We start from the raw sequence: 56,875 nt of genomic DNA on the forward strand, positions 1-56,875 counted from the left end.
CCCCTACATGCACCGGCTGCCGGCCCCGCCGGCCTACGCTACCCCTACCCGGGGCCCACCCCCGCCGCGCTTCCTTCATTGGGCCCGGGCCCGGGGGCCGGGGGGGGGGGGCGCCCCCCCGGCCCGTGTCGTACACCCGCGGAGGTCGCCGCGTCTTCTGGGAATACTGAGCCCATGACCATCCGACTGCGCACCGCCCACACCGCGGACCTCACGCCCGCCGAACTCGGCGCCGTTCACGCGCTCCTGGAAGGCGCCTTCGAAGGGGGCTTCGACGCCGAGGACTGGGAGCACGGCCTCGGCGGCATCCACGCGCTCGTGCTGGACGAGCGGGGTCTCGCCGCGCACGGCTCCGTCATCCAGCGCCGGGTGCTGCACCGGGGACGCTCGCTGCGGGTCGGATACGTGGAGGCCGTGGGGGTACGGGCCGATGTCCGCCGTACGGGGCTGGGAGGCACGGTCATGGCCGAACTGGAGCGGGTGATCGACGGGGCGTACTCGCTGGGCGCGCTGTCGGCGAGCGAGAAAGGGGCGCCTCTCTACACCGCTCGTGGCTGGCAGCCCTGGTCCGGTCGCGTCTGTGCCCTCAGCCCCGACGGTGTCGTCCGCCTGCCCGACGAGGAAGGGTCGACCTTCTTACGGCCCGTCGCCGCCGCTCTCGACCCCGCGTACGAGCTGGTCTTCGACTGGCGGGACGGAGACGTTCTCTGACGGCCGCACTCGGCGGCGGGTGATGTCGTATGGACTGTCCTCGCAGGTCAGAGTGGTGTGCCTCAATCCGCCGTCTCAGATAGTAGGAAGTCCGAGTAATTGTGGAGACAGACGCGTGCTCCTCGCCTAGCTTTGTAGGAGCCGAACGTCTCGCTAGACCAAGCGAATGACGGCAGTGAGCCGGAGCCCCTGGCAGGCAACCCCTGCGGCACCGCTCCCCGTCTCTTCCGGCGTCTCGAATCCCCTCACCGCATTTCCGGCCGCGCCGCGTCCGGAGGCAAGGAGTCGAATCATCATGGCCGAGACGACCGTCAGCCGAGTCCGTCGCGTGTCCCGTACGAGCGCGTCCCGTACGAGTGAGTCCGACCGCAAGAACGCCGCCGCAGCCCTCCAGCGTGCCCTCGACCGCAGGGACAACGGCGGTTCGACGGGCCACTGAGGCCCGCCGCTCAGCACGGGAGCCGCGCCCGCACGGGGTGCGGTGCGGGCCTGCCTGCGCTCGCCCGTACCGCACCCCGGAGTGCTCGCGCATCGCACCCCGGAGCGCTCACACCCCGCGCCGCACCTCGAAGTGGTCGACGCGCCTGCCGCTCTGCGCCAGTGCCGACACCTTGAGCCGGGGTGTCGCACCCGACTCCGCCTCCACCGAGAGGAAGGAGTAGCCGGTGTACCGCACGCGCGACCACTCCACGCTCTCGGCCCGCTGGTTCCGCGACTTCGTCCAGTGGAAGGTGTCCACGGACTCGCGGTCGGCGACCTTCCCCTCGTAGCTGTCCTCGACCCCGACGGGGAAGCTGTAGAGGCTCTTGCCGGCGCCGCCCGCGGTGACGTACACGATCCCGTCCCGTGTCGGATCCGTCGACCCGCCGACCGGCACCCGCCTGCCCACCTTGCCGCCCTTGATGGCGTCGGTGCGTTCGTACACGTGGTTGTGCCCGTTGATCACCAGGTCCACCTGGTGCTTGGTGAACAGCGGCAGCCAGGCGTCCCGAACGCCCCCGTCGGAGGCGTGGGACGACGTCGAGTACGTGCAGTGGTGGAAGAAGACCACGATGAAGTCGACGCTCCCGCGCAGTTCCCCGAGCCGCTTGTCGAGCCAGGCCGTCTGCCTGCCGCCGCTGTAGCCCTGGTTGGCGGGGATCTCGTACGAGACGTCGTTCGCGTCCAGCGCGACGATCCCGACGTTGCCGTACGTGAAGGAGTAGACGCCCGGCGCGTCGCGGGCGTCGAAGCCGCTGTCCGGGAGACTCCAGCGTGCCGACTGACCGCCGTAGCCGTTCGGTGAGTACCAGGCCTCCATGTCGTGGTTGCCGGTCGTCACCATCCACGGAACCGACCTGGCCACCGGCTCGGTCTGCTTGAGGAACAAGTCCCAGGCGCCGGGGTCGTAGGAGTCCGACTTCTCGCCGTGCCCGGTGACGTCCGCGTAGCAGATGTCACCCGCGTGCAGATGGAACGCCGGGCGGCGGCCGAGGATCAGCTTGTCGTTGGCGAGCGCGTCGGGAGTGACGCCCTGGTCGCCGAAGGCGGTGAACACGAACTTCGCGGGGGCGGTGGCGGGCGCCGTGCGGAAGGAGCCGAGCTGGGAGCGGCGCTCCGGGCTCGCGGGGTCGAATCCCTCGTGGCCGACGCCGTAGTAGTACTTCGTGCCCGGCCGCAGGCCGTCGAGCGCCGCGTGCGGATAGTACTGGTCCAGCGCGAGCCGCACGCCGGTCAGCCCCGGCGTGTGCAGGTCGCGGAGCTCGGCGTCGATCTTCCGGCTCAGGTCCCAGGGCGCCAGGCCCACCCGGACGTACGGCTTCCTGACCGCGAGCGGCACCTGCCAGGAGATCCGCATCTGCGTCTTGGGGTCCGCGCCGAAAGCGAGGTGGCGGCCGAAGGGCGTGACGGCGGAGCCGTGCACCTGCCCGGTGGCGGTGGACAAGGGGTTGCCGGCCGGCTGAGTGCCCGCCGTCCCGCCGGACGCGCAGCCGGCCAGCAGTCCGCCGCCCGCCAGCGCGCCCGCGGTCACCAGCGCGCGGCGCCGAGTGAGCTTCGTCCGCAGGTACTCGTGCTGCTCCGCCATGCTCATCCGGCGGGCGAGCCGCGGCGGGATGCCGAAGTCGGGGAGGTCCGGGCTCGGGTTCATGCTGGGGTCCATGCCGGTGAACTTCCCAGCGCGCACCAACAACCGCCGGACGTACGGGTGAACGGGGGTCGACAGGTCGGTGCGCCACGGAGTTCCATGTCCATATCGCGGACGTCGAGTGTCATCCCATGGGACGAGTAGTACGGTGCTGGCATGTCTCGCAGCATCAATCTCGCAGTGATTCCCGGTGACGGCATCGGCCAGGAGGTCGTGGCCCAGGGGCTCAAGGTCCTCTCCGCCGTCCTTCCGCAGGATGTGAAGCTGGAGACGAAGGAGTTCGACTTCGGCGCCAAGCGTTACCACGCGACCGGTGAGACCCTCACCGATGCCGACGCCGAGGCGCTCAAGAAGCACGACGCGATCCTGCTCGGCGCGATCGGCGACCCGTCGGTCCCCTCCGGAGTCCTGGAGCGCGGGTTCCTGCTGAAGCTCCGTTTCCTCTTCGACCACCACGTCAACCTGCGTCCGTCGAAGCTCCTTCCGGGCGTGGCCACCCCGCTCGCCGGGCAGCCGGAGATCGACTTCGTCGTGGTCCGTGAGGGCACCGAGGGCCCGTACACCGGCAACGGCGGCACCATCCGCAAGGGCACCCCGCACGAGGTCGCCACCGAGGTCTCCGTGAACACGGCCTTCGGTGTCGAGCGCGTCGTCCGTGACGCCTTCGCCCGCGCCCAGGCCCGCCCGCGCAAGAAGCTCACGCTGGTCCACAAGAACAACGTGCTCACCTTCGCCGGCCACCTGTGGACGAACGTCTTCAACAAGGTGGCCGAGGAGTTCCCCGAGGTCACCACCGACTACATCCACGTGGACGCCGCGACGATCTACCTCGTCACGGACCCCGCCCGCTTCGACGTGATCGTCACCGACAACCTCTTCGGCGACATCATCACCGACCTCGCCGCGGCCGTCTCCGGCGGCATCGGCGTCGCCGCCTCCGGCAACATCAACCCGAGCGGCGAGTTCCCCTCGATGTTCGAGCCCGTGCACGGCTCGGCGCCCGACATCGCGGGCCAGGGCAAGGCCGACCCCAGCGCCACCGTCCTCTCCGTCGCCCTGCTGCTGCGCCACCTCGGCCACGAGACCGAGGCCGCCCGCATCGAGGACGCCGTCGCCGCCGACCTCGCCGAGCGCGTGGGCGGGCCCGCCCGTTCCACCGAGGAAATCGGCGACGCGCTCGCCGTACGAGTAGCCGGCTGACCCCGCGCTTCTGACTTCTCGCAGCAGCCGCCGGGTCGCATCCGCACCCGGCGGCTTTCGCTATGCCCTCGCCGGGTGCCACCATCTACCCCTGGGCAATCCCCTGGGCCGCAATCACACCATTTCGTCCGCGACTCCACACTTGCGATACTCGAACACGGAGCCGCGGAATGAGGGAATGCTCGGACGTCCTAGCACTGGCCACTGGCCACTGGCAGTACTGGCGTGAGCGCGGCCCGCACACACAACCGGTGAAGGACAACCACTCATGACGACGCCCACGATCGAGCTCAAGCCCTCCTCGCAGCCCCGCTCCGCCGCGGAGCGCGAGGCGATTCTCGCCAGCCCCGGGTTCGGCCGCTACTTCACCGACCACATGGTGACGATCAAGTGGACCGAGGGCCGCGGCTGGCACGACGGTCAGCTCGTCCCGTACGGCCCGCTCTCCCTCGACCCGGCGAACATGACCCTGCACTACGCGCAGGAGATCTTCGAGGGGCTCAAGGCGTACCGGCAGGCGGACGGCTCCGTCGCCACCTTCCGCCCCGACATGAACGCCAAGCGCTTCCAGTCCTCGGCCCGCCGGCTGGGCATGCCGGAGCTGCCGGTCGAGACGTTCATCGAGGCCTGCGACGTCCTCGTGCGGCAGGACAGGGCGTGGGTCCCCGCACACGGCGGGGAGGAGTCCCTCTACCTGCGCCCGTTCATGATCGCGACCGAGGTCGGCCTGGGTGTGAAGCCCGCCAACGAGTACCTCTTCCTGGTCATCGCGTCCCCCGCGGGCGCATACTTCCCCGGCGGAGTGCAGCCCGTCTCCATCTGGCTCTCCGAGGACCGCGTCCGCGCCGTCCCGGGCGGTATGGGCGACGCCAAGACCGGCGGCAACTACGCCGCCTCCCTGCTCGCCCAGGCGGAGGCCGCGGCCAAGGGCTGCGCCCAGGTCGCCTACCTCGACGCCGTCGAGCACAAGTGGGTCGAGGAACTCGGCGGCATGAACCTGTACTTCGTGTACGGCGACCGGATCGTCACGCCCGAGCTGACCGGCTCGCTGCTCGCCGGCGTCACCCGCGACTCGCTCCTGACCGTCGCCCGTGACCTGGGCTACGAGTCCGAGGAGGCCCGCGTCTCCATCGACCAGTGGCAGCGCGACTCCGAGAACGGCACGCTCACCGAGGTCTTCGCCTGCGGCACCGCCGCCGTCATCACCCCCGTCGGCACGGTCAAGCGCACCGGCGCCGAGTGGCAGCAGTCGGGCGGCGAGCCCGGCCCGGTCACACTGAGGCTGCGTGAGGCGCTCCTCGACATCCAGCGCGGTACCAGCGAGGACCGGCACGGCTGGATGCACCGGCTCGGCTGACGGAGAGGTGACGGGGTCCGCGCCGGGCTGAACCGGGGCGGACCCCTTCTTTTCGTCCTCCGGTCCGTGCGTTACGACACGGGGGAGCTGTGCTGGACCTCCGGGGCGGGGGAACCGGCGCCGCTGTACGTCAGGCAGGTGTACGCGACCCCGCCCACCAGCCCCGACAACAGGAAACCGCAGTCCACCCCGCCCGTCAGCGACAGCAGCGGCCCCTCGTACCACGGAAGCGACACCGCCAGCAGTCCGGCGAACGCGCCGAGCGCCCACGCCACCACGGCCTGGATGTGCCAGCCGCCCCGGAACCAGTAGACACCGCCCCGTGAGCGCCGGTTGAAGACCTGGAGGGCGTCCGGGTCGTAGACGCCGCGGCAGCGGGCGAAGCCGATGAGGGTGATGACGGCCCAGGGGGTTCCGACGGCGGTCAGGAGCAGGACGAAGGAGGTCATCGCGTCCTGCGCGCTGGAGGCGTAGTGCCCCACGAAGACACAGGCCGTGGCGACGACGGCGACCGCGAGGGTGGCGTGGGTGCGCGAGGCGCGCGGCAGGATCGCGTCGAGGTCCAGGCCCATCGAGTAGAGCATCAGGCCCGCGTTGCCGACCGAGCCCGCGGAGGCGGCGAGCAGCAGCGGGACCAGGTACCAGGCGGGGGAGGCGGACACCAGCGGTCCCGCGTAGTCGAGGGCCGCGCGCGCCGCGTACGCCGTGAAGGTGCCGAAGAGCTGGGGGACCAGGAGGCCGACGGTCAGACCCAGCCAGGTGGCGTGCAGAACCTTGCGGGAGGAGTGCCGGGCGGGGGAGATGTAGCGCGTGTAGTCCCCGAGGAGGGTGATGAACGCGATGGGACCCGACAGGCCCGCCGCCACCGCCGCGAGCAGCCAGGTCGGCCAGAACGAGCCGAGCAGATAGCCGCCGGCCTCGGGGAGCGCGGCGGTGGTGAAGTGCGGGGCGTACGCGATCACACCCACGACCAGCAGCGTCGTCATGCCGATCGCCAGCACCCGGGACATGGCGAGCAGCACGCGGTAGCCGTACACCGCGCCCGCCACCGTCGCCGCGGCGAGCAACCCGTAGACCACGCCGTACGAGACACCGTTGACCGGCAGCCCGAACAGGCGGTTCAGTACGCCCACCATCACATCGCCGCCGATCCACACGGTCAGCGCGGTGTAGCCGAGGGCGAGCAGCAGACCGACGACCGAGCCGACCAGCCGTCCGCGCACGCCGAACTGGGCGCCGGAGGAGGTGGAGAGGTTCGTCGCCGTGCACAGGGAGACCAGGGCGAGCGGTGCGGTGATCAGGGTGCCGGCCACCGTTCCCGCCACGATCGAGCTGACCGAGGCCCACCAGCCGAGGCCGAAGGACGCGGGCAGCCAACCGAAGATGATCACGCCGAGGCAGAGGTTGGAACCCAGCAGGATCGACACGAGGTCACGGGGGCCGCTGGTGCGTTCCCCGTCCGGGATGGTGTCGACTCCGCGCTGTTCTACCGGCATGGCTGGTCCCCTTCGACGGCCGCCTGAACTTTGAGTGGCGTTCAATGTGACGTGCTCCAAGCTCACACGTCAATGTTTCCGTTTGATGAAAGTCATGGTTAGAGTGATGCTCTAATTAGTGGAAGGTCAAGGAGGTGTCGCTTCGTGAGACTGACCCCCACGGAACGTGACCGGCTGCTGCTCTTCGGGGCCGCCGAGCTGGCCCGCGCCCGCCGGGCCAGGGGCCTGCGGCTGAACGTGCCGGAGGCGACCGCGCTGATCGCCGACACCGTGTGCGAGGCAGCCCGCGACGGGCGGCGGCTCGCGGAGGCGATCGCCGCGGCCCGGTCGGTGCTCGGTCCGGACGACGTGCTGCCGGGCGTCGCCGACGTCGTCACCGAGGTGCACGTCGAGGCGGTCTTCGACGACGGTTCGCGGCTCGCGGTCGTCAGCGACCCCATCGGCGGCGGACTCGGCGATCAGGCTCCGGGCGCCCTGCTGCCGGGGCCCGCGCATGCCGAACCGGCCGCCGTGGTGCGGCTGTTGGTCACGAACACCGCGACCGTGCCCGTCTCCGTCACCTCGCACTTCCACTTCTTCGAGGCAAACCCCCGGCTCGACTTCCCGCGCGGGGACGCCTACGGGATGCGGCTCGCCGTGCCCGCGGGTTCCTCCGTGCGCTTCGGGCCCGGCGACAGCGCCGAGGTCGGGCTGCTGCCCATCGGCGGCGAGCGGATCGCGATCGGGTTCGCCGGACTTGTCGACGGCCCCCTGGACGCGCCGGGAGCGAAGGAGGAGGCCCTGCGCAGGGCCGCCGCCTGCGGGTACCTGGGAGCCGAGGCGTCCCACGGCTCGGGAGGAGCGCGATGAATCCGTACGAGTACGCCGCCACCCACGGCCCACGCGCGGGCGACCGCGTCCGCCTCGGCGACTCCGGGCTCACCGTCCGCGTCGAGTCCGACGCCCAGAAGTACGGCGACGAGTTCCTCGCCGGTTTCGGCAAGACCGCCCGCGACGGGCTGCACCTCAAGGCCGCCGCCGTCCGCGAGACCTGCGACGTCGTCATCAGCAACGTGCTGGTGATCGACGCGGCCCTGGGAATCCGGAAGGTCTCCATCGGCATCCGCGAGGGACGCATCCACTCCATCGGGCGGGCCGGGAACCCCGACACCCTCGACGGCGTCGACGTCGTGGTCGGCACCGGCACGTCGATCGTCTCCGGCGAGGGGCTCATCGCCACCGCCGGTGCCGTCGACACGCACGTCCACCTGCTGTCGCCGCGCATCATGGAGACGTCGCTCGCCTCCGGGGTGACGACGGTCATCGGCCAGGAGTTCGGCCCGGTGTGGGGAGTGGGCGTCAACTCGCCCTGGGCGCTGCGCCACGCCTTCAACGCGTTCGACGCCTGGCCGGTCAACATCGGCTTCCTGGGCCGGGGTTCGTCCTCCTCCGGCGCCCCCTTGGTCGAGGCGCTCGCCGAGGGCGGCGCGAGCGGTTTCAAGGTGCACGAGGACATGGGCGCCCACACCCGCGCGCTGGACACCGCGCTGCGCGTCGCCGAGGAGTACGACGTCCAAGTCGCGCTGCACAGCGACGGGTTGAACGAATGCCTCTCGGTCGAGGACACCCTCCGGGTTCTCGAAGGGCGCACCGTCCACGCCTTCCACATCGAAGGGTGCGGCGGCGGACATGTGCCGAACGTGCTGAAAATGGCGGGAGTCGCGAACGTCATCGGCTCCTCCACCAACCCCACCCTGCCCTTCGGCCGGGACGCGGTCGCCGAGCACTACGGAATGATCGTCTCCGTCCACGACCTGAAGACCGACCTGCCCGGTGACGCCGCCATGGCCCGCGACCGGATCCGGGCGGGCACGATGGGCGCGGAGGACGTGCTGCACGACCTGGGCGCGATCGGCATCACGTCCTCGGACGCGCAGGGCATGGGTCGCGCGGGCGAGACGGTACGCCGGACGTTCGCGATGGCCGGGAAGATGAAGGCCGAGTTCGGCGCGCTCGAGGGTTGTCCGGAGACGGACCACGACAACGAACGCGTCCTGCGCTACATCGCCAAGCTGACCATCAACCCCGCCATCGCGCACGGCCTTTCGCACGAGGTCGGCTCCATCGAGGTCGGCAAACTCGCCGACATCGTGCTGTGGCGGCCCGAGTACTTCGGCGCCAAACCGCAACTGGTGCTGAAGTCCGGCTTCCCGGCGTACGGCGTCGTCGGCGACCCGAACGCGGCGACCGACACCTGCGAACCCCTCGTCCTGGGCCCGCAGTTCGGGGCACACGGATCGACGCCCGCCGACATCTCGGTGGCGTTCGTCGCGCAGGCGGCCCTCGACCAGGGCAACGACCTGATGCCCACCCGCCGCCGACGGGTCGCCGTCCGAGGCACACGCGGCATCGGCCCGGCCGACCTGCGCCTCAACTCCCGTACCGGAGCGGTCGACGTCGACCAGCGCACCGGCCTCGTCACGCTCGACGGCGATCCGATCCGCTCCGAGCCCGCCGACTCGGTCTCCCTCAACCGCCTGTACTTCCTGTGAGGACCCGCCATGAACATCCCCGCCGCCAAGGACCCGCCATGAACACCCCTGCCGCCGACGGCTTTCGGATGCCCGCCGAGTGGACCCCGCACGAGCGCACCTGGATGGCGTGGCCGGGTCCCAACCCGACCTTCGAGGACCCGGACGACCTCGCCGAGTCGCGTGCGGCGTGGGCCGCGGTGGCCCGTGCGGTCCGCCGCTTCGAACCGGTGACCGTGGTGTGCGGCCCGGGGCAGTCGGCGGCGGCCCGGGAGCTCCTCGGCCCGGACGTCGACACCGTCGAACGCGAGCTCGACGACGCCTGGATGCGGGACATCGGCCCCACCTTCCTCACCGACGGCAAGGGCGAACTCGCCGCCGTGGACTGGACGTTCAACGGCTGGGGCGCCCAGCCCTGGGCCCGCTGGGAGCACGACGCGAAGATCGGCGGCCAGGTCGCGGACCTCGCGGGGGCACGGACGTACGCCTCGAAGCTCGTCAACGAGGGCGGCGCGATCCATGTCGACGGCGAGGGGACCGTCCTGCTCACCGAGACCGTGCAGCTCGGACCCGAGCGCAACCCCGACTGGACCCGCGAGCAGGTCGAGGCGGAGATCCACGCCCACCTCGGCACCCGCAGGGCGATCTGGCTGCCCCGCGGGCTGACCGGCGACTATCCTCCGCACGGTTTCGGCACACTCGGCCATGTCGACATCGTCGCCGCGTTCGCGCGCCCGGGTGTCGTCGTCGCACACTCCCAGCCGGACCCGGCGCACCCCGACCACGAGGTCGGCAAGGAGGTCATCGGCCTGCTCAACGCGGCGACCGACGCGCGAGGCCGCAGGCTGGAGGTCGTCGAGGTGCCCGCCCCGGCCGTCCTGGAGGCCGACGGACACTGGGCCGACTACTCCTACATCAACCACTACCTCTGCAACGGCGGCGTGGTCCTGTGCGGCTTCGACGACCCGCGCGACGAGATCGCGGCCGGGATCTTCCGCCGGCTGTTCCCCGGACGGACCGTCACACTGGTGGACGCACGTACGATCTTCGCGGGCGGCGGAGGCATCCACTGCATCACGCAACAGCAGCCGAAGACCTAGGGAGGCGAGCTATGGCCGGTGCGCGGAAGAACGCGCCGCCGCGCGAGGAGGTCCTCGCCACCGCCATGGGCATGATCGCCGAGCGCGGCCTGGAGAAGCTCACCATGGCGGCGCTCGGCCGTGAGGTCGGCATGAGCAGCGGCCATCTCCTCTACTACTTCCGCTCCAAGGACGAACTGCTGCTGCGGACCCTGGAGTGGAGCGAGGGCAGACTGGGCGTCGAACGCGGCCGGCTGCTCAACCGTACGGCCACGGTCCGCGAGCGCGTCGACGCGTACGTCGACCTGTACGTCCCCGACGGCCACCGCGACCCGCACTGGACCCTGTGGCTCGAGGTCTGGAACCGCTCGCAGAACGCCGACGAGGCCGCCCGGGAACGGCAGGCCGCCATCGAGGGTGCCTGGCACCGCGACCTGGTGGCACTGCTCGCCGAGGGCGTCTCGCACGGCGAGTTCCGCGCCGTCGACCCGGACCGCTTCGCCGCGCGGCTGCGGGCACTCCTCGACGGGTTCTCCATCCACGTGGCGATCGGGCCGCGCGGCACGGACCGGGGACAGATCCTCGGCCACGTACGGGAGTTCCTGGACGAGGGTCTCCTCCCGGACGCCTGATCGGCGGTCCGGGTCGTACGCAGGGCAGCGGATCGCGTACGGCCTGCTCGGAACGGAGACGCCGGCCGCCAAGGGACGTGCGGTGGCGTTCAGTGCAGGGGCGTCCCACCCGGTGGCGGGGGACACCAGCGGGGTGTCGGACGTCTTCCTGCGGGCGGCGCGGTGACCGCGGTCCGGTGATCAACACCGTGTTCGCATCCTGAGACGGACGGTGAGCGTGGGGGCGACTTGTGCAAAGCTGCCTTCGTGCTCTCGTTCGCCACGATTATTGGCAGCAGGCGCGCCGGTCCGCAGTGACCGCCACGTACCACCACGTACGGGCGGGCACCGTCGTCTTCGACCCGCGCGCAGACCTCTCGCACCCGCGAGGGGTTTTTCGTTTTCCTGGCCCACCTCAAGCCGGGAAAAGAGCGCGAGGGATCATTGGAGGACGGTGGAGCCGGTCATTCCGGTACAGACCGAGATCCAAACCTCAGGAGCCAGAGACCATGACGGACACCAGCGAACTCGACGATTCGTTCCACGTCTTCGACACGACGCTGCGCGACGGCGCGCAGCGCGAGGGCATCAACCTCACCGTGGCGGACAAGCTGGCCATCGCACGGCACCTGGACGACTTCGGGGTGGGCTTCATCGAGGGCGGCTGGCCCGGCGCCAACCCTCGCGACACCGAGTTCTTCGCCCGCGCCCAGCGGGAGATCGACTTCAAGCACGCCGAGCTGGTCGCCTTCGGCGCGACCCGCCGCGCGAACGCCAAGGCCTCGGAGGACCCGCAGGTCAAGGCGCTGCTCGACTCCGGCGCCCAGGTGATCACACTGGTCGCGAAGTCCCACGACCGGCACGTCGAGCTCGCGCTGCGCACCACCCTCGACGAGAACCTGGAGATGGTCCGCGACACGGTCGCCCACCTGCGCTCCCAGGGACGCCGGGTCTTCGTCGACTGCGAGCACTTCTTCGACGGCTACCGCGCGAACCCCGAGTACGCGAAGGCCGTCGTCCGCACCGCCTCGGAGGCCGGCGCCGACGTCGTGATCCTCTGCGACACCAACGGCGGCATGCTCCCCGCCCAGGTCCAGGCCGTCGTCGCCACCGTCCTCGCCGACACCGGCGCCCGGCTCGGCATGCACGCCCAGGACGACACCGGCTGCGCGGTCGCCAACACGCTGGCCGCCGTCGACGCGGGCGCCACCCACGTCCAGTGCACCGCGAACGGCTACGGCGAGCGGGTCGGCAACTCCAACCTGTTCCCGGTGGTCGCGGCCCTGGAGCTGAAGTACGGCAAGAAGGTGCTCCCCGAAGGCGCCCTGCGCGAGATGACGAGGATCTCGCACGCGATCGCCGAGGTGGTGAACCTGACCCCGTCCACGCACCAGCCGTACGTCGGTGTCTCCGCCTTCGCCCACAAGGCCGGCCTGCACGCCTCCGCGATCAAGGTCGACCCGGATCTGTACCAGCACATCGACCCCGAGCTGGTCGGCAACACCATGCGGATGCTGGTCTCCGACATGGCGGGCCGCGCCTCCATCGAGCTCAAGGGCAAGGAGCTCGGCGTCGACATCAGCGGCGACCGCGAGCTGGTCGGCCGGGTCGTCGCCCGCGTCAAGGAGCGCGAGCTCCAGGGCTACACGTACGAGGCGGCCGACGCGTCGTTCGAGCTGCTGCTCCGTGAGGAGGCCGAGGGCCGCGCCCGCAAGTACTTCCGGGTCGAGTCCTGGCGCGCCATCGTCGAGGACCGCCCCGACGGCAGCCACGCCAACGAGGCCACCGTCAAGCTCTTCGCCAAGGGCGAGCGCATCGTCGCCACCGCCGAGGGCAACGGCCCGGTCAACGCCCTCGACCGTGCCCTGCGCGTAGCCCTCGAGAAGCTCTACCCTCAGCTCGCCAAGCTGGAGCTCGTCGACTACAAGGTCCGCATCCTGGAGGGCAAGCACGGCACCCAGTCCACCACCCGCGTACTCATCTCCACCTCCGACGGCGCGGGCGAGTGGTCGACGGTCGGCGTCGGGGAGAACGTGATCGCCGCGTCCTGGCAGGCGCTGGAGGACGCGTGCACGTACGGCCTGCTGAGGGCGGGGGTCGAGCCGGCGGAGTAGAGCCCGTCCGGCGTTTGAGGACGAGCGCGCCAGCGCGAGGCGGGGGTCCGGGGGCAGCCCCCAGGAACGGGACGGGAAGGGGCGGAGGGGGCGAGAAAACGCCCGCCCCGCCCGCCACCGGGTTACTGGTTACTGAAGACGCCACTTCTGGTTGGCAGCCCCCGTGCAGCTCCAGATCTGCGCCCGAGCCCCGTTGGCCGAGGAATTCCCGCTCACGTCGAGGCACTTGTTCGCCGCGGCGTTGACGACATCACCACTGGTGGAGTTGTACGACCACCGCTGCGCCCCCGACCCGTTGCAGTCGTAGAGCTGAAGCCGCGCCCCGTCCGCGGTGGACGCGGAGGTGACGTCCAGGCACTTCCCCAGAGCCTGGACCGACCCGTCGGCCTTGACGGTCCAGCTCTGCGCGGTCGAGCCGTTGCAGTCGTAGAGCTGCACGGCGGCCCCGTTGGCCGACGAAGCACCGGCCACGTCGAGGCACTTGCCGGCGAGCCCCACGAACGCGCCGGTCCGGTCCCCGCCACCGGCCTGCGTCCCGGCCCAGGTGAAGGTCGCCGAGGTCTTGCCGGGCAGCGAGTAGGTCGCGTGCTGCGAACCCCAGTTGATCGTCACCGTCCTGGCGGTGGACGCGTCGTTGTAGGCGATCAGCGCCTTGGACCCGTCCGGGTTGCGCCACGCGACATTCGGCACGGACGTGCTCGCCGTGGAGGCGATCCGCTGGGCGCCCGGCTTCACGAACTTCGTGAGGTGGCCCATCGTGTAGTACTCGACGGTGTAGTCGACCTGTCCGCTCCGCGCGTCGCCGTTGTGGACGGTGACCAGCCCCGTGCAGGTGCCGCAACCGCCGTTGTGCGGACCCATGTTCTGGTCCACGGCCAGCGACCACTTGGTCACCGACTTCGCCCAGTTCCGGGTGTAGTCGACGATGTTGAGCATGTCCTCGCGCTGCTGGTTGGCGATCCAGGTGCCACCGGAGTGCTCGGTGCCGAACGCGTCCAGCGTGGGGTACTGGTTGTGCACGGTGGTCTGCTTGTTGACGTCGCCGCCGTAGCCGTGCCACGCGATCCCGCCGAAGTTCGGGTGCGTGCGGACCGCCGCGTCGTCGACCGTGGAGGCGGCGTAGGAGTCGTACATGTCCCAGTTCCAGTCATGGGCGAGGACCTTCGTCGACAGCCCCGCCGCCTGGAGCTTGGGCAGCAGCTCGCTCTTGGTGAAGTAGGCGAGCCCCGAGGCGTTCCAGCTCATCGAGGGGTACCCGGCGCAACAGGTGGGCTCGTTCTGCACGCTGACGTACGAGACGGGCACACCCTGGGCCTGGTACGCCTGGAGGTACTTCACGAAGTACGAGGCGTACGCACCGTAGTTCTCCGCTTTCAGCCAGCCGCCGTTGAGCGACCCGCTGTCCTTCATCCAGGCCGGTGCCGTCCACGGCGAGGCCATCACGGTCAGCGCCGGGTTGAGCTGGCGCGCCTGCTTGGTCAGCGGCACGACGTCCGCCAGGTCGTGTGCGATGGAGAACTGGGCGAGCGTCGGGTCCGTCTGCCCGGCCGGCACGTCGTCGTAGGAGTACCCGAACCGCGCGAGGTCCGAGGCGCCCATCGGATTGCGTACGAACGACAGCCCGATCCCGTCCGTCGGGGAGAACAGTTTCGTCATCGCGGCGTCGCGGGCGGCCGGTGTCAGCGCCCCGCTGCCGTCCATCAGCCAGGCGGCGGTGTCGGTGAAGGAGGCGCCGCCCCCGGTGAACGTCTGGTACCGGGTGTTCTCGTCGACGGTGATGTTGTCACCGCTGCCGCCACTACCGGCCTGGAAGGCGAAAGGTGTTTGCGGCTGCAATCCTCGGGTGACGTTACGGCCGCCGGTGTCGTCGGTCGTGGTCAGGTAGGCGGTGACCTGTTCGCCCGCCGCGTGGGCGGGAGCGGTACCCGCGGCGCCGAGGCCCGCCGTCGTCAGCAGTGCGGCCACGAGCAGCCGGGCGGCCCGCCCGGTTCTCCTCGGAGATCTCGCTGTGCTCGTGATGCTCATGGGGCGCAGCCCTTCTGATGGTGGGGGACAGGGGCGTGCGAGGCGTGAGTAAATGACGGGTCCGGGCGCGCGTCAAGGGGTCGCGCGTTCAGAGGCTGAAGGAACAACTCTCCTGATCCAGCCGTCAATTGCCCGTGTACCGGTTCTGACGTGAAGTCTTGACGGCTTGTCGGGACGCCAGTTAACTCACGGCGTGATCTAAGTCGTAAGAGTACTGAGGGGCGCTACGAGGGTGCCCAGAGTGCCGAAGAGGACCGACACCAGGAACGAAGAGGATCAACGAGAGTCGAGGGAAGGTCCATGCGAAGAACCGCCCTGCTCGTTTCCGCCGCCCTGCTCACCGGGCTGCTGCCCCTGGCCTCCGCGTCGGCCGCGGCCGGAGCCGACGACCCGCCTCCTGTCCCCGTCGACGCCTTCGAGGGCGAGGTTCCGTTCGCGAATCCGCCCGCCGAGGGCATCTTCACGTGGGGCGGCGACACCGACGATCCGCCCCAACTGGCCCTGACCGCCCGCGCGGACGCACCCGAGGGCGCCAAGGTCCTGACCGGCGCCTACGACATCAGCGGCTACGGCGGCTACAGCCACGACTTCGCCTCCGGCCGGCCGGCTCACAACTGGTCGGCGCACAAGGGCATCCGCTTCTGGTGGGACGGCCAGAACAACGGCAAGAGCATCCCCTTCGAGATCAAGGACGGCGGCGCCAACGGCGGAGCCTCCGAGCTGTGGACGACATCCTTCACGGACGACTTCACCGGCTGGAAACAGATCGAGATCCCCTTCACCGACTTCGCCTATCGCACGGACTACCAGCCCGTCGGCGGTATCGACCAGATCCTCGGCCTCACCGCGATGTGGGGCTACTCCCTCACGCTCCCGGTCGGCGTCAAGGGCCAGTTCGCCATCGACGACGTGGAGTTGTACGGCACCGCCGACCAGTCGCTGCGCGCGAGCGTCGTCACCGACGCCGCGGTCTACCCGGTCGGTGAGGGCGGCAGGGCCAAGGTCAAGGTCTCCGTCGCCACCACCGGCACGGTCCCGCTCGAGGAGCCGGTGACCGTCGCGTACGAGACGACCGGCGGCACCGCGGTCCCCGGCAAGGACTACGCCCCCCTCAAGGGCACGATCACCTTCCCGGCGGGCACGGCCTCCGGCACCTCGCGGACCCTCTCCGTGGCCACCCTCAAGGACAGGTCCGGGGAATCCGCCGAGACCATCCCGCTGAAGCTGACCGTCACGGGAGCCAAGGCCCCGGCCCAGAGCCCGCAGGTCGTCATCGACGCCCACGGACTCCCGTACCTGAACCCGAAGTTGTCGGTGAAGAAGCGCGTCGCCGACCTCGTCCCCCGGCTCTCCCTGGCGGAGAAGGCCGGTCAGATGACCCAGGCCGAGCGCGGCGCGATGACCACCCCCGGTGACATCGCGGCGTACGGCCTCGGCTCGCTTCTCTCCGGCGGCGGCTCCACCCCCACGCCCAACACCCCCGAGGCGTGGGCGAAAATGATCGACTCCTTCCAACTCCGTGCGCAGGCAACGCGGTTCCAGATCCCGCTGATCTACGGCGTGGACGCGGTGCACGGCCACAACAACCTCGTCGGCGCGACGGTCATGCCGCACAACATCGGCATCGGCGCCACCCGTGATCCCCAACTCGCCGAGGAGACCGGGGCGGTGACCGCTGCCGAGGTCCGCGCCACCGGCATCCCCTGGGACTTCGCGCCCTGCCTGTGCGTGACCCGCGACGAACGCTGGGGCCGCGGTTACGAGTCCTTCGGCGAGGACCCGGCCCTCGTGGAGTCCATGGAGACGATCATCCAGGGTCTCCAGGGCCGCGCGAACGGCAAGGACCTGAGCGACAGCGACAAGATCCTCGCCACCGCCAAGCACTTCGTCGGCGACGGCGGCACCGAGTACGGCTCGTCCACCTCGGGCACCTACACCATCGACCAGGGCATCACCAAGGTCACCAAGCGGGAGCTGGAGGCGGTGCACCTCGCGCCGTACCAGGACGCCATCGACCGCGGTGTCGGCTCGGTCATGCCGTCGTACTCGTCGCTCGACATCCTCGGCGACGACGTCGGCCCGGTGAAGATGCACGCCAACGCGGCGATGATCAACGGCGTGCTGAAGGACCGCATGGACTTCGACGGCTTCGTCATCAGCGACTGGGACGGCATCAACCAGATCCCCGGCGACTACGCCTCCGACGTCCGGACGTCCATCAACGCGGGCCTCGACATGATCATGGTGCCGTACGCGTACAAGGACTTCCACACCACGCTCGTCGCCGAGGTGAACGCGGGCCGGATCAGCGAGCGGCGGGTGGACGACGCCGTATCGCGCATCCTCACGCAGAAGTTCAAGCTCGGCCTCTTCGAGGAGCCCTACGCCGACACGAGCGGCGCCTCCGACATCGGCTCGCCGAAACACCGGGCCGTTGCCCGCGAGGCGGCGGCCGAGTCGCAGGTCCTGCTCAAGAACGCGGGCGGCGTACTGCCCCTGAAGAAGTCCCAGAAGGTGTACGTCGCCGGGTCCAACGCCGACGACATCGGCAACCAGACAGGCGGCTGGACCATCACCTGGCAGGGCTCGTCCGGCGCCATCACCGAGGGCACGACGATCCTGGAGGGGATGAAGAAGGCCGGCGGGAACGTCACCTACTCCAAGGACGCGTCGGCGTCGACCTCCGGCTACGACGTGGGCGTGGTCGTCGTCGGCGAGACCCCGTACGCCGAGGGCGTCGGCGACGTCGGCAACGGCAACGACCTGGAGCTGACCGCCGCCGACAAGGCCGCCGTGGACAAGGTGTGCGGCGCCCTCAAGTGCGTGGTCCTGACCGTCTCCGGACGCCCGCAGCTCATCGGCGACCGGCTGGCCGGCATCGACGCACTGGTCGCCTCCTGGCTGCCTGGCACCGAGGGCTCCGGAGTCGCGGACGTCCTCTACGGCAGGCGCGCCTTCACCGGCCAACTCCCCGTCACCTGGCCGAAGTCCGAGGCCCAGCTGCCGATCAACGTCGGCGACACCTCGTACGATCCGCAGTTCCCGTACGGCTGGGGCCTCACCACACTCACCAGGACACCGGAGGGCGGCACGGCGACCCTGAACGCCCTGGCACTGGCCGCCAGGATCGCCGACCGGACAGGCTCGGACGCGGCAGGCCGCACCGTCGTGACCAAGGCCCGCCTCCTGGTCCAGCAGAAGATCGGCACCGCCATCACGGCAGCCGTCGCGAAACCCTTCGCCGACGCCGACCACCTGCTGCTGACGGGCCGGTACGCGGACGCGGTGGCGAAACTGAGGGAGGCGTACAGGGCGGCGTAACGGGCCTGCTGCGCTTCTCAAACGCCGGACGGTGCCGAAGTTCTTCAGCCCGTCCGGCGTTTGAGGACGAGCGCGTCAGCGCGAAAGGGGGGCCTGGGGGCGCAGCCCCCAGAGACGGGACGGGAAGGGGCGGAGGGGGCGAAAACAGCCTCACCGCCCACCCCTCCACTTCCGGCCACCGTCAGGTACCGTCGAAGACATGAGGGCCGCACTCAGCAGAGGGCTCCCCGGACTGCTCAGCGCACTGACCCTGGCAGCCCTGGCACTTCTCACCGCCCAGGCGCCCCCGGCGCAAGCGGCCACCGACATCGCCACAGTCGCGGCAGCCCTCCGCGAATCCCCGGTGTACGTCGATCCCGCCGCCTCCGCCCAGCTCTCCGGCGCGGACGCCGACACCCTCGCCAAGAAGATCGAGACCGCCGACAAACCGGTGTTCGTCGCCGTGCTCCCCGCGGACTTCCCCACCCAGAACCTCTTCCAGAACCTGCGCACCGCCACCGGCGTGACCGGCCTGTACGCGGTCAGGCTCGGCGACCGCTTCGACGCCCGCGCCGACTCCTCGGTGATGTCCACCACCGCCGTACGGAACCTGGTCACCAGCGTCCAGAACGAGGACACCGCCACCCAGCTGAACGACTTCACGGACCGTGCACTGGCCAACGTCGGTGGTGTGGCCCCCGCGAGCTGGGACTCCGGCGGCGGCGACGGGGTCTCCACCGCCGCGCTGATCGCGTTCGGCGGGGTGGCCGTGGCCGGCACCGCGGGAGCGTACGCGTTCGTACGGCGGACCAGGCGCCGCAAGGCGGAGGAGCAGCGGGAGGCCCTCGACAAGCTCCGTGTGGTGGTGGACGAGGACATCACGGCGTTCGGCGAGGAACTGGACCGGCTCGACTTCCACCCCGCCGAAGCAGGCGCGGACGACGCGATGCGCGCGGACTACGAACGCGCGCTCGACGCCTACGAGCAGGCGAAGTCGTCCATGGCCGCCGCCCAGCACCCCGAGGACGTACGCGCCGTCACCAAGGCCCTGGACGACGGCCGCTTCTCCCTCGCCGAACTCGCTGCGCGTCGCGAGGGCCGCCCGGTCCCCGAACGCCGCGCCCCCTGCTTCTTCGACCCACGGCACGGCCCCTCGGTCGCCGACGCGACCTGGACCCCGGCCGACGGGGCGACCCGCGAGGTCCCGGTGTGCGCGGCGGACCAGGCCCGCCTGGCCGACGGCGCCGACCCGGCGATCCGCGAGGTGGACACCGCCTACGGCCGCCGCCCCTACTGGGACGCGGGCCCGGCCTACGGCCCCTGGGCGGGCGGCTACTTCGGCGGCGGCCTGCTGCCCGGCCTCCTCGTCGGCACCATGCTCGGCAGCATGATGGCCAGCCCCGCGTACGCCGCCGACTACGGCTCCGGATACGGCGACTTCGGCGCCGGCGGCTACACCGGCGGCGACGTCTCCGGCGCCGACTTCGACTCCGGCGACTTCAGCGGCGGATTCGACGGCGGAGGCGACTTCGGTGGCGGCGGTGGGGGAGGGGACTTCGGGGGCGGGTTCTGACCGAGAGGTCGGCTCGGACGCCGAGGCCAACTCGGAGGGGAACAGGCTCGGGCGGGGGAGCCGATTAGGGCAGGACGGCCTGAGGCTCCTTCGAGTCGCGCCCTTTACGGCGCTGACCGCTCCGACCACTCTGGCTACTCCTACTGCTCGGGCTGCTCCTACCGCGCTGACCGCTGTGGTCAGCGCGGGCCACGTCGGTCAGCGTGGTCACTTGAACGCGGCGGCGTTCCGCTCGGCCCACTGCGCGAACGTACGCCCCGGACGTCCGAGAACCCGCTCCACATCCGGACTGACCCGTTGCTCCTCGGCCGTGGGCGTGCCCAGAATCGCCAGCGTGGCGTCGGCAACGGGCTCCGGCATGAACCCCAGCATCCGCGCCCGCGCCTCCTCACGCGTCTGCTCGACGAACCGCACCGGCTCGCCCAGCGCGTCCCCGATCGCCGCGACCTGCTGCCGGGGCGAGACGGGCGCCGGCCCGGTCAGCACATAGGTGCCGCCGCCATGACCGGATTCCCGCAGCGTGACGGCGGCGACCTCGGCGATGTCGACCGGGTCGACCGTCGGCAGCGCGACATCGCCGAAGGGGGCGGCTGCCTCCCGCCTCGCCCGGACCGCCTCGGCCCACGCGAACGCGTTGGAGTGGAAACCTCCCGGCCGGAGCATGGTCCATTCCAGCCCCGACCGCTTGACCGCGTCCTCCAGCCCCGGCGGATGCCGCAGCGTCCCCACGCCCTGAGAGGACAGCAGAACGACACGTCGTACGCCCCCGCCCCGAGCCGCGTCGAGGGCCCCGCTCAGGTGGTCCCCGTCCGAGAGCAGCTCCCCTGACGTCAGCAGGAACAGCGCCTCGGCCCCGTCGAACGCCGGCACCAGGCTCTCCGGGTCGCCCAGATCGGCCCGGACGTGCCGCACTCCGGCCGGCAACTCGGACCCCGTGGCCCCGCGCGAGACCGCCGTCACCTGCTCACCGGCCGCGGCCAGCGCCTCCACGAGCGGCCGTCCGACATTGCCCGTCGCTCCGGTCACCACGATCATGTTCGCTCCCCTGTGCCCTGTTGGCCGGGCCCCCTGTGGGCCTGATGAGAAGCTACTAGCGATGGCATAGTAGGTACCTAGAGGAAAGTAATGGGGAAAGAGGCCGGTTGTGACCGACGCCACATTGCGGGCGGCGAACGTGCCGATCGACCCGGAGATCGCCTGCCCGATCGCCCCGGTGGTCGACATCGTCTTCAGCCGCTGGACGACACCGATCCTGTGGGCGCTCAACGAATACGGGCGGCTACGCTTCGTCGAACTGGAACGCCGCATCACCAAGATCACGCCCAAGGTGCTGACACAACGCCTGCGCCAGCTGGAGCGCGACGGACTCGTCCTGCGCACCTACCACGCCGAGGTCCCTCCACGCGTCGAGTACGAGATCAGCGAACTGGGCCGCAGCCTGGCCCCCCTCTTCGCCACCCTCGCCGACTGGGCCACCGCCAACCTCGACAAGGTCGACGACGCCCGCCAGGACTACGACGCCCGCTGAAACCCGCGAGGTTCTCCGCCGGAGCGGCCGGAGCGGCCGGAGCGGCCGGAGCGGCCTACGGGGCCGACGGGGCCGACGGGGCTGGCGGGGTCGACGGAAAATCGGCCACTGAGCCAGCGCCAGGACCACGACCAAGACCAGCGCCAAGGCCAAAGCCAGGGCCAGCGCAGAGGCCTGGGTCTGAGTCGAAGCCCTGACCCGTGCCTGGGCTCAGGCCGACCTCGACGGCCCGGCGATCGCGCGCGGTACGACCAGCCCCGACTCGTACGCCGTCACGACCGCCTGTGTACGGTCCCGCAGCCCGAGCTTGGACAGCACCCGGCTGACGTGCGTCTTCACCGTCTCCTCGCCGACTTGGAGCCGCCCCGCGATCTCGGGATTGGACAGCCCCTCCGCGATCAGCCGCAACACCTCCGTCTCCCGCGGTGTGAGCACACCGAGCGTCTTCCGCGTGGGCGCGCGGGGCTTCAGCCGGGCGAACTCCGCGATCAGACGCCGCGTGATGCCGGGCGCGAGGAGCGCCTCACCCGCGGCCACGATCCGTACGGCCTCGAAGAGCCGCTCCGCGGTGACGTCTTTCAAGAGGAACCCACTCGCCCCAGCCGCGAGAGCGTCGTACACATGCTCGTCCAGATCGAAGGTGGTGAGGATGAGCACGCGCGGCGCGTCCTGGTCAGGGTCCGAGTCCACGCGGGCGTCCGCGTCAGCGTCCGGACCAGCGGACTCGTCGGTCATCAGCTCGGCAGTCGCCTGGATCCCGTCCATGACCGGCATACGTACGTCCATGAGGACCACGTCGGGCCGCTGCTCCCGGCAGATCCGCACGGCCTCGGCACCGTCGCGCGCCGTGCCGACGACCGCGAAGTCCGTTTGGGTCGAGAGCAGCCCGGCGTATCCGGCACGCACGACCTCGTGGTCATCGGCGACGACGATACGGACGGGGGCGGTGGCCGCCGTGGCCGTGGCCATAGTTGTGGCTGTGGCTGTGGCATCAGTTTTCGGCTCGGCCTCGGTCATCGGCTCAGCTTCGCCTGTGCCTTCGGTCCTGCCTTCGGTCATACGACAGCCTCCGCTCGCACCGGCAACAGGGCCTCGACCAGAAAGCCGCCCCCCGGAGCCGGGCCGGTTCGGAGGCTGCCGCCGACCGTGGATGCACGCTCCCGCATACCGAGGAGTCCGTGGCCGGCGTAGTGGGCAACGAGGTCGCTCGGGAGACCGGGCCCCGGCCCGTTGTCACGGACGCGAATCGCCAAGTCCTGCTCCGCATAGCGCAGTTCCACGTCGACGGCCGCACCCGGCGCGTGCCGTCTGGCGTTGGTCAGGGCCTCCTGGACGATGCGGAACGCGGTGACCTCGATACCCGGATCGAGGGCGGCGACCCGGCCGCTGACGATCAACCGGGTGCGGGAGCCGGAGACGTCCCGGGACTCGTCGATCAACTCCATGAGCTGGTGCAGGCCGGGCTGTGGGCGCCGGGTGACCACCGCGTCGGCGTCCTCTCTCAGTACCCCCAGGAGCCGCCGCATCTCCGTCAGCGCGGTCCGTGCGGTGTCCCCGATGGCGAGCAGCCGGGTGGCGCCGTCGGCGGGGAGCCCGGTCGTGGTCAGACGGGCGGTCTCGGCCTGGACGGCGATCACCGAGATGTGGTGCGCGACGACGTCGTGCAGCTCCCTTGCGATCCGGGCCCGTTCACCGCGCGCGGCATGTGCGAGCAGAGTGTCGGCGAAGGCCCGCTCGGTCGCGCTGTGCGCCAGCGCCGCGCTGCGGACGTGATGGGTGATGCCGGTCGCGGCCGCCGCGGAGGCGAGCGTGGCAACGAGGACGGCCGTCACCCGGGTGGCGTCACTGTCCTGACTGACCAGGGCCAGGACGACGTACGGCAGCACGAGTGCCCCGCTGAGCCGGGACGCCCCCGCTCTCCCGAGCCAGTACACGGAAGCCAGTTGGGCCACGACGCCTGCCAGCGTGAGCGCCCGGAACGGCGTCAGCGCCAGCACTCCCGCGGAGGTCACCGCCACGGCGGCCCAGGCCCGTACCACCACGGCGCGCTCGGCCCCGAGGACAAAGGTGAGCGGCAGCGTGGTGCAGACCGCGAGCAGCAGGGCGAGCGCGAGATTCTCACGCAGGCTCCCGACACGTACGAGGACTTCGGCGCAGCCGAGGAAAGCGAGCGCGGCGGGGTAGGCCACGGGGGTCGGGAAGCGCCGCACTCGCTTCCACACCCCCGCGAGCCCATCGCCGCGTCGCGCCGTGTCCTCGCTCATGCCCGCCATTGTGCCGTCGGCGGCGGCGCAGCGCGTCACCCTGGGGTTTCTCCCTCATGTGGGGGACTCGGAAGGCGATTCCTCCCTCGCGTCAGGGGTGCCGAAGACGGCTCCCTGGCGGGACGACGAGGAGGCCCGCCGGTCCCTAGTGTCGCTGGGCATGAGTGACGCAACGATCGAAGTCCAAGACCTGCGCAAGCGGTTCGGCAGGACCGTCGCGGTCGACGGGTTGTCCTTCACGGTCGAGCCGGGGCAGGTGACCGGGTTCGTCGGCCCGAACGGGGCGGGCAAGTCGACCACGATGCGGTCCGTGCTCGGCCTGGACGCCCCCGACGAGGGGCGAGCGCTCATCGGCGGCCGTGCTTATCAGTCCCTGCGCTCTCCCCTTCTCGAGGTGGGCGCCCTGCTCGATGCGGCCGCTCTGCATCCGAGCCGCCGCGGCCGTGACCACCTGCGCTGGCTGGCGCACTCGCACGGTCTGTCCCTGCGCCGCGTGGACGAGGTCCTCGAAGAGGTCGGAATGGCCCAGGCGGCCCGCCGCCGCGCGGGCGGCTACTCACTCGGTATGCGTCAACGCCTCGGCATAGCGGCCGCGTTGCTGGGCGATCCGCCGGTCCTGCTCCTCGACGAACCGGTCAACGGCCTCGATCCCGAGGGCATCCAGTGGATCCGTGGCCTACTGCGCCGACTGGCCGCCGAGGGCCGGGCCATCCTGGTCTCCAGCCACCTCATGAGCGAGCTGGAGGACACCGCCGACCATCTGGTCGTCATCGGCCGGGGCCGTCTCATCGCCGACACCGCCGTCGCGACCCTGCTCGCCGCCGCGTCCGGCGACCGTGTCGCCCTGCGCACGAGCGCGCGTACGGAGGCGATGAAGCTGCTGGCAGGCGAGGGCGCCACCGTCGCCGTCACCGGCGCCGACACCCTCACGGTCACCGGCCTGCCCGCGGAGCGCATCGTGGCCCTGCTCGGCGCTTCCCGAATCCCCTTCGCCGAAGTGGGCGCACACCGGGCGACGTTGGAAGAGGCGTACATGGAACTGACCAGACACGCGACCGAGTTCACCTCGGCACCCGAGGGCGAGGTGGCCCGATGACCTCGCCGACACCCTCCCCGACACCCTCCCCGACGCCGACGCCGACGCCGACGCCGACGCCGACCACGACCGTCACCGCCTACCGCTCAAAACTCCCGCCCACCCGCGACGGCTTCGGACGGTTGCTCCGCGCGGAGTGGTCCAAGTTCTGGACGGTGCGGATCTGGGTGCTGGTGCTCGCCGTGGCCGCGGCGGTCACGGTCCTGATCTCCCAGTTCGCGGCGGACGGTTCCTCGGACGGGTCCAACGAGAACCAGGTCACCGTCGCCCCGGACGGCACCCGGGTCAACGACAGATTCCGCTTCGTCCACCAGCCGCTCGCCGCCGACGGCAGCGTCACGGTCCGTGTATCCGACCTCAAAGGGCTCGCGGGCAACCCCGAGCCGTGGGCCAAGGCCGGAGTCGCCATCAAGCAGAGCACCGAGGCAGGCAGTCAGTACGCGGCGCTGATGGTCACCCCCGACCACGGCGTCCGCATGCAGTGGAACTTCACACAGGACAAGGCGGGCAGCGGAGCGTCCGAAGCTCCGCGCTGGCTCCGCCTGACACGGACGGGCGCGCGGTTGACGGGGTACGAGTCGGCCGACGGATCCGAGTGGACGAAGGTGGGCTCGGTCGAGCTGCCCGGGCTGACGAGGACGGCCGAGGCGGGCCTGTTCGTCGCCACCCCCCTCCACAACAACCTGCGGCGGGCTTTCGGCGGCACCTCCGAGAAGGCCGGCAGTACGAGCATCACGGCGAGCTTCGACCACCTCGCCCTGAGCGGCGGCGTCAAGGGAGCCCCCTGGACCAGCACGGACGTGGGCGCCCCCGCTCCGGACGACCCCGACGCCCCGCAGTCCGGTCCGGCGCACATCACACCCGGCACCACCTTGGTATCGGCCGCGGGTGTCTACACCGTCACCGGTCAGGGTGACATCGCCCCGGACCAGACCGGCGGCGACATCGTCCAGATGAGCTTCCAGGGCGTCCTGGTGGCGGTGCTGTTCATGGTGGCGCTGGGCGCCCTCTTCATCACGTCCGAGTACAAACACGGCATGATCCGTACGACGTTCACGGCGACGCCCCGCCGCGCCAGGGTCCTGACGGCGAAGGCCCTGGTGATCGGTGGCGTCACGTTCGCCGTCGGCCTGGCGGCTACGGCGATCACCTTCCCCCTCGCTCAGAGCGCCATGCGGGACAACGGGTTCGCGCCCCCCGCGTACCCCGACCTCTCCCTCCTGGACACCCCAGCCCTACGTGCGGTCGTCGGCAGCGCGGCTCTCCTGTCCCTGGTGGCGGTGCTGGCCCTCGCGGCAGGCGCGCTGCTCCGCAACAGCGCCGGCGCGATCACGGTCGTGGTCGTCCTCGTGATCCTCCCGCAGGTCCTCGCCTTCGCCCTCCCGCTCACGGTGGCGCACTGGTTGCTCAAGGTCACCCCGGCGGCGGCGTTCGCCGTCCAGCAGGGAGTGACGTACTACCCCCAGGTCGACCACAACTGTCTCCCGGAGAGCGGCTGTTACCCCCTCGCCCCGTGGAACGGCCTCGCGGTCCTGTGCGCATACGTGGCGGTGGCACTGGCGCTGGCCGCCTGGCGCCTGCGCAGGAGAGACGTATGAGGTCGTCGTCGGCGAGGAGGGGTACGGGGTCATCGTCAAGGGGAGGCATGAGGTGGTCGTTCCACGCCGAGTGGACGAAACTCCTTACGCTGCCGAGCAGTTGGCTGCTCCTGGCCGCGACGGTGGTCCTGACGGTCGCGGTGGGTACGGCCTCGGCTGCCGCGGTCACCACCCGGGACTGCCTGACGGCGGCGGCGTGCCACGAGGACACGGTGAAGCTGAGCCTCATGGGAGTCTGGCTCGGCCAGGCGACGGTCCTGATTCTCGGGGCCCTGTCGCTGGGAGCGGAGTACGGCACGGGCACGATCCGCACCACGCTGACGGCGATCCCACGCCGTTCGCGGGTTCTCGTGGCGAAGGCGGCCGTCCTCGCCGCTGTCACGGCGGCAGCCGGCGTCCTGGCGATCACCGCGTCCCTCTACGCCGCCCGCCTGATCCTCCCGGGCAACGGATTCACCCCGGCCGAGGGTTACCCCCTCCACACCCTCACCGACCCGACCACGCTCCGGGCAGCACTCGGTTCAGTCCTCTGCCTGATCCTGATAGCCCTCCTGGGCCTCGGCCTGGCGGCCCTGCTACGGGACACCGCGGGCGCGATCACGCTGGGCCTCGGCCTCCTGTACGTCGTCCCGCTGCTGGCCGACCTGCTCGGCTCGGCGGCCTGGACGGACCGTATCGAGCGCTGGGCCCCCATGCCGGCGGGCCTGGCCATCCAGGCGACGCGGGATCTCGCCCGGCTCCCGATAGGCCCCTGGCCAGGTCTGGGAGTGCTGGCGGCGTACGCCCTCGGGCTACTGCTGCTGGGCGGAGCGGCGTTCAGGCGGCGCGACGCGTAGGTCCGTGAGACCAGGGTCAGCCGGCGTCCGGCAAGCTCAGCCAGTCCTGCCACGACAAGTCCCGCCCGATGAACCGCGGTCGCTCAAAGGGCCAGTCCTCGTCGATCCACCGAGGCACCAGCGCGTCCAGGTCCCGCTCCAGGTCGGTGCCCACGCGCTCGTCCACGACCCACCAGGAGATCTCGGCATCGGCACCGGTCTTCTCCGGCGGATCGATGTAGACACACCCGAACTCCTCGGTACCCGCGTCATTGAGCAGCACGTAGTTGAAGGACTGATGCGCGGCGATCTCGTCCGCATGCCGCTCCAGGTCCTTCTTGTTCGCCTCGTACGACATGGTCTCGGCGGGCCATCCCCACGCCGCACCGAAGATGGACCACAGCCGCTCGCGCGAGCCCATCACGGTCGGGTAGTCGAGGTCCGCGTCCGCCCCGCTGATCGGACGTAGGTGATATCCGCCCGGCAACTCGACACGAACGGGATGAACGAAGCCAACGGGCAACCAGGTCATGCCCGGAGGCTAACTGCCACCTGCGGGTACCCGCACCGGGTTATTCACCGGGACCGGGACCGAGGCGGGGGCGGGGCGGGGCCAGACCCGAGAACACCTAGACGCCGAGCCCCGGGGGCGCGGGCTCGGCGTCTAGGCGGGCGGCATCCGCATCTGGAGGGGACGCCGCTCAGCGGGCGGTGCTGACGGGTGCTACTTGCGGGAGGCGGCGCGCTTCGTGCCGCCCGTCACCTTGGCGACCCAGGTGAGGAAGTCGGCCGGGTCGATGTTCGAACCGTGGCCCTCGTCCCAGTAGTAGAAGTGGTTGACGTCGTCGCCGAGGTTGTCGGCGGCGGCCGCGATGTTGGCGGAGACCGTCAGGGAGGTGTCGGAGTCCTTCGTGCCGAGGCGGATCCACCAGTGCTTCGAGCGGCCCGGGTTCTTCTTGGCGAAGTGGTACATCGGGTTCATCAGGTCGAGCTTCTCGGGGATGTCGCCGGCGAGACGCTTGCTGGTGACCCCGGTGGTGTCGTTCTTGAGGCTGTAGGCAGTGAAGTGGCGTGCCTCGGTCGTGTCCTTGCCGAACTCGTTGTTCTCGCCCGCCGACAGGTCGAAGGCGTCGAAGGCCGGCGTGCCCTTCTTCCGCGCGCCCACATGCGTCAGGAAGTCGGCCCACGTGAAGGTCGCCTCACCGCCGGACCAGGTGATGAACGTGTTCGCGGCCAGGTAGGTCGCACGGGCGGAGTCCGACAGATCCGTGAGGTACTTGGTGGCCGACGGCTGGAGGTAGGTCTCCACCATGTAGTCGTCGTAGTTGCGGGCCGTGAGGGAGCCGAAGCGGTTCAGGCCCCGCAGCTTGAGGGAGGCCTGGTATTCGGCGAACTGGGACTGGAGCGCCTTGGAGACGGTCTGGTCGACCTGCTTGCCGGTGCTCAGGGCGTTGGTGCCCCAGTTGAACTCGTAGGCACCGTCCGCGTGCTCCAGGTCGGTGATCGGGCACCAGGCTCCGGTGGCGAAGATGGCGTCGGACGCGTCGGCGGCGCCGAGCTCCTTCAGGTACTTGGCGTAGATCTCGCTGTCGCCGGACGCGCCGAGCAGGGCGGAGAGGGCGCCGCCCGCGCTGGTGCCGGTGGAGACGATCCGGTCGGTGTCGCCCGGGATGACGCCCTTGTTGGCGCGCACGTACCGCACGGCGGCCTTGAGGTCCACGATGGCGGCGGGCGCGGTGCCGTAGTAGTTGCCGTCCGAGTCCTTGAGGGTCCGGCCGCGCGCGCCGGGCTCCACGACGACGTAACCCGCCGCCAGGCCCAGCTTGCCGAGGTTGACCATGCCGCCCTGGGCGTTGGTCATCGCGTTGCCGCCGGAAGCCACCTCACCTGAGCCCGCAGAGGCAGAGGCAGAGGCAGAAGCAGAAGCAGAAGCAGAAGCGGAGGCCGAGGCGCTGGGCGCGGCACCGCCCCCGGTCGGCGTGCCGGTCATCTCGGCACCGCCCACACCCGTGGCGTCGGCCACCGAGGACGGCATGTATCCGCCGACGGCGTTGGGAAAGATGATGGGGGCGTCGGTGGCGTCCACGGCCTTGCCGTCGATCTTGACCGGAACGCTGACGTTCAGGCTCTGGTACTTCTCGTCCACCGGGTTGGTGACATAGGTGATCGCCTTCCAGAAGTGGTAGACGACCTCCTTGTCGTCGCCGTCCGCGTCGGTGATGGTCGTCGTCAGCTCGGTATAGGCGTCCTTGTCGAAGGCGAGGGCACCCGAGGCGGCCGAGGACTTCGACGTGCCCGATGCGTTCGCACTCAACGCGAAGCCGCCGGCCGCGGCGACCCCGGCGGTGGCGCCCATGCCCATGACGACGGTCCTGCGCTTCACTGCCCTGTGCTTCACTGAGGTCTCTCCCATGCGCGGCAGACGCGGTGCTGCCGTCGAGTCGACTCCGTCGCGCAGGACGCACATGCGGTGGCCCTGTAGGCCCCGGCGGCGGTATCGCCCACCCGTGTCGTCCCACCCGATCTTCTGCTTGCGAACGTAAATGGGCCAGTTCAGGATTGTCAACAATTCTGTTGCATTCATCGTTGGCACCCAAGTTCTCATTGCGGAGTCACAGGTTGAGGCGTGTTCTCGCGGCGGGCGTCCGGGTTTCCGTCCGGACGTGCGTTCGCACATAGCGAAGCGCCCGTCCTCTGGCCGCGGGGGCTGCGGAGGACGGGCGCTGTCACGATGCCGTAGGGCCGAGGCCCCGAGGCGGCTGTCGTCGGCTCAGGCGGCGACGTTCTTGATCGCCGAGATGTCGAAGACCAGCTTGATCTTGTCGGAGACGAGAACGCCACCGGTCTCCAGGGCCGCGTTCCAGGAGAGGCCCCACTCGGAGCGGAGGATCTGCGCCGTGCCCTCGAAACCGACGCGCTGGTTGCCGAACGGGTCCGTCGCGGAGCCGTTGAACTCCAGGTCGATGGTGAGCGGCTTGGTGGTGCCGAGGATCGACAGCTCGCCGGTGATCCGGTAGTCGTCGCCGCCCAGGGCCTCCGCCTCGGTGGAGCGGAAGGTCATGGTCGGGAACTCGTCCGCCTTGAAGAAGTCGGCGCTCTTGAGGTGGCCGTCACGGTCCGCCGAACCGGTCTCGATGCTCTCCACCTTGACGTCGAGCGTGGCGGTCGACTTGGACGGGTCCGAGCCGTCCAGGTGCAGCGCGCCCTCGAAGTCCTTGAAGCTGCCCTTGACGTTGGTCACCATCGCGTGGCGGGCGACGAAGCCGATCGTCGAGTGCGCCGGGTCGATCGTGTACTCGCCGGTCAGCGCGGCCAGGTCGGGGTTCACCTCGGCGGGGGTCGTGGCGGCGTCGGTGTCGGTGTCTGTCTTGCGGCCGAAGATGCCCATGATCTGCTCCTTGGGGGACGGGTCGCGGCTTCGTCCGAAGTCGCGACGCGAGGCTGTTCACTGAGGCTGTTTAAGTTTCAACGATGCCAACAAGGGTGAAGGTAGACCTATTCCATTCAAGTTTCAACATCATCCTCTGTGTGTTGATGACGTTACGGTGCGTCCCGTCGAACCGCTTCCCGGGCAGCGGCCCGAGGTGGCGGCCGGAGAGTGGCCGTTCACCCCAGGGATGGCATGTGCTCCTCATGAATGTGAGGTGGCTCTCAGCTGACGAGTTTGTGTGACCTCTACAAGCCCTGTGCCCCTTGAGCAGTCAGATCGCCTGCCTGCGTGGAGTGGTTCTGTTGAGGGGTGCCAGGAAAACGGCCCGGAGACTGTACGGAGTCGACGGCCCCTTTTCCTTGGCGGACTTCGTAAGGTCGCTACATGACCGTTTTGGACGAGGCCGAATCCGCAGGATCCTCAGGCGAACCCACGGATGCGCGCGGTCGCGTGGCCGAGCTGCACGCGATCCGTGCGGAGGCGCTGCGGGGCCCCAGCGAGAAGGCGACCGCCGCTCAGCACGCCAAGGGCAAGCTGACCGCGCGGGAGCGCATCGAGCTGCTGCTGGACGCCGGCTCCTTCCAGGAGGTCGAGCAGCTGCGTCGGCACCGGGCGACCGGGTTCGGCCTGGAGGCCAAGAAGCCGTACACCGACGGTGTCATCACCGGCTGGGGCACGGTCGAGGGCCGTACGGTCTTCGTCTACGCCCATGACTTCCGCATCTTCGGCGGCGCGCTGGGCGAGGCCCACGCCACGAAGATCCACAAGATCATGGACATGGCCATCGCGGCCGGAGCGCCGCTGGTCTCCCTCAACGACGGTGCGGGGGCCCGTATCCAGGAGGGCGTCTCCGCGCTCGCCGGTTACGGCGGCATCTTCCAGCGCAACACCAAGGCGTCCGGCGTCATCCCGCAGATCAGCGTGATGCTCGGCCCCTGCGCGGGCGGCGCGGCCTACAGCCCCGCCCTCACCGACTTCGTCTTCATGGTCCGCGAGACCTCGCAGATGTTCATCACCGGACCGGACGTCGTCAAGGCGGTCACCGGCGAGGAGATCACCCAGAACGGCCTCGGCGGCGCCGACGTGCACGCGGAGACCTCCGGCGTCTGCCACTTCGCGTACGACGACGAGGAGACCTGCATCGCCGAGGTCCGCTACCTCCTGTCGATGCTGCCGCAGAACAACCGCGAGAACCCGCCGCGCGTCGCGTCGGAGGACCCGGCCGACCGCCGCTCGGACGTTCTGCTCGACCTGGTTCCCGCGGACGGCAACCGCCCGTACGACATGACGAAGGTCATCGAGGAGCTCGTCGACGACGGCGACTACCTTGAGGTGCACGAGCGTTGGGCCCGCAACATCATCTGCGCGCTGGCCCGTCTCGGCGGCCAGGTCGTCGGAATCGTGGCCAACCAGCCGCAGTCCCTCGCGGGCGTGCTGGACATCGAGGCCTCCGAAAAAGCTGCGCGCTTTGTCCAGATGTGTGACGCTTTTAACATCCCGATCGTCACTCTCCTGGATGTCCCTGGGTTCCTTCCCGGTGTCGACCAGGAGCACGGCGGCATCATTCGGCACGGCGCGAAGCTGCTCTACGCGTACTGCAACGCGACGGTGCCGAGGATCTCGCTGATCCTGCGCAAGGCGTACGGAGGCGCCTACATCGTCATGGACAGCCAGTCCATCGGTGCGGACCTCACGTTCGCCTGGCCGACGAACGAGATTGCCGTGATGGGCGCCGAGGGCGCGGCCAACGTCATCTTCCGCCGCCAGATCGCGGAGGCGGAGGACCCCGAGGCGATGCGCGTACGCATGGTCAAGGAGTACAAGGCCGAGCTGATGCACCCCTATTACGCGGCCGAGCGGGGTCTTGTCGATGACGTCATCGACCCCGCGGAGACCCGCGAGGTGCTCGTCAGGTCGCTGGCGATGCTGCACACCAAGCACGCGGACCTGCCCTCCCGTAAGCACGGCAACCCCCCGCAGTAACCCTGCGGATCCTCCGCGGCAGCGCTGCGGAAACCTCTCTCACGGAGACTGACACCTATGAACAACCCTGACATCCGCGTCGAGAAGGGCCACGCCGAGCCCGAGGAAGTCGCCGCCATCACGGCCGTCCTGGTGGCTCGCGCGGCGGCCGCACCCGCGTCCGCCACGTCTCACAACGTCGCCCGCCCCAAGGCCGGCTGGCGCCGCCTGGAGCGCGAGCCCGGCTTCCGGGCCCCGCACAGCTGGCACTGACACCTTCAGCGCGCACACGGCCCCGCTCTCCCTCCGGAGGGCGGGGCCGCGGTCTTTGCCCAGGACCCGGCCGCCACACGGGAACGCACGACAACGGCCCCCGCTTCTCCGTGCGGAGAAGCGGGGGCCGTCGGGTGATGGGTGAGTACGGGAGGAGAAGAAGGACCGCTAGCGCAGCCGCGCCATGAGCGCGTGCTCCACAAGCGTGATCAGTGCCGACTTGGCGTCCGCGCGGTGGCGGGCGTCCGTCGTGATGATCGGAGCGTCCGGGCCGATCTGAAGCGCCTCGCGGACCTCGTCCGGGTTGTACGGCTGGTTGCCGTCGAAGCCGTTGAGGGCGATGACGAACGGGAGACCCGAGTTCTCGAAGTAGTCGACCGCGGGGAAGCAGTCGGCGAGACGGCGGGTGTCCACCAGGACGATCGCGCCGATGGCGCCGCGGACCAGGTCGTCCCACATGAACCAGAAGCGGTCCTGGCCGGGAGTGCCGAACAGGTACAGGATCAGGTCCTGATCCAGGGTGATACGGCCGAAGTCCATGGCGACGGTGGTCGTCGTCTTGTCTCCGGTGTGCGTGAGGTCGTCGATGCCCGCGGACGCGGACGTCATGACGGCCTCGGTACGCAGCGGGTTGATCTCCGAGACGGCCCCGACGAACGTGGTCTTGCCCACGCCGAAGCCGCCCGCCACCACGATCTTCGCGGACGTGGTGGAGCGGGAAGGCCCTCCGCTAGAGCTTGCGAAGTCCACTGAGCACCCTTTCGAGCAAAGTCACGTCTGGCTGGCCGCCGGCGTTCTCGTCACCGCCGGGCTGATGGATGGCGACCAGGCCCGCCTCCGCCAAGTCGGCGACGAGAATCCTGGCCACACCGAGAGGGATGGTCAGCAGGGCCGATACCTCGGCCACCGACTTGATCTCCCGGCATAGGTTGCAGATCCGCTGATGCTCGGGCAACTGACCCTGCATCTGGTGCGGTTGTGCGGTGGTGTGCACCAGCGCCTCGATGGCGAGCTGGTAGCGGGGCCTGGTCCGGCCACCCGTCATGGCGTACGGACGGACCAGGGGGTTGTGCGTGTTCCCGGCCGGTGACGGCTCGGGGTTACGGCGATGCGGCTGCACCGGCTGGATGCGCGGTGCCGACGGCTGGTCGTAGGGCGAGGTCCCGGGACCCTGCGGTGCGTACGGCTGCTGACGCCGAGGGGACGGTGCGGAGGGAAAGTTGTACCGGTTCGGGTTCTGAGAACCGTCGCCCTGGCCGCCCTGCCCCTGGCCGGGGCCGTACGACCAGTTGCCCGAAGACGAACCGCCTGGGGGTGTTGCCACTTTTCTCCTCCTCCGACTGTGCCGGGCACCCATCACCATGGGACCGCGTCCCGAAACCTTATGGCCTCGGGACACCAAAAAGCACCGTCTGTCTGTTAGTTGAGAAGGCTCCCCTGGAGCTCTGCTCGAAGGTCCGGGGTCAGGACGGTACCGGCACGGTCCACCAGAAGCGCCATCTCGTACCCAACGAGGCCGATGTCCGCCTCCGGATGTGAGAGTACGGCGAGGGAGGAACCATCGGACACGGACATGATGAAGAGGAATCCCCGCTCCATCTCCACAACCGTCTGGTTCACGTGGCCACCCTCGAAGATGCGGGAGGCTCCCGCGGTCAACGAGGTCAGACCGGATGCGACGGCCGCCAACTGGTCGGCGCGGTCACGGGGAAAGCCTTCGGACATCGCCAGAAGGAGTCCGTCGGCGGAGACCACCACCGTGTGGGACACCCCAGGGGTGTTGTCCACGAAGTTGGTGATCAACCAGTTCAGGTTCTGCGCCGCCTGGCTCATCGGGCTCACACTAACGCTCCTGGTTGTAGGTGCTGTCAGGACCGAGGCCCTGGCCGTTCGTGTCACTACCTGCATTGCGTCCCTGCTGTACGCCGCGACGCAGGTTGCTCAGCCTGCCCCGGATGTCCTCCGGAGCGCGGGAGACCTGGGGGCCGCCCTGCGGGGTCGATTCCGCTTTCCCCTCGACCAGGTTGGCCTTGGGCACCCGCCGCGGCAGACCGGACGGGGTGACCCCGCCGGCCTTGGGCTTCTTGAGCTGCTCGGCACGCTGCCAGCGGTCGTCGTTGGACGACCGCCAGTCGTCGGGGCCCTCCGTGGTCGCCGGCGGCGGCGTCTGGTCCCGCTGTTCGACGGACCGCTGGCCGTTGCCCGTCGCGGTGGCGCCGCGGCGGGGAAGGCCCGCGTCGGTCAGTGTGTGCGGGGCGGAGGGGGCCGGTCCCGGACGGCTGAAGCCTACGCGGTCCTGCTCACCCGCGTCAGCGGTCTTCGCCGATTCCGCTTCCGGAGCGTACTCGGACCGATACGCGTTCTGCTGCGCGTCCTGCTGCGGCCAGTCGTCCTGGTGGGACGGCTGCGCGAACGCCGAGAAGGTCTCGGAGGCGGCGTTCCGGTTACCCGAACCGTCCTCCTGGACCGGCTCCGGATACGTGGGTTCCGGGTAGCCGCCGGTCGACGGGAAGTACGTCTCGTCGTACGACCCCTGCTGCGGCTCCTCGTACGCCGTCTGCTGGTCGTAGGTCGCCTGCTGCTCCTCGTACGGGGCCTGCCCGTTGGCGTAGGGAGCCTGCGCCTCGAAGGGTGCCTGTCCGTTGTCGTACGCCGGGGGAGTGGCGTACGACTGCTGCCCGTTCTCGTACGTGGGCTGCTGGGCCTCGAAGCCCTCCTGGTAACCGGGAGTCTCCGGGGCCTCCGGCTGGCCCGTCTGGGCCTCCAGGTTCGCTCGGCGCTCCTCGCGCATCAGCGAGCGGCCGACGGGGTCCAGCTCGCGTATGTCGTCCGGTACCTCGTAGCGGCTGTCGTCGAAGCCGAGCTCGGCGGCCGTACGAAGCGGCGGCTGCTGCTGCTGTTGGGCCTGGAACGGCTCACCCTGGAAGGACGGCTGCTCGGGCATGATCTGCGAGACGGTGAACTCGTCGCGCTGGAGCTGCTGTTCGCCGCCGCCGCCACCGTGGGTGATCGCGTCGGGGAGCATGACCAGGGAGGTCGTACCGGCCTGCTCGCCCGAGGGGCGGAGCTGGACGCGGATGCCGTGCCGGTCGGACAGCCGGCCGACCACGAACAGGCCCATGCGCTGCGAGATCGCGGCGTCCACGGTCGGCGGGTTGGCCAGCTTGTGGTTGATGTCCGCGAAGTCCTCGGCGGTGAGGCCGATGCCCTTGTCGTGGATCTCGACCATGACACGGCCGTCCGGGAGACGGGTCGCGGTGACGCGGACCTTGGTCTGCGGGGAGGAGAACGTCGTGGCGTTCTCCAGGAGCTCGGCGAGCAGGTGCACGAGGTCGGTCACGGCGCGGCCGTGGATCTCGGCCTCCGGGACACCGGAGAGCTCGATGCGCTCGTACTGCTCCACCTCGGAGGAGGCGGCCCGCAGCACGTCGACGAGCGGGACCGGCTGGTCCCAGCGGCGGCCCGGCTCCTCGCCGGCGAGGACCAGGAGGTTCTCGCCGTTGCGGCGCATACGGGTCGCGAGGTGGTCCAGGCGGAAGAGGTTCTCCAGCTGGTCCGGGTCCGCCTCGTTGTTCTCCAGGCCGGTGATCAGGGTCAGCTGGCCCTCGATCAGGGACTGGTTGCGGCGCGACAGGTTGGTGAAGATCGCGTTGATGTTGCCTCGCAGGAGGGCCTGCTCGGCGGCCAGTCGTACGGCCTCGCGGTGGACCTGGTCGAAGGCGCGGGCGACTTCGCCGATCTCGTCCGTGGTGGTGATCGGGATGGGCTGCACGCGGGTGTCGACCCGACCGGGGTCGGTGCGGGAGAGCTGGTCGACCAGCATCGGCAGGCGCTGCTCGGCCACGTTGAAGGCCGCGTTGCGCAGCTGGCGCATCGAGCGGCTCATCTGGCGGGCGACCATGCCGGCCAGGATGAACGCGGCGAGCAGGGCGATCACGACGGCCGCGCCGGTGATGATGGCGTCCTGCTTGGCGCTGTCGGAGATGTCGGAGGCCTCGGCCACCGCCTTCTCGGTCAGATCCGACTCGAGGGCGCGGTAGGCGTCGACCTTGCCGGTGTTGACCGCCCACCAGTTGCCCGCGGTGACGCCCTGCGAGGCCAGCCCGTCACGGGCGCTCTGGTCGGTGGAGGCGAGCGTGCCGAGGGCCGAGACCATCGCGGTGTCCCCGGACGGCGGGGGCACATAGGTCTGGCCCTTGGCCGCGGCGGCCTCGGCGGCGGCCTGGGCCTGGGCCTGGCCGTCGGTCTTGAGCTTCTTCTGGGCGGCCGTGAGCTTGGCCGCGTCGGCCTCGGTGCCACCGCCGATGTACTCCTCGACGGCGATGCCCTCGAGGTAGGCGTACGAGGACAGGGCGACGCGCTGCTTGCCGAGGTCCTGGGCGGTGGGGCCGGGCTTGAGCAGCAGGTGCATGCCGATGGACCGCTGGAGCGACGCGGCGGCCTTGGAGAGCGAGAGCGCGTAGACGGTACGGCCGTAGCTGGTGATGTTGCCGGTGCCCAGGCCGAGCTCGTTGGAGAACTCCATCAGCGGGTGCTGGATCTGGGTGTAGCCCTCTTCGGTCTGCACGCCGGTGAGCTGGGAGGTGTACGCGGCCTTGCGCAGTGTCGCGAGGCCGGGCTCGACCTTGCGGAAGATCAGCAGACGGCGCTGGAGGCCGGCCGTCTGCGGCATGTTCTGGGCGACCTCGTCGAAGGCGTCCGCGGCCTTGTCCGTGTCCGCGCGGGCCTTGACGACGGTCGCGTTGCTCTCGCCCTTGCCGGTCAGCAGCGGCTCGGCGGTGACGTCGCGCTCGATGTACAGCTTGTCGCCGTAGGTCAGCGCGGCCTGCACCAGGCGGGCCGTCGCCTCGGCGTCCTCGGCCTCCTGCCAGGTGTCTATCGAGTTCCGTACCTGGAAGCCGCCCATGACCAGGCCGACCACCACGGGGATGAGCAGAATCGCGTTCAGCCTGGTCGGCACGCGCCAGTTGCGCGGGGAGAAACGACTGCCGCTCGGCGCCGGTGCCGACATGGGCTCCGGGGAGCCGTGTGCGGGCCCCGCGACGCGCGGCGGCGGGGTGAAGTTGCCCCGTGCCGACGGCTCGGGACCGTTCTTGCTTCGCCTCACTCGACCAAAACCTCTCGGCGTCGGCACCTACGTTGTGCCGCGGTGTCTCCGGCGCCCTTGACTACTGGGCAGGTCAGCGCATTCCAGCACGTCAGGCGGCGCCCTTCCAAACACTCGGAACCCATGATTCCGGGTGAGGCATGCCTCAGATAAAACGGTCATAAAGAACTAGCCCCGTCAAAAGACGGGGCCTTTGTGAGCACAGCGGTACCGGTTGAACGCGATGCGTGTTGGTGCCCCTGCAATTCTCTGTCGAAATGTTATGAACACTTTGGCCGACCGTGTCAAATGACACAGCCGGCTCCAGTGCGTCTACGACAACTGTCTTATAGAACTGTCGACTTATGGACCGGGGTGAACGGGTCTTCCGCCACCCCGGACCGGTTGTCCGCTAGCGCAGGCGCGCCATGAGCGCGTGTTCGACGAGCGTGATCAACGCGCTCTTCGCGTCCGCGCGATGCCGGGCGTCCGTCGTGATGATAGGGGCGTCCGGGCCGATCTGGAGGGCCTCGCGGACCTCTTCGGGGTTGTACGGCTGGTGCCCGTCGAAGCCGTTGAGGGCGATGACGAACGGGAGACCCGAGTTCTCGAAGTAGTCGACCGCGGGGAAGCAGTCGGCGAGACGCCGGGTGTCCACCAGGACCACCGCGCCGATGGCGCCGCGGACCAGGTCGTCCCACATGAACCAGAAACGGTCCTGACCCGGCGTACCGAAGAGGTACAGGATCAGGTCCTGGTCCAGGGTGATTCGTCCGAAGTCCATGGCCACCGTGGTGGTGGTCTTGTCCCCGGTGTGGGTGAGGTCGTCGATACCCGCCGAAGCGGACGTCATGACGGCCTCCGTGCGCAGCGGGTTGATCTCCGAGACGGCACCCACGAACGTGGTTTTGCCGACACCGAAGCCACCCGCCACCACGATCTTCGCGGAGGTGGTCGCCCGGCCTCCGTCAGAGCTTGCGAAGTCCACTGAGCACCCTTTCGAGCAAAGTCACGTCCGGCGCTCCGCCGTTGCTCTCGTCGCCGCCCGGCTGATGGATGGCGACGAGTCCGGCCTCGGCGAGGTCCGCGACAAGGATCCGTGCCACACCCAGTGGCATGGACAGAAGTGCCGATACCTCGGCTACGGACTTCACCTCACGGCACAGGTGGCAGATCCGCTGGTGCTCGGGGAGCAGCCCCATCAGCTGCGCCGGGTCGGCCGTGGTGCTGATCAGTGCCTCGATGGCGAGCTGGTAGCGCGGCCGGGTCCGGCCGCCGGTCATCGCGTACGGACGTACCAGCGGCTGGTCGCCCTCTTCCTCGTACGTATGTGAGTACGGATCATGAGAGGCGTTGGGCGGGGTCATGAATCCTCCGGGCGGGACAGCAAGTGGGTCAGTCGTGCCGTCTGTTGAGGCCGGTGGGGGGATTGTGTCGGCCGGACGGTGATTTGGTGCTGTGGGTAGAACCCAGGGCCGTTAGTGGAGCAGACTTCCCTGTAGTTCGGCGCGCAGGTCCGGCGTGAGCACTGCGCCCGCGCGGTCGACGAGCAGCGCCATTTCGTAGCCGACAAGGCCGATGTCGCAGTCCGGGTGGGAGAGGACCGCCAGAGACGATCCGTCCGAAACGGACATCAGGAAAAGGAACCCGCGCTCCATCTCCACGACTGTCTGGGCCACCGTGCCGCCCTCGAAGATCCGGGAAGCCCCGGCCGTCAGCGAGGTGAGCCCGGACGCGACCGCCGCGAGCTGGTCGGCGCGGTCGCGCGGGAAGCCTTCGGACATCGCCAGAAGGAGACCGTCGGCGGACACGACGACGGTGTGGGACACCCCGGGGGTGTTGTCCACGAAGTTGGTGATCAACCAGTTCAGGTTCTGTGCGGCCTGGCTCATCTGACTCAACTAGTGCTCCTGCTGGTGAGTGGGGCTGGGGAAGCTGCCGGTCTGGCCTGTACCGGCCTGGCGACCCTGCTGAATGCCCCGACGGAGATTGGTCAGCCGACCGCGTACATCGTCAGGCGCACGCGAGACCTGCGGACCGGTTTGGTGCGTCTGCTGCTGCGCCGTGCCCGCGACGAGGTTGGCTCGCGGGACGCGGCGCGGCAGGCCTGAGGTGGTGACCCCGCCCGCCGATGGCTGACGGACGCGTTCTGCCTGCCGGACGAGGTCGTCGTTCGGCGAGGTGCGCCAGGACGCCTGGGCGGCCGGCGCGGCGGCGGGCCGCGGTGGAACCGCGGGCGCCTGCGGCTGCGGGGTCTGGGGGGAACCCTGCGAGCCGTTGGTCTGGTTGTTCTGCGCCGCGGCAGCTGCTGCCGCCGCGGCCGCCTGCTGACCGTGGAACCAGTTGGTCTCCAGCGTGTCGTACAGCGGCGTGCGTCCGTCACCGGGGCCCGCCGGCGGCAGGGCCTCGGGTTCCGGCGCGTGTACGGGCCGCTGCGGAGGAACCGGCGGCCGCTGCGGTGCCTGCGGCCGCTCGAACTGTCCGGTGGACGACGGGTTCTGGCCGTTGCCGTATCCGGGCGTCGCGAACTGGCCGGTGGACGAGGGGTCCTGGGAGGCGCCGTAGCCCGGAGTGGCGAACTGGCCCGTGGTGGACGGGTTCTGACCGGTGGGAGCCGTGCCCGAGGAGCCGAAGACATCCGGGCGGACGAACTGACCGGAGTTCTGGCCGGAGTTCTGACCCGGGTACTGCCCGGTGCCCTGTCCGGAGTACTGCGACGGGGCGGCGCCGGGGCGCGGTGCGTCGTAGTCGGGGCGGGCGAACTCGGAGGTGGCGGCGGGACCCTGGCGGTCGTCGATCCGCGGAAACTCCGAGGTGGCAGCGTTGGCGCCGGTGGCCGGCGGTCCCTGGTGGTCGTCGATGCGCGGGATGCGCGAGGTGGAGTCGGGCTCCTCGTGGCCACGCGGGGTGTCGAGGGAGGCACGCGGCACCGGCGGCTGGGCGTTGTCGTCGCTCCAGCTCGGCCTCGACTGCCCGTTGCCACCGGGGAGTTCGGCGCGTGCGCCGCCCCGGCCCGGAAGCTGCGGCCTGCGACGGCTGCCCTTGCCGGTGGGCTGCTGCGGAGGAGCGGCCGCGGGGCCGTTCTGCCGTGTACCGGGTCCGTCGCCGAACCCGCTCTGGCGGTTGCCGGTCGCGTCACCGAACGCGCCCTGACGGGCGCCGGGTCCGTCGCCGAAGCCCTGCGCACCGGTTCCGGCGGCCTGGAGGCCCTGCGGGGCGCCGGACGTGTTCTGTCCGAAGACACCGGCACCGGCTCCGGCCGGAGCCGGCCTGCCCTGCGGCGGGTTGCCCGGACCCTGCGGCCCGCGCGATCCGCCCGGGTTGCCGCCCTGGCTGCCCGGCAGCGCGGCGCGCGGACCCTGGCCGGCGCCGACCTGCCCACGCTGCGGCGGGGCACCGACACGACCGGGGTTGCCGCCGCCGCCGAGGGCGGGACCGCCCGCCTGGCCGTTGCCGCGGCGGGCCGCGGCGACACCGGCGGAGGCCTGCGAGGCCGCCGGACCCGCGCTCTGACCAGGCTTGTTCGGAACCTTCTTGCCACCCTGGGCGACATCGACGGGGAGCATGACGAGGGCCGTCGTGCCGCCGGAGTCGGACGGGCGCAGCTGGATACGGATGCCGTGACGCTGGGACAGCCGGCCGACCACGAACAGACCCATGCGGCGCGACACCGAGACGTCCACGGTGGGCGGCGAGGCGAGCCGCTCGTTGATCGCCGCGAGGTCCTCGGGGGAGAGGCCGATACCGGTGTCGTGGATCTCGATCAGCACACGGCCGTCGGGCAGCGCGTGACCGGTGACCTTGACCTTGGTCTGCGGGGAGGAGAACGACGTGGCGTTCTCCAGCAGCTCGGCGAGCAGGTGCACGAGGTCGTTGACCACCCGGCCGGCCACTTCGGTGGTCGGCACGGAGGAGAGTTCGATGCGCTCGTACTGCTCCACCTCGGAGGCGGCGGCGCGGAGCACGTCGACCAGCGGGACCGGGCGGGTCCAGCGTCGGCCTGGCTCCTCACCGGCGAGAACGAGAAGGTTCTCACCGTTACGGCGCATGCGGGTCGCGAGGTGGTCGAGCTTGAACAGCGAGGAGAGCTGGTCCGGGTCGGCCTCGCGCGACTCCAGTTCGGAGATGAGCGAGAGCTGACGCTGGATGAGGCCCTGGGAGCGGCGCGAGAGGTTGGTGAACATCGCGTTGACGTTGCCTCGCAGGAGTGCCTGCTCGGCGGCGAGTCGTACGGCCTCGCGGTGCACGTCGTCGAAGGCCGCGGCGACCTGGCCGATCTCGTCCCGGGAGTGCACACCGACCGACTCGACGGAGGTGTCGACGTCCTGCGGGTCGGACTCGGAGAGCTGCTTGACCAGCTCGGGCAGCCGTTCCTGGGCGACCCTCGTCGCGGTGTCCTGGAGTCGGCGCAGCGAGCGGATCATGGACCGGGCCACGACGAAGGCGCCGACGAGCGAGACACCGAGGACGAGCAGGATCAACGCACCCGAGAAGATCGCTTCGCTCTCGGCCTCGTTGCGCAGCTCACGGGCCTTCTGCTCCATCTCGCCGAGCAGCGTGGTCTCGATGTTCGCCATCTGCCCGATCTTGGTCGAGTCGTCGTCGACCCAGTCCAGATACGAGCGCTTGTCGCGCTGGGCGAGACCACCCTTGCTGGCGAGCACGCGCTTGGCGTAGTCGTCGGCCGCCTCGATGGTCGGGTTGCCGCTCTCGATGGGCTTGAGGAGCTCCGCGGAGCCCTCTCCGTAGATGCTCTCGAAGCTGCTGAGGTCCGACTCCTGGCTCTGCTGCGCCGAGAGCGCGTACTGCCTGTCGGTCTCGGACAGTGAGCCGAAGGTCGTGTTGCTCTCGGGGAGCGCCGCGGCGATGACCGCTCGCTGGACGGAGGCGTACTCCTTGGCCGAGGAGAAGGCCGCCAGTGCACGCGTGCGCTGGATCATCTCCGGGTTGCTGGTCGCCTCGGCCATGTCCTGCGAGAGCCCGAGGAGCTGGGTGATGACCCGGTGGTACGCCTCGACGGTCTGCGTGGAGTTGTCGGGCTCGTCGTAGGCGTCGCCGCGGATGCTGTTGAGCTTCTGCAGCTCGCGGGTGAGGCCGACGAGGCTGTCGCGGACGCCGGTGAGCTGGCCGTCCGTGCTGGAGTCGTCGATCTCCTGGACGCCGGCGAGGAAGTTCTTCTTCGAGACGTCCGTGGCGTCGCGGACGCCCTTGACCGTGGGCGAGGTGGCCGTGGTGCCGTGCACCAGGGGTCCCGCTGTCGTGTCGCGCTCCTTCTGGAGCGCGGCGGCGAGCTCGGTCGCCTGCTGGGTGATGTCCGTCAGCAGCTTCATGTTGTCGAGCTGCTGGATGTCGTCCATCGACTGGTTGATGCGCAGCGCGCCGAGCGAGGTCGCGGCGACCACGGGGAGCGCGAGCAGCGAGACCAGACGCGTGGAGATGCGCCAGTTGCGCAAGGCTATTCGCGAGCCGGGGCCGGTGCTGCTGCCCTTCGGCTTCTTGGCTGCCGGTTTGGGGGGAGCCGTCACGCCGGGGCGTGCGGAACGTTCACCGCTGCCGCCGACCTCTGCCGGTCCCGGGTTCTGGGCGTGCTGGGGCGAGGAGCTGCCTTTGGTGGGGCCAGTCCCGCCGTGTGGCTCCGGCTCCGCCGAAGCGCTGCCATCCCTCTTGAAACGTCCCTGCACTAGCGTCGCAACCTCTGGACCAGGCGTCCCTCCGCGTAAACGGCGGGACGGTGTCGGCGTCGTTCAGGGGCGCAGACGCGCCCCCTGGTGGTCGTGAGTGACCGGCGTTGGATCCCCCTTCTCCGCCGCCACTCGGCGCTTCGTTGCGCCCCCTGCGCGCCGGTTCGATCCCGCGGCGGTTCGTGGAATTCCAGCACAGTGCCGGATCTCCAACAAGGCCCGAGTACCAGGCTGTGACCTCCGTGACAGCTTGTGAGGGCTGTGTCACGAGACGTAGAAAGTGATCTCGTACATAACGGGCGTATGCCTACGAGGTGTTGGGGTGCTCGGGGTGTCCCAGTCGCCATGATCAGGAGCGGAATGTTGGCTTCAGTGGCGTAATGCCGGTTTCGTCCGATCGGATCGCCAGCCTGAATTGACCGGTTTGCCTACTAGTAAGTGAGGAAACTCACACCACGATCATGAGGTCTTCACGGCTTCGCCTGGGAATTACATGTTTAGCCTGACGCTTTACAGGGATGGCAAATCCGACAACCTGCGCCTGTGTGGGGGCTTTTGAGCCCGCCCGGCGCCCCCGACGACAAGGTCGAGTACAACAGTGAAGACGACGATGATGTTCCGCAACATTGCCAACCCGCGACGCACCACGCTGGCCCACCTCGAGGACGCCGACGAGCTGCGCACGCCCGAGCAGCCGGAGCACTCGCTCGACCTCCCCGCCCAGACGGCCAACCCCCGCCGCACCATCCTGATGGAAGCGCCGGTCGCCGCCACCGCCGCGGAGTAGCGCACCCGGCGAAATGCGCGAGGCGCCCACCTCTTCCCGCGTTAGCCTGGAGCGTCAGACTCCAGCCAGCTCAGTGAGGGGCGCAACGATCCCGTGCGCATCGCCAGGTTCTCCATCGACGGCAACGTCGCTTTCGGCGCGGTCGAGGGCGACAAGCCGGACGAACTCGTCCTCGACATCATCAAGGGCATCCCGTTCACGGACTTCGAGCTCTCCGGCACGAAGGTCCCGCTGAACAAGGTGCGGCTGCTGCCCCCCGTGCTCCCCAACAAGGTCGTGGCCTTCGGCCGCAACTACGCCGAGCACGCACGGGAACTCGGCAACGAGGTGCCCGACGCCCCGTTCGCCTTCTTCAAGCCGTCGACCTCCGTGATCGGCCCCGGCGACGAGATCCAGTACCCCACCTTCTCGAACGAGGTGCACCACGAGGCCGAGCTGGCCGTGGTCATCGGCCGCATGTGCCGAGAGGTCCCGCGCGAGCGCGTCAAGGACGTCATCCTCGGCTACACCTGCGCCAACGACATCACCGCGCGCGACGTCCAGAAGCGCGAGAAGCAGTGGGCCCGGGCCAAGGGCTTCGACGGCGCCTGCCCGCTCGGCCCCTGGGTGGAGACGGACGTGGACCCCTCCGACCTGACCATCCAGTGCACGGTCAACGGACAGCAGCGTCAGCTCGGCCGCACCAGCGAGATGATCCACTCCATCGAGGATCTGATCGTCAACATCACCGAGGCCATGACGCTGCTCCCCGGTGACGTGATCCTCACGGGCACCCCCGCCGGGGTCGGCCCCCTGAACGTCGGCGACGAGGTCGCCGTCACCATCGAAGGCATCGGCACTCTCACCAACAAGGTGATCAAGCGTGGCTAACGGCTCCGTCCGCGTACGTTTCTGTCCCTCCCCGACCGGCAACCCCCACGTGGGGCTGGTCCGTACTGCCTTGTTCAACTGGGCATACGCCCGCCACACCGGCGGCACGTTCGTATTCCGTATCGAGGACACCGACGCGGCCCGCGACTCCGAGGAGTCGTACGACCAGCTGCTCGACTCGATGCGCTGGCTGGGCTTCGACTGGGACGAGGGCCCCGCTGCGTTCGATAGCGCCTCCGGCGCGGGCGGCGGCCCGCACGCGCCGTACCGCCAGTCGCAGCGGATGGACATCTACAAGGACGTCGCCCAGAAGCTCCTGGACGCGGGCCGCGCCTACCACTGCTACTGCTCGACGCCGGAACTGGACGCCCGCCGGGACGCCGCTCGCGCCGCCGGCAGGCCGTCCGGCTACGACGGCCACTGCCGTGACCTCACCGCCGAGCAGACCGAGGCCTACGAGGCGGAGGGCCGCACGCCCATCGTCCGCTTCCGCATGCCCGACGAGACGATCACCTTCACGGACCTGGTCCGCGGCGAGATCACCTACCTCGCGGAGAACGTCCCGGACTACGGGATCGTACGGGCCAACGGCGCGCCCCTCTACACGCTCGTCAACCCGGTCGACGACGCCCTGATGGAGATCACCCACGTCCTGCGCGGTGAGGACCTGCTCTCCTCCACCCCGCGCCAGATCGCCCTCTACCAGGCGCTGACCGAGCTGGGCATCGCCAAGGAGACCCCGGCCTTCGGCCACCTCCCGTACGTCATGGGCGAGGGCAACAAGAAGCTCTCCAAGCGTGACCCGGAGTCCTCGCTCAACCTCTACCGGCAGCGCGGCTTCCTCCCCGAGGGCCTGCTCAACTACCTGTCCCTGCTCGGCTGGTCCCTGTCGGCGGACCGGGACATCTTCTCCATCGAGGAGATGGTCGCCGCCTTCGACATCGCGGACGTGAACCCCAACCCGGCCCGCTTCGACCTCAAGAAGTGCGAAGCCATCAACGCCGACCACATCCGCCTGCTCGACGTGAAGGAGTTCACCGAGCGCTGCGCCCCCTGGCTGAAGGCCCCCTTCGCCCCCTGGGCGCCGGAGGACTTCGACGAGGCGAAGTGGCAGGCGATCGCCCCGCACGCGCAGACCCGCCTCAAGGTCCTCTCCGAGATCACGGACAACGTCGACTTCCTGTTCCTCGCGGAGCCGGTCTTCGACGAGGCGTCCTGGACGAAGGCCATGAAGGAGGGCAGCGACGCGCTGCTGCGTACGGCGCGCGAGAAGCTGGACGCGGCCGACTGGACCTCGGCGGAGTCCCTCAAGGAGGCCGTCCTGGCCGCCGGCGAGGAGCACGGCCTCAAGCTCGGCAAGGCCCAGGCCCCCGTCCGCGTCGCCGTCACCGGTCGCACCATCGGCCTGCCGCTCTTCGAGTCCCTGGAGATCCTGGGCAGGGAGCGGACACTGGCCCGCGTCGACGCGGCACTGGCGAAGCTGTAGCCACCGTCACACGCGGTCGTACGAAGGGGGGCGGCGCCCGGGACCGGGCGCCGCCCCCCTTCGCGCACCGGGCGGCGACACGCGCCCCACCCGGAGATACCGTCGGACCATGAGCATCAAGGCCCTGGTCTGGGACATCGACGACACCCTCTTCGACTACACGGGCGCCGACCGGGCCGGGATGCGCGGGCACTTGGCGGCCGAGGGGCTGCTCGACACCTACGCGTCCCCCGACCAGGCGCTGGCGCGCTGGCGGGAGATCACCGACGTGCACTGGGCGAGGTTCGCGGCAGGGGAGACCGGCTGGCAGGGCCAGCGCAGGGACCGCGTCCGGGCGTTCCTGGACCGGCCCCTGAGCGACGCCGAGGCCGACGGCTGGTTCGAGCGCTACGCCGGACACTACGAAGCCGCCTGGGCTCTCTTCCCGGACACGGTGCCCGCCCTGGACGCGCTCGCCGCCAGTCACCGGCACGCGATCCTGTCCAACTCCAGCTTCGCCAACCAGGACCGCAAGCTTCGGGTGCTGGGCGTACGCGACCGCTTCGAGAGCGTCCTGTGCGCGGCCGAACTGGGTGTGTCCAAGCCCGCGGTGGCGGCCTTCCACGCCGCCTGCGACGCCCTCGGCCTGCCTCCGCACCAGGTCGCCTACGTCGGCGACCACCCGGAGATCGACGGACGCGGCGCCGCCGACGCGGGGATGCTCTCCATCTGGATCGACCGTGCCGGCGCGCACACCGCGCCGGATAGCGGTCCCAGGGGCCCGCACCGGATCGCCTCGCTGGCCGAACTCCCCGTGATCCTCGGCGCTGATACCCGTTTTGGAGCGCCGTCCACCTTCAGGTAATGTTCTTCCTGCGCCGCCGGAGAACGGGCCGAAAGGTCAGAAAACCGGAGGCGCTAGCTAAAACGGAATCCCTGTAGGGGGTTGTGTTTCAGTGGCCTATGGTGTAATTGGCAGCACGACGGTTTCTGGTTCCGTTAGTCTAGGTTCGAGTCCTGGTAGGCCAGCTCGCAGAGCTCATCTGCAACCGCAGAGGTCAACTCTGCAAGGCCCCCGTTGTGTAGCGGCCTAGCACGCTGCCCTCTCACGGCAGTAGCGCCGGTTCGAATCCGGTCGGGGGTACAGATCCTTCTCAAGGGAGGCAGTCCGGGTCGCACCCGCTGCCTCTCATGCAGGATCGCTAGGGCCCCCGTTGTGTAGCGGCCTAGCACGCTGCCCTCTCACGGCAGTAGCGCCGGTTCGAATCCGGTCGGGGGTACTTGGATGGTCTAGACCATCCATTGGGCTATGGTGTAATTGGCAACACGACGGTTTCTGGTTCCGTTGTTCTAGGTTCGAGTCCTGGTAGCCCAGCTGGATCACTTGTGGTCCTCGCCCCCGTTGTGTAGCGGCCTAGCACGCTGCCCTCTCACGGCAGTAGCGCCGGTTCGAATCCGGTCGGGGGTACGTAGATCGATGGCCCCCCACTTCGGTGGGGGGCCATCGGCGTTCTCCGCGTCAACTCCGTCTGCGGAGCGGAGAGTTCGGCGCTCGTCGTGCGGGGAGGGCCTGCCGCGGCGTTGAGGCCGGCCCCTCCCGGGGTGACGATCAGCCGGTGCGGCGCAGGGCTTCGGAGAGGCGGCCGGCGGCGTCGATGACCGCCTGGGCGTGCATCCGGCCGGGGTGCCGGGTCAGGCGCTCGATCGGCCCGGACACCGAGACGGCGGCGACCACGCGGTTCGAGGGGCCGCGTACGGGCGCGGAGACGGACGCGACGCCCGGCTCGCGCTCGCCGATCGACTGGGCCCAGCCCCGGCGTCGTACTCCCGACAGAGCCGTCGCGGTGAAGCGGGCGCCCTGGAGGCCTCGGTGCAGCCGCTCCGGCTCTTCCCAGGCCATCAGGATCTGAGCCGAGGAACCCGCCTTCATGGTGAGGGTGGAGCCGACCGGGACGGTGTCCCTGAGTCCGGAGAGGCGCTCGGCCGCGGCGACGCAGATGCGCATGTCGCCTTGGCGGCGGTAGAGCTGCGCGCTCTCCCCGGTGAGGTCCCGCAGGTGCGTGAGCACCGGGCCCGCCGTCGCGAGGAGGCGGTCCTCGCCGGCGGCCGCGGCCAGCTCGGCGAGGCGGGGGCCGAGAATGAAACGGCCCTGCATGTCACGCGCCACCATGCGGTGGTGTTCAAGTGCCACGGCGAGGCGATGTGCCGTGGGTCGTGCCAGTCCGGTCGCCGCGACCAGTCCCGCGAGGGTGGCCGGACCGGACTCCAGAGCGCTCAGGACAAGGGCTGCCTTGTCCAGAACGCCGACGCCGCTACTGTTGTCCATGAAACGATACTCGCGTCTCACTCTGTGAAACGCAAGTTCAATTTCCCGTGGAACGCGCCACCCTTGTGGGCATGCGGCCCGCGGACCAACGGGCCCGGCGGCGGACGCCCGATACGAGGGGTACGAGCGTCGCCGCACCGGAAATCTCTAGTTGGGCCGGCGCCACACAGGCCGGCCGGAGGGAAAGCGATGGGTAGGACACTCGCGGAGAAGGTCTGGGACGACCATGTCGTCCGGCGCGCCGAGGGCGAGCCCGACCTCCTCTTCATCGATCTGCACCTGCTGCACGAGGTGACCAGCCCGCAGGCCTTCGACGGCCTCCGCCAGGCCGGGCGACCCGTGCGCCGCCTCGACCTCACCATCGCCACCGAGGATCACAACACCCCGACCCTCGACATCGACAAGCCCATCGCGGACCCGGTCTCCCGGATCCAGCTGGAGACGCTGCGGAAGAACGCCGCCGAGTTCGGTGTGCGACTGCACTCGCTCGGCGACGTCGAGCAGGGCGTCGTCCACGTCGTGGGACCGCAGCTGGGCCTGACCCAGCCGGGTACCACCGTGGTCTGCGGCGACTCGCACACCTCCACACACGGCGCCTTCGGCGCGCTGGCCTTCGGCATCGGCACCTCGCAGGTCGAGCATGTGCTGGCCACCCAGACGCTGCCGTTGGCCCGGCCCAAGACCATGGCCATCACGATCGACGGCGAACTGCCCGAGGACGTCACGGCCAAGGACCTGATCCTGGCGATCATCACGAAGATCGGTACGGGTGGCGGCCAGGGCTACATCCTGGAGTACCGCGGCTCCGCCATCGAGAAGCTCTCGATGGAAGCCCGCATGACCATCTGCAACATGTCGATCGAGGCCGGCGCCCGCGCGGGCATGATCGCCCCCGACGAGACCACCTTCGCCTACCTCGAGGGCCGCGCCCACGCGCCCGAGGGCGAGGAATGGGACGCCGCCGTCGCGTACTGGAAGACGCTGAAGACTGACGAGGACGCGGAATTCGACGAGGAGGTCGTCATCGACGCCGCCTCCCTCGCGCCGTTCGTCACCTGGGGTACCAACCCCGGCCAGGGAGCGCCGCTTTCGGCGGCCGTCCCCGATCCTGCTTCGTACGAAGACGCTTCGGAGCGTCTGGCCGCCGAAAAGGCCCTGGAATACATGGGGTTGACCGCCGGACAGCCGCTGCGCGACATCAAGGTCGACACCGTCTTCGTAGGTTCGTGCACCAACGGCCGTATCGAGGACCTGCGTGCGGCCGCCGCGCTCGTCGAGGGCCGCAAAGTCGCCGACGGCGTACGGATGCTGGTGGTCCCCGGCTCGGCGCGGGTCGGTCTCCAGGCCGTTTCCGAGGGCCTGGACGTCGTTTTCAAGGAGGCCGGCGCCGAATGGCGGCACGCGGGCTGCTCGATGTGTCTGGGCATGAACCCGGACCAGCTGGCCCCCGGTGAGCGCTCCGCGTCGACCTCCAACCGCAACTTCGAGGGCAGGCAGGGCAAGGGCGGCCGTACGCACCTGGTCTCGCCGCAGGTCGCCGCCGCCACCGCCGTGCTGGGCCACCTGGCCTCCCCGGCCGACCTGTCCGACGCCCGTACGCCCGCTGGAGTCCGATAAGCCATGGAAGCATTCACCACGCACACCGGCCGGGCCGTCCCGCTGCGCCGCAGCAACGTCGACACGGACCAGATCATCCCTGCTCACTGGCTCAAGAAGGTGACCAGGGACGGATTTGAGGACGGGCTCTTCGAGGCCTGGCGCAAGGACCCGTCGTTCATCCTCAACCAGCCCGAGCGGGCGGGGGCCACGGTCCTGGTCGCCGGCCCCGACTTCGGCACCGGCTCCTCGCGCGAGCACGCCGTCTGGGCGCTCCAGAACTACGGCTTCAAGGCTGTCATCTCCTCCCGTTTCGCCGACATCTTCCGCGGTAACTCGCTCAAGAACGGCCTGCTCACGGTGGTTCTGGAGCAGAAGATCGTGAACGCGCTCCAGGAACTCACGGAGAACGACCCGCAGGCCGAGGTCACGGTCGACCTGGAGGCCCGCGAGGTGCGCGCCGAGGGCATCACCGCCTCCTTCGAGCTGGATGAGAACGCCCGCTGGCGGCTGCTGAACGGCTTGGACGACATCTCCATCACCCTCCAGAACGAGGGCGACATCTCGGCGTACGAGGCCAAGCGGCCCTCGCACAAGCCGAAGACGCTCCAGGTCTGATTTCAGCCACCGCAACACCCCTCTGTACCCCCAATCGTGGACGGTTGGGGGTACAGCTGTGTCCCCCTCCGAACAGCCTTCGGATGCGTTGGCGAACAGCCTCAACTCCCCTAGTTACAAAGGCGGTTGTCGGGGTAGCCGACCAATGGTGCGGGGTGCCGCCGAGGGGCCCAGGAACCCCTCCGGGGGCGGCAGTTACCCCCTGGGCAGGCGACAACTCGCCCCAGATGGCACAATCTGTGCATGGAACACGACGGCCAACTCGAGCTCTATGTGGCAGTCGCGGCCCAACTCAAGGAAGCGCACACAAGAGTGCGCGCACTGCAAGTCCCGGAGGGCGTACGGATGGCGCTGACCCGGAAGCTGCTGGTCATTACGGCCGTGGCCAAGCACGATCTCGCCGATGCGACAAGGCGTCTGGAGCGGTTCACCACTGACCTCGACGAGGGCCGATTCCTCGAAGAGGAACGCTGAGTTACTCCACGACAGTCCGAGTTCGTTGCGGCACAAGGGTGATTCGCCCGTTTCGTGTTTGATTTGCGGTATATATCTGCCTAACGTGCGAAAAAGCTTGAACGCATTCGTTCTGGCAATGTCTCCGAAGGGGAAGACGTGAACAAGGCGCAGCTCGTAGAAGCGATTGCCGACAAGGTCGGCGGGCGTCAGCAGGCCGCCGACGCGGTCGACGCCGTACTGGACGCCGTCGTCCGCGCGGTTGTCGGCGGTGACCGGGTGTCGGTCACCGGCTTCGGTTCCTTCGAAAAGGTTGACCGTCCGGCCCGTTACGCCCGCAACCCGCAGACGGGTGAGCGCGTCCGGGTCAAGAAGACCTCCGTACCGCGCTTCCGCGCGGGCCAGGGCTTCAAGGACCTGGTGAGCGGCTCGAAGAAGCTCCCGAAGAACGACGTCGCGGTCAAGAAGGCCCCGAAGGGCAGCCTCTCCGGCGGCGCTTCGGCCACGGTGAAGAAGGCCGCGGCCAAGAAGGCCACCACCGCCAAGCGGGCGACGGCCAACAAGACCGCCGCCACCGCGAAGAAGACGGTCGCCAAGAAGACGACCGCCACGGCGAAGAAGACCACGGCCAAGAAGGCGACCGCCAAGAAGACCACGGCGACCGCCAAGAAGGTCGCGGCCAAGAAGACCACCGCCAAGAAGGCGACGGCCAAGAAGGCCCCGGCGAAGAAGGCGACGGCCAAGAAGGCCCCCGCCAAGAAGTCGACGGCCCGCAAGACCACCGCCAAGAAGGCCACCGCCCGCTCCTAGCGAGGGCGCAGAGGCAACTCACGCGTCGGGCCGGGCTCCCACCGGGAGCCCGGCCCGCGGCGTGTCCGGGGTCTGCCGGCAGCCGCTCCGCGCCCCGTTCGCGGCGTCTAGAACGTCTGCAGGGTGATCAGCGTGATCCGGCGCGCCTCGCCGTCCCCCTCGGTCTCGACGCGCACCCGCTGTCCGGGGCGCAGCAGTCGCAGGCCGCCGGCGTCGAACGCCGGGCCGTCGAAGGGCACCGGGGTGCCGTCGTCGAGCAGCACCTGGCCGCTACGGGTCACGGGGTCGTACGTGTACGCGGTCGCCTGCATGGCGGAAGCCTATCCACGGGTGGGCGAGGGCGGCCCCGCCGTCAGCCGCCGGACTGGCCGGGGATGAGCAGGCGCGCGGCCAGAGCCGCCGTGCGAGAGCCCACACCCAGTGCCAGGGCGGCTCGCAGGTCGTCGCCGGTGTCCACGTCCTGGCGTACGGAATCCACTCCGTGGAGACGGAGTTCCGCCGCGCCCGAGGCGCGATGACGGGCGCGGGAATCGGGGCCGAAATCCGGGAGCAATTCCCGGCCCGGGGCCACGGCCAGCAGAGTGGTACCGATTGCGGCGGCATCGGGGAGAAAAGCGCGCGGAAATTCGGCCGCGGCCTCGAGTACCCGGGCCAATTCCGGCGGGCGCAAGGCGGGCAGATCGGCGTTCAGGGCGGCGACGGGCCTTTCGGGAGTTCGGGAGCGTACGGCGGAGGCGCCGTACGCCAGTGCGACGTTCAGGCCGCCCGCCGGCTCGCCGGTGATGATCCGGGCGCCCAGTGCGGCCAGCTCCCGCCCGGCGAGGGAGTCGTCCGTGACTACCGCCACATCACGGACCGCGGCGCAGGCCAGCGCGGCGGCCACGGTGTCCTGCGCGAAGGCGAGGGCGAGCCCCGGACGCAGTCCGTCGCCGGCGGTGTCCGCAAGCCTGCTCTTGGCCCGCGACAGGGGTTTGAGCGGTATCACCAGGTTCCACTGCACGTGCGCTCCGCCTCTCCCTTGTCGCACTTATTGTGACCCGGCCGCCCTGGCGGTCCGCACTCCGGGGCGTACGGTGTTCTCGACAGACAGTCGGCCTGGGGCGACACTTGTGCGGCCCCCCAGGTCTTGGAGGAAGGTGTTCGCGTGCCCCGCCGCAGAATCGGCTTCTGGTACCGCTTTGCAGCGGTCCTCTGCAAACCGCCGCTGGTGGTTCTGATCAAGCGGGACTGGCGCGGGGTCGAGAACATTCCGGCCGGGGGCGGATTTATCACCGCGGTGAACCACAATTCGCATGTGGATCCGTTCATGTACGGGCACTACCAGTACAACACCGGGCGTGTTCCGCGGTTTCTGGCGAAGAGCAGCCTTTTCGGCAAGGGGTTCGTGGGCGCCGCTATGCGCGGCACGGGCCAGATCCCGGTGTACCGCGAGACGACGGACGCGCTGAGTGCTTTCCGGGCCGCGATCGACGCCGTCGAGCGCGGCGAGTGCGTCGCGTTCTATCCCGAGGGCACCATCACACGCGACCCCGGCCAGTGGCCGATGACCGGCAAGACCGGCGCCGCCCGCGTCGCGCTCCAGACCAAGTGCCCGGTGATTCCCGTCGCCCAGTGGGGCGCCAACGAACTCCTGCCGCCGTACGCCAAGAGGCTTCACGTCCTGCCGCGCAAGACCCACCACGTCCTGGCGGGCCCCCCGGTCGACCTCTCGAGCTTCTACGACAAGGAGATGTCCCCGGACGTCCTCAAGGAGGCGACCGAGGTCATCATGGCTGCCATCACCGAGCAGCTGGAGCGGATCCGCGGCGAGAAGGCACCCCAGGCGCCCTACGACCCGCGCCGCGAGCGGGTCGAGCAGCGCAGGCGGACCGCGACCGGTGAACGGGCGGCCCGGCAGATCTCCGCGCAGGAACAGGACGCCCACGACAACGCGCGGGCGCAGCACAAGGCACAGCAGGAAGAGGGGCAGGGCACGTGAGCAAGCCGGTCAAGGCGGCTGTCTTCGGGACCGGATCGTGGGGCACCGCCTTCGGCATGGTGCTCGCCGACGCGGGTTGCGACGTCACCCTGTGGGCGCGCCGCGCCGACCTCGTGGAGGCGGTCAACTCCACGCGTACGAACCCGGACTACCTGCCGGGCGTCGAACTCCCGGTGAACCTGCGGGCCACCACGGACCCCGCCGAGGCCGCGGACCAGGCCGACTTCACGGTGCTCGCCATTCCCTCGCAGACTCTGCGCGGCAACCTCGCGCAATGGGCGCCGCTCCTCGCGCCCGACACCGTGCTGGTCTCGCTCATGAAGGGTGTCGAACTCGGCTCGACCATGCGGATGAGCGAGGTGATCGAGGACGTCGCCAAGGTCGGCGCCGACCGCATCGCCGTGGTCACCGGACCCAACCTCGCGCGGGAGATCGCCGCACGCATGCCGGCCGCCGCCGTGGTCGCCTGCCGCTCCGAAGAGGTCGCCCAGCGGCTCCAGTCCGCGTGCCACACGCCGTACTTCCGCCCGTACACCAACACGGACGTGGTGGGCTGTGAACTCGGCGGCGCCGTCAAGAACGTGATCGGTCTCGCCGTCGGTATCGCGGACGGCATGGGACTCGGCGACAACGCCAAGGGCTCGCTCATCACGCGCGGGCTCGCGGAGACCTCGCGCCTCGGGCTCGCCATGGGCGCCGACCCGATGACGTTCGCCGGACTCGCCGGCCTGGGCGACCTGGTGGCCACCTGCTCCTCGCCGCTCTCCCGCAACCACACCTTCGGCATCAACCTCGGCAAGGGCATGACCCTCCAGGAGACCATCGCGATCACCAGGCAGACCGCCGAGGGCGTCAAGTCCTGTGAGTCCGTGCTGGATCTGGCGCGGGGGTACGGCGTCGACATGCCGATCACCGAAACGGTCGTCGGCATCGTCCACGAGGGCAAGCCGCCCGTCGTCGCGCTCAAGGAGATCCTGTCGCGCAGTGCCAAGCCGGAGCGACGCTGAGCGACAGGCGTCAACAGGCGCTGACTGAGGCGGGTACCAGCGGGTACGCTCAGGGCGATATGAGCACCGAGAACCTCTCCCAGAACCCTGAGCAGCCGCCTCGCAAGCCGCGCGTGGCCGTCGTCTTCGGCGGCCGCAGCTCCGAGCACGGGATCTCCGTGGTCACGGCCGGCGCGGTTCTGCGCGCCATCGACCGGACGAAGTACGACGTCCTGCCGATCGGCATCACCCAGGACGGCCGTTGGGCGCTCACCGCCGACGAGCCGGAGCGCATGGCGATCGTGGACCGGCGGCAGCCCAGCGTGGACCTGCTCGCCGAGTCGACCGAGGGCGGCGTGATCCTCTCCGTCGACCCGGCCAACCGCGAAGTCGTCTACAGCGAACCGGGTTCGGTACCCAAGGCCCTCGGCGAAGTGGACGTCGTCTTCCCCGTGCTGCACGGCCCGTACGGCGAGGACGGCACCCTTCAGGGCCTCCTGGAACTCTCCGGAGTCCCCTACGTCGGTGCCGGTGTGCTGGCCTCGGCCGTCGGCCAGGACAAGGAGTACATGAAGCGGGTGTTCACCTCCTTCGGGCTGCCCGTCGGCCCGTATCTGGTGGTCCGGCCGCGCGAGTGGGCCGGCGACGAGCAGGGGGCCCGCGAGCGGATCGCCGGCTTCGTGGGTGAGCACGGCTGGCCGCTGTTCATCAAGCCCGCGCGCGCGGGCTCCTCGATGGGCATCACCAAGGTCGACTCCTTCGAGGGCCTCGACGAGGCGATCGCGGAGGCCCAGCGGCACGACCCGAAGATCATCGTGGAGGCGTTGCTGCGCGGCCGCGAGATCGAGTGCGGCGTCCTGGAGTTCGAGGACGGACCGCGCGCCAGCGTGCCCGCCGAGATCCCGCCCGTGCAGGCGCACGCCTACTACGACTTCGAGGCGAAGTACATCGACTCGACGCCCGGTCTCGTACCGGCCCCGCTGACGCCCGAGCAGACCGCGGAGGTCCAGCGGCTCGCGGTCGAGGCGTTCGATGCGGCCTCCTGCGAGGGCCTGGTGCGCGCGGACTTCTTCCTCACCGAGGACGGGGAGTTCGTGATCAACGAGATCAACACCATGCCGGGTTTCACGCCCATCTCGATGTACCCGAAGA

General features: G+C 69.8%; 48 protein-coding genes and 5 tRNA genes (1 of these 53 running past the window's edge). 33 read left to right on the forward strand and 20 right to left on the reverse strand.

Annotated features, from left to right (window positions below):
- The first annotated feature begins 174 nt into the window (after positions 1-174).
- Together ACIBLC_RS19760 and ACIBLC_RS19765 are read left to right on the forward strand one after the other, a co-directional pair.
- On the forward strand, positions 175-711 hold the full coding sequence (locus ACIBLC_RS19760; RefSeq protein ID WP_399212294.1) for a GNAT family N-acetyltransferase: 537 nt from the start codon (positions 175-177) through the stop codon (positions 709-711).
- A 295-nt stretch (positions 712-1,006) separates the two neighbouring features.
- Complete coding sequence (locus ACIBLC_RS19765; RefSeq protein ID WP_399212295.1) at positions 1,007-1,150, forward strand: hypothetical protein; 144 nt, start codon at positions 1,007-1,009, stop codon at positions 1,148-1,150.
- Positions 1,151-1,258: 108 nt separating this feature from the next.
- On the opposite strand, the gene ACIBLC_RS19770 is transcribed toward ACIBLC_RS19765, so the two are convergent.
- A complete protein-coding gene (locus ACIBLC_RS19770; protein WP_399212296.1) occupies positions 1,259-2,851 on the reverse strand; it encodes a purple acid phosphatase family protein in 1,593 nt (530 codons plus the stop codon).
- 141 nt (positions 2,852-2,992) lie between these two features.
- Here ACIBLC_RS19770 and ACIBLC_RS19775 point away from each other — a divergent pair, with 141 nt between their 5' ends.
- Together ACIBLC_RS19775 and ACIBLC_RS19780 are read left to right on the forward strand one after the other, a co-directional pair.
- On the forward strand, positions 2,993-4,036 hold the full coding sequence (locus ACIBLC_RS19775) for a 3-isopropylmalate dehydrogenase (protein WP_399212297.1): 1,044 nt from the start codon (positions 2,993-2,995) through the stop codon (positions 4,034-4,036).
- Positions 4,037-4,304: 268 nt separating this feature from the next.
- Positions 4,305-5,393, forward strand: a complete 1,089-nt coding sequence (locus ACIBLC_RS19780) for a branched-chain amino acid aminotransferase (protein WP_399212299.1) — start codon at positions 4,305-4,307, stop codon at positions 5,391-5,393.
- Positions 5,394-5,464: 71 nt separating this feature from the next.
- Here ACIBLC_RS19780 and ACIBLC_RS19785 read toward each other — a convergent pair whose 3' ends face one another.
- The gene (locus ACIBLC_RS19785) at positions 5,465-6,889 is read right to left on the reverse strand and encodes a cytosine permease (RefSeq protein WP_399212300.1); all 1,425 of its coding nucleotides are present in this window, start codon (positions 6,887-6,889) and stop codon (positions 5,465-5,467) included.
- A gap of 144 nt (positions 6,890-7,033) precedes the next feature.
- Here ACIBLC_RS19785 and ureA point away from each other — a divergent pair, with 144 nt between their 5' ends.
- From ureA to cimA, 5 genes are all read left to right on the forward strand, one after another.
- Positions 7,034-7,738, forward strand: coding sequence for an urease subunit gamma (gene ureA, locus ACIBLC_RS19790; protein WP_399212301.1), 705 nt, complete (start codon positions 7,034-7,036; stop codon positions 7,736-7,738).
- Positions 7,735-9,420, forward strand: coding sequence for an urease subunit alpha (locus ACIBLC_RS19795; RefSeq protein ID WP_399212303.1), 1,686 nt, complete (start codon positions 7,735-7,737; stop codon positions 9,418-9,420). Before ureA ends, ACIBLC_RS19795 begins: the two co-directional genes overlap by 4 nt.
- Positions 9,421-9,458: 38 nt before the next feature.
- A complete protein-coding gene (locus ACIBLC_RS19800) occupies positions 9,459-10,499 on the forward strand; it encodes an agmatine/peptidylarginine deiminase (RefSeq protein ID WP_399212304.1) in 1,041 nt (346 codons plus the stop codon).
- An 11-nt stretch (positions 10,500-10,510) separates the two neighbouring features.
- The gene (locus ACIBLC_RS19805; protein WP_399212305.1) at positions 10,511-11,110 is read left to right on the forward strand and encodes a TetR/AcrR family transcriptional regulator; all 600 of its coding nucleotides are present in this window, start codon (positions 10,511-10,513) and stop codon (positions 11,108-11,110) included.
- Between the two features lie 488 nt (positions 11,111-11,598).
- Positions 11,599-13,203 carry a citramalate synthase gene (gene cimA / locus ACIBLC_RS19810; RefSeq protein ID WP_399212308.1) on the forward strand — a complete coding sequence of 535 codons (1,605 nt, stop codon included), beginning with the start codon at positions 11,599-11,601 and terminating at the stop codon, positions 13,201-13,203.
- Between the two features lie 129 nt (positions 13,204-13,332).
- Here cimA and ACIBLC_RS19815 read toward each other — a convergent pair whose 3' ends face one another.
- A complete protein-coding gene (locus ACIBLC_RS19815; protein WP_399212309.1) occupies positions 13,333-15,228 on the reverse strand; it encodes a ricin-type beta-trefoil lectin domain protein in 1,896 nt (631 codons plus the stop codon).
- Between the two features lie 300 nt (positions 15,229-15,528).
- Here ACIBLC_RS19815 and ACIBLC_RS19820 point away from each other — a divergent pair, with 300 nt between their 5' ends.
- Together ACIBLC_RS19820 and ACIBLC_RS19825 are read left to right on the forward strand one after the other, a co-directional pair.
- Positions 15,529-18,549, forward strand: coding sequence for a glycoside hydrolase family 3 protein (locus ACIBLC_RS19820; protein WP_399212310.1), 3,021 nt, complete (start codon positions 15,529-15,531; stop codon positions 18,547-18,549).
- Between the two features lie 199 nt (positions 18,550-18,748).
- Positions 18,749-20,101 (forward strand): hypothetical protein, encoded by a 1,353-nt coding sequence (locus ACIBLC_RS19825; protein WP_399212311.1) that lies wholly within the window; start codon positions 18,749-18,751, stop codon positions 20,099-20,101.
- 207 nt (positions 20,102-20,308) lie between these two features.
- On the opposite strand, the gene ACIBLC_RS19830 is transcribed toward ACIBLC_RS19825, so the two are convergent.
- Entirely contained in the window at positions 20,309-21,136 is an 828-nt protein-coding gene (locus ACIBLC_RS19830; protein WP_399212312.1) for an NAD(P)H-binding protein, read from the reverse strand.
- 109 nt (positions 21,137-21,245) lie between these two features.
- On the opposite strand from ACIBLC_RS19830, the gene ACIBLC_RS19835 reads away from it, so the two are divergent.
- Positions 21,246-21,629 (forward strand): winged helix-turn-helix transcriptional regulator, encoded by a 384-nt coding sequence (locus tag ACIBLC_RS19835; RefSeq protein ID WP_399212314.1) that lies wholly within the window; start codon positions 21,246-21,248, stop codon positions 21,627-21,629.
- A gap of 210 nt (positions 21,630-21,839) precedes the next feature.
- Here ACIBLC_RS19835 and ACIBLC_RS19840 read toward each other — a convergent pair whose 3' ends face one another.
- Positions 21,840-22,598, reverse strand: a complete 759-nt coding sequence (locus ACIBLC_RS19840) for a response regulator (protein WP_399212315.1) — start codon at positions 22,596-22,598, stop codon at positions 21,840-21,842.
- 86 nt (positions 22,599-22,684) lie between these two features.
- Positions 22,685-23,893 (reverse strand): sensor histidine kinase, encoded by a 1,209-nt coding sequence (locus ACIBLC_RS19845; RefSeq protein ID WP_399212316.1) that lies wholly within the window; start codon positions 23,891-23,893, stop codon positions 22,685-22,687.
- A 160-nt stretch (positions 23,894-24,053) separates the two neighbouring features.
- Here ACIBLC_RS19845 and ACIBLC_RS19850 point away from each other — a divergent pair, with 160 nt between their 5' ends.
- From ACIBLC_RS19850 to ACIBLC_RS19860, 3 genes are read left to right on the forward strand one after another with little or no spacing between them, the layout of a single operon-like run.
- Positions 24,054-24,989, forward strand: coding sequence for an ABC transporter ATP-binding protein (locus tag ACIBLC_RS19850; RefSeq protein ID WP_399212317.1), 936 nt, complete (start codon positions 24,054-24,056; stop codon positions 24,987-24,989).
- A complete protein-coding gene (locus ACIBLC_RS19855) occupies positions 24,986-26,587 on the forward strand; it encodes an ABC transporter permease subunit (RefSeq protein ID WP_399212318.1) in 1,602 nt (533 codons plus the stop codon). Before ACIBLC_RS19850 ends, ACIBLC_RS19855 begins: the two co-directional genes overlap by 4 nt.
- Positions 26,588-26,634: 47 nt before the next feature.
- Positions 26,635-27,423 (forward strand): ABC transporter permease, encoded by a 789-nt coding sequence (locus ACIBLC_RS19860; protein WP_399212319.1) that lies wholly within the window; start codon positions 26,635-26,637, stop codon positions 27,421-27,423.
- Between the two features lie 16 nt (positions 27,424-27,439).
- On the opposite strand, the gene ACIBLC_RS19865 is transcribed toward ACIBLC_RS19860, so the two are convergent.
- The 3 genes from ACIBLC_RS19865 to ACIBLC_RS19875 all read right to left on the reverse strand — a co-directional run bounded on the left by ACIBLC_RS19865 (position 27,440) and on the right by ACIBLC_RS19875 (position 30,790).
- Positions 27,440-27,934: an N-acetyltransferase gene (locus ACIBLC_RS19865; RefSeq protein ID WP_399212320.1), complete on the reverse strand. Its 495-nt coding sequence runs from the start codon at positions 27,932-27,934 to the stop codon at positions 27,440-27,442.
- Positions 27,935-28,126: 192 nt separating this feature from the next.
- A complete protein-coding gene (locus ACIBLC_RS19870; RefSeq protein WP_399212510.1) occupies positions 28,127-29,764 on the reverse strand; it encodes a subtype B tannase in 1,638 nt (545 codons plus the stop codon).
- A 408-nt stretch (positions 29,765-30,172) separates the two neighbouring features.
- Positions 30,173-30,790 (reverse strand): YceI family protein, encoded by a 618-nt coding sequence (locus ACIBLC_RS19875; protein WP_399212321.1) that lies wholly within the window; start codon positions 30,788-30,790, stop codon positions 30,173-30,175.
- A gap of 426 nt (positions 30,791-31,216) precedes the next feature.
- On the opposite strand from ACIBLC_RS19875, the gene ACIBLC_RS19880 reads away from it, so the two are divergent.
- Both ACIBLC_RS19880 and ACIBLC_RS19885 read left to right on the forward strand, forming a co-directional pair.
- The gene (locus ACIBLC_RS19880) at positions 31,217-32,815 is read left to right on the forward strand and encodes an acyl-CoA carboxylase subunit beta (RefSeq protein WP_399212322.1); all 1,599 of its coding nucleotides are present in this window, start codon (positions 31,217-31,219) and stop codon (positions 32,813-32,815) included.
- A 57-nt stretch (positions 32,816-32,872) separates the two neighbouring features.
- Entirely contained in the window at positions 32,873-33,067 is a 195-nt protein-coding gene (locus tag ACIBLC_RS19885; RefSeq protein WP_399212323.1) for an acyl-CoA carboxylase subunit epsilon, read from the forward strand.
- 168 nt (positions 33,068-33,235) lie between these two features.
- Here the strand turns inward: ACIBLC_RS19885 and ACIBLC_RS19890 are convergent, their stop codons facing one another.
- The 8 genes from ACIBLC_RS19890 to ACIBLC_RS19925 all read right to left on the reverse strand — a co-directional run bounded on the left by ACIBLC_RS19890 (position 33,236) and on the right by ACIBLC_RS19925 (position 43,834).
- On the reverse strand, positions 33,236-33,817 hold the full coding sequence (locus tag ACIBLC_RS19890) for an ATP/GTP-binding protein (RefSeq protein WP_030793786.1): 582 nt from the start codon (positions 33,815-33,817) through the stop codon (positions 33,236-33,238).
- Positions 33,798-34,391 (reverse strand): DUF742 domain-containing protein, encoded by a 594-nt coding sequence (locus ACIBLC_RS19895; RefSeq protein ID WP_399212324.1) that lies wholly within the window; start codon positions 34,389-34,391, stop codon positions 33,798-33,800. Before ACIBLC_RS19895 ends, ACIBLC_RS19890 begins: the two co-directional genes overlap by 20 nt.
- Before the next feature lie 95 nt (positions 34,392-34,486).
- Positions 34,487-34,900 (reverse strand): roadblock/LC7 domain-containing protein, encoded by a 414-nt coding sequence (locus ACIBLC_RS19900; protein ID WP_384379066.1) that lies wholly within the window; start codon positions 34,898-34,900, stop codon positions 34,487-34,489.
- 10 nt (positions 34,901-34,910) lie between these two features.
- Complete coding sequence (locus tag ACIBLC_RS19905) at positions 34,911-38,174, reverse strand: nitrate- and nitrite sensing domain-containing protein (RefSeq protein ID WP_399212325.1); 3,264 nt, start codon at positions 38,172-38,174, stop codon at positions 34,911-34,913.
- 391 nt (positions 38,175-38,565) lie between these two features.
- Positions 38,566-39,141, reverse strand: coding sequence for an ATP/GTP-binding protein (locus ACIBLC_RS19910; RefSeq protein ID WP_028802395.1), 576 nt, complete (start codon positions 39,139-39,141; stop codon positions 38,566-38,568).
- On the reverse strand, positions 39,122-39,520 hold the full coding sequence (locus ACIBLC_RS19915) for a DUF742 domain-containing protein (protein WP_383685865.1): 399 nt from the start codon (positions 39,518-39,520) through the stop codon (positions 39,122-39,124). Before ACIBLC_RS19915 ends, ACIBLC_RS19910 begins: the two co-directional genes overlap by 20 nt.
- 111 nt (positions 39,521-39,631) lie before the next feature.
- Positions 39,632-40,045: a roadblock/LC7 domain-containing protein gene (locus tag ACIBLC_RS19920; RefSeq protein WP_044471908.1), complete on the reverse strand. Its 414-nt coding sequence runs from the start codon at positions 40,043-40,045 to the stop codon at positions 39,632-39,634.
- 9 nt (positions 40,046-40,054) lie between these two features.
- The gene (locus tag ACIBLC_RS19925) at positions 40,055-43,834 is read right to left on the reverse strand and encodes a nitrate- and nitrite sensing domain-containing protein (protein ID WP_399212326.1); all 3,780 of its coding nucleotides are present in this window, start codon (positions 43,832-43,834) and stop codon (positions 40,055-40,057) included.
- A 598-nt stretch (positions 43,835-44,432) separates the two neighbouring features.
- Here ACIBLC_RS19925 and ACIBLC_RS19930 point away from each other — a divergent pair.
- The 9 genes from ACIBLC_RS19930 (at position 44,433) to ACIBLC_RS19970 (ending at position 48,424) form a co-directional block, all read left to right on the forward strand.
- On the forward strand, positions 44,433-44,621 hold the full coding sequence (locus tag ACIBLC_RS19930; protein WP_399212327.1) for a hypothetical protein: 189 nt from the start codon (positions 44,433-44,435) through the stop codon (positions 44,619-44,621).
- 93 nt (positions 44,622-44,714) lie between these two features.
- The gene (locus tag ACIBLC_RS19935; RefSeq protein WP_399212329.1) at positions 44,715-45,491 is read left to right on the forward strand and encodes a fumarylacetoacetate hydrolase family protein; all 777 of its coding nucleotides are present in this window, start codon (positions 44,715-44,717) and stop codon (positions 45,489-45,491) included.
- A complete protein-coding gene (gltX, locus tag ACIBLC_RS19940) occupies positions 45,484-46,977 on the forward strand; it encodes a glutamate--tRNA ligase (protein ID WP_399212330.1) in 1,494 nt (497 codons plus the stop codon). The genes ACIBLC_RS19935 and gltX overlap by 8 nt, the downstream gene beginning before the upstream one ends.
- A 109-nt stretch (positions 46,978-47,086) precedes the next feature.
- A complete protein-coding gene (locus ACIBLC_RS19945; protein ID WP_399212331.1) occupies positions 47,087-47,821 on the forward strand; it encodes an HAD family hydrolase in 735 nt (244 codons plus the stop codon).
- A gap of 92 nt (positions 47,822-47,913) precedes the next feature.
- A tRNA-Gln gene (locus ACIBLC_RS19950) sits at positions 47,914-47,985 on the forward strand.
- Positions 47,986-48,027: 42 nt separating this feature from the next.
- Positions 48,028-48,100, forward strand: a tRNA-Glu gene (locus ACIBLC_RS19955).
- A gap of 63 nt (positions 48,101-48,163) precedes the next feature.
- Positions 48,164-48,236: transfer RNA gene (locus tag ACIBLC_RS19960), tRNA-Glu, on the forward strand.
- A 23-nt stretch (positions 48,237-48,259) separates the two neighbouring features.
- Positions 48,260-48,331 (forward strand) — tRNA-Gln (locus ACIBLC_RS19965).
- Between the two features lie 20 nt (positions 48,332-48,351).
- Positions 48,352-48,424 (forward strand) — tRNA-Glu (locus ACIBLC_RS19970).
- A 141-nt stretch (positions 48,425-48,565) separates the two neighbouring features.
- Here the strand turns inward: ACIBLC_RS19970 and ndgR are convergent.
- On the reverse strand, positions 48,566-49,282 hold the full coding sequence (ndgR, locus tag ACIBLC_RS19975; protein ID WP_006383662.1) for an IclR family transcriptional regulator NdgR: 717 nt from the start codon (positions 49,280-49,282) through the stop codon (positions 48,566-48,568).
- A 189-nt stretch (positions 49,283-49,471) separates the two neighbouring features.
- On the opposite strand from ndgR, the gene leuC reads away from it, so the two are divergent.
- The 4 genes from leuC to ACIBLC_RS19995 all read left to right on the forward strand — a co-directional run bounded on the left by leuC (position 49,472) and on the right by ACIBLC_RS19995 (position 52,759).
- Positions 49,472-50,899, forward strand: coding sequence for a 3-isopropylmalate dehydratase large subunit (gene leuC / locus ACIBLC_RS19980; protein ID WP_399212332.1), 1,428 nt, complete (start codon positions 49,472-49,474; stop codon positions 50,897-50,899).
- 3 nt (positions 50,900-50,902) lie between these two features.
- A complete protein-coding gene (gene leuD / locus ACIBLC_RS19985; RefSeq protein ID WP_399212333.1) occupies positions 50,903-51,496 on the forward strand; it encodes a 3-isopropylmalate dehydratase small subunit in 594 nt (197 codons plus the stop codon).
- 243 nt (positions 51,497-51,739) lie between these two features.
- Complete coding sequence (locus ACIBLC_RS19990) at positions 51,740-51,970, forward strand: hypothetical protein (protein WP_327431991.1); 231 nt, start codon at positions 51,740-51,742, stop codon at positions 51,968-51,970.
- Positions 51,971-52,108: 138 nt separating this feature from the next.
- Positions 52,109-52,759: an HU family DNA-binding protein gene (locus ACIBLC_RS19995; protein WP_399212334.1), complete on the forward strand. Its 651-nt coding sequence runs from the start codon at positions 52,109-52,111 to the stop codon at positions 52,757-52,759.
- 107 nt (positions 52,760-52,866) lie between these two features.
- On the opposite strand, the gene ACIBLC_RS20000 is transcribed toward ACIBLC_RS19995, so the two are convergent.
- Together ACIBLC_RS20000 and cofC are read right to left on the reverse strand one after the other, a co-directional pair.
- Positions 52,867-53,070 carry a hypothetical protein gene (locus tag ACIBLC_RS20000; protein ID WP_399212335.1) on the reverse strand — a complete coding sequence of 68 codons (204 nt, stop codon included), beginning with the start codon at positions 53,068-53,070 and terminating at the stop codon, positions 52,867-52,869.
- Between the two features lie 41 nt (positions 53,071-53,111).
- Positions 53,112-53,759, reverse strand: coding sequence for a 2-phospho-L-lactate guanylyltransferase (gene cofC, locus ACIBLC_RS20005; RefSeq protein WP_399212336.1), 648 nt, complete (start codon positions 53,757-53,759; stop codon positions 53,112-53,114).
- 144 nt (positions 53,760-53,903) lie between these two features.
- Here cofC and ACIBLC_RS20010 point away from each other — a divergent pair, with 144 nt between their 5' ends.
- The 3 genes in view from ACIBLC_RS20010 to ACIBLC_RS20020 are tightly spaced (at most 59 nt apart) and all read left to right on the forward strand, a layout consistent with a single transcriptional unit that may run on beyond the window.
- Positions 53,904-54,737, forward strand: coding sequence for a lysophospholipid acyltransferase family protein (locus tag ACIBLC_RS20010; RefSeq protein ID WP_399212337.1), 834 nt, complete (start codon positions 53,904-53,906; stop codon positions 54,735-54,737).
- Positions 54,734-55,744, forward strand: a complete 1,011-nt coding sequence (locus tag ACIBLC_RS20015; RefSeq protein ID WP_399212338.1) for an NAD(P)H-dependent glycerol-3-phosphate dehydrogenase — start codon at positions 54,734-54,736, stop codon at positions 55,742-55,744. The genes ACIBLC_RS20010 and ACIBLC_RS20015 overlap by 4 nt, the downstream gene beginning before the upstream one ends.
- Before the next feature lie 59 nt (positions 55,745-55,803).
- Positions 55,804-56,875, forward strand: the 5' portion of a protein-coding gene (locus tag ACIBLC_RS20020; protein WP_399212339.1) for a D-alanine--D-alanine ligase family protein. It continues 86 nt past the right edge of the window; the window shows 1,072 of its 1,158 coding nt (coding positions 1-1,072); it begins with the start codon at positions 55,804-55,806; the stop codon falls past the right edge of the window.

The organism is Streptomyces sp. NPDC050535 (assembly GCF_044457665.1).
Classification (GTDB): domain Bacteria; phylum Actinomycetota; class Actinomycetes; order Streptomycetales; family Streptomycetaceae; genus Streptomyces.

Bases quoted from the DNA above. Each gene is read 5' to 3' on its own strand.
- ACIBLC_RS19760 (WP_399212294.1), top strand. From the start codon at position 175: ATGACCATCCGACTGCGCACCGCCCACACCGCGGACCTCACGCCCGCC.
- ACIBLC_RS19765 (WP_399212295.1), top strand. From the start codon at position 1,007: ATGGCCGAGACGACCGTCAGCCGAGTCCGTCGCGTGTCCCGTACGAGC.
- ACIBLC_RS19770 (WP_399212296.1), bottom strand. From the start codon at position 2,851: ATGGACCCCAGCATGAACCCGAGCCCGGACCTCCCCGACTTCGGCATC.
- ACIBLC_RS19775 (WP_399212297.1), top strand. From the start codon at position 2,993: ATGTCTCGCAGCATCAATCTCGCAGTGATTCCCGGTGACGGCATCGGC.
- ACIBLC_RS19780 (WP_399212299.1), top strand. From the start codon at position 4,305: ATGACGACGCCCACGATCGAGCTCAAGCCCTCCTCGCAGCCCCGCTCC.
- ACIBLC_RS19785 (WP_399212300.1), bottom strand. From the start codon at position 6,889: ATGCCGGTAGAACAGCGCGGAGTCGACACCATCCCGGACGGGGAACGC.
- ACIBLC_RS19795 (WP_399212303.1), top strand. From the start codon at position 7,735: ATGAATCCGTACGAGTACGCCGCCACCCACGGCCCACGCGCGGGCGAC.
- ACIBLC_RS19800 (WP_399212304.1), top strand. From the start codon at position 9,459: ATGAACACCCCTGCCGCCGACGGCTTTCGGATGCCCGCCGAGTGGACC.
- ACIBLC_RS19805 (WP_399212305.1), top strand. From the start codon at position 10,511: ATGGCCGGTGCGCGGAAGAACGCGCCGCCGCGCGAGGAGGTCCTCGCC.
- cimA (WP_399212308.1), top strand. From the start codon at position 11,599: ATGACGGACACCAGCGAACTCGACGATTCGTTCCACGTCTTCGACACG.
- ACIBLC_RS19815 (WP_399212309.1), bottom strand. From the start codon at position 15,228: ATGAGCATCACGAGCACAGCGAGATCTCCGAGGAGAACCGGGCGGGCC.
- ACIBLC_RS19820 (WP_399212310.1), top strand. From the start codon at position 15,529: ATGCGAAGAACCGCCCTGCTCGTTTCCGCCGCCCTGCTCACCGGGCTG.
- ACIBLC_RS19825 (WP_399212311.1), top strand. From the start codon at position 18,749: ATGAGGGCCGCACTCAGCAGAGGGCTCCCCGGACTGCTCAGCGCACTG.
- ACIBLC_RS19830 (WP_399212312.1), bottom strand. From the start codon at position 21,136: ATGATCGTGGTGACCGGAGCGACGGGCAATGTCGGACGGCCGCTCGTG.
- ACIBLC_RS19840 (WP_399212315.1), bottom strand. From the start codon at position 22,598: ATGGCCACGGCCACGGCGGCCACCGCCCCCGTCCGTATCGTCGTCGCC.
- ACIBLC_RS19845 (WP_399212316.1), bottom strand. From the start codon at position 23,893: ATGAGCGAGGACACGGCGCGACGCGGCGATGGGCTCGCGGGGGTGTGG.
- ACIBLC_RS19850 (WP_399212317.1), top strand. From the start codon at position 24,054: ATGAGTGACGCAACGATCGAAGTCCAAGACCTGCGCAAGCGGTTCGGC.
- ACIBLC_RS19855 (WP_399212318.1), top strand. From the start codon at position 24,986: ATGACCTCGCCGACACCCTCCCCGACACCCTCCCCGACGCCGACGCCG.
- ACIBLC_RS19860 (WP_399212319.1), top strand. From the start codon at position 26,635: ATGAGGTGGTCGTTCCACGCCGAGTGGACGAAACTCCTTACGCTGCCG.
- ACIBLC_RS19865 (WP_399212320.1), bottom strand. From the start codon at position 27,934: ATGACCTGGTTGCCCGTTGGCTTCGTTCATCCCGTTCGTGTCGAGTTG.
- ACIBLC_RS19870 (WP_399212510.1), bottom strand. From the start codon at position 29,764: ATGGGCATGGGCGCCACCGCCGGGGTCGCCGCGGCCGGCGGCTTCGCG.
- ACIBLC_RS19875 (WP_399212321.1), bottom strand. From the start codon at position 30,790: ATGGGCATCTTCGGCCGCAAGACAGACACCGACACCGACGCCGCCACG.
- ACIBLC_RS19880 (WP_399212322.1), top strand. From the start codon at position 31,217: ATGACCGTTTTGGACGAGGCCGAATCCGCAGGATCCTCAGGCGAACCC.
- ACIBLC_RS19885 (WP_399212323.1), top strand. From the start codon at position 32,873: ATGAACAACCCTGACATCCGCGTCGAGAAGGGCCACGCCGAGCCCGAG.
- ACIBLC_RS19900 (WP_384379066.1), bottom strand. From the start codon at position 34,900: ATGAGCCAGGCGGCGCAGAACCTGAACTGGTTGATCACCAACTTCGTG.
- ACIBLC_RS19915 (WP_383685865.1), bottom strand. From the start codon at position 39,520: ATGACCCCGCCCAACGCCTCTCATGATCCGTACTCACATACGTACGAG.
- ACIBLC_RS19920 (WP_044471908.1), bottom strand. From the start codon at position 40,045: ATGAGCCAGGCCGCACAGAACCTGAACTGGTTGATCACCAACTTCGTG.
- ACIBLC_RS19945 (WP_399212331.1), top strand. From the start codon at position 47,087: ATGAGCATCAAGGCCCTGGTCTGGGACATCGACGACACCCTCTTCGAC.
- ndgR (WP_006383662.1), bottom strand. From the start codon at position 49,282: ATGGACAACAGTAGCGGCGTCGGCGTTCTGGACAAGGCAGCCCTTGTC.
- leuC (WP_399212332.1), top strand. From the start codon at position 49,472: ATGGGTAGGACACTCGCGGAGAAGGTCTGGGACGACCATGTCGTCCGG.
- leuD (WP_399212333.1), top strand. From the start codon at position 50,903: ATGGAAGCATTCACCACGCACACCGGCCGGGCCGTCCCGCTGCGCCGC.
- ACIBLC_RS19990 (WP_327431991.1), top strand. From the start codon at position 51,740: ATGGAACACGACGGCCAACTCGAGCTCTATGTGGCAGTCGCGGCCCAA.
- ACIBLC_RS20000 (WP_399212335.1), bottom strand. From the start codon at position 53,070: ATGCAGGCGACCGCGTACACGTACGACCCCGTGACCCGTAGCGGCCAG.